Below are 55,800 nucleotides of genomic sequence, written 5' to 3' on the forward strand. Positions count from 1 at the left end.
CCGCTGAACCCGCCCCCACGGCCTTTGGCTGGCTGCGCAATCCATTCGCCGCCAAGCCGCCCGAAGTGGAAACACCGCCAGCCGCGGTGCCCCAGCCGCCGGCCGCCGTACCCGTTCCTGCGCCCGCCCCGGCCCCCGCCGGGCGCGCGGGCTGGCTCGACCGCCTCAAGTCCGGCCTGCGCAAGACGGGCAGCAGCATCGCCACCGTCTTCACCGGCACGCAGATCGACGACGCGCTGTATGAAGAGCTGGAAGAAGCCCTGCTGATGGCCGACACCGGCGTGAAGGCCACCACGCACCTGCTGGCCGACCTGAAACGCCGCGTGAAGGAAGCCAAGGCCACGGAGCCCGCCGCCGTCAAGGCCCTGCTGGCCGACGCGCTGGCCGACCTGCTGCGCCCGCTGGAGAAGCCGCTGGTCATCGGCCGCCACACGCCCACCGTCATCATGGTGGCGGGGGTGAACGGCGCGGGCAAGACCACCTCCATCGGCAAGCTCACGCGCCACCTGGTGGGCGAAGGCGCGACCGTGCTGCTGGCAGCGGCCGACACCTTCCGCGCGGCGGCGCGCGAGCAGTTGGGCGTGTGGGCCGACCGCAACACGGTGGAGATCGTCAGCCAGGACGGCGGCGACCCGGCCGCCGTGAGCTTCGATGCCGTCACCGCAGGCAAGGCGCGCGGCAAGGACGTGGTGCTGGTGGACACGGCAGGCCGCCTGCCCACGCAACTGCACCTGATGGAAGAGCTGAAGAAGATCCGCCGCGTGATCGCCAAGGCGGATTCCACGGCCCCGCACGAGGTGCTGCTGGTCATCGACGGCAACACCGGCCAGAACGCGCTGGCCCAGGTGCGTGCCTTCGACGACGCGCTCTCGCTCACGGGCCTTGTCGTCACCAAGCTCGACGGCACGGCCAAGGGTGGCGTGCTGGCCGCCATTGCGCAGGAGCGGCCCATACCCGTCTATTTCATCGGCGTGGGTGAGCAGCTCGAAGACCTGGAAACCTTCAGCGCGCGCGAGTTCGCGCAGGCGCTGTTAACCTAGCGGCGGTTCCTACACACCACCCCAAGGCCCCCTAGTGCTGTACATCGAACTCGTCAAAGGTGTCGCGCTGCTGCTGGCGCTGTGCTATCTGTACGGCTTCAACGTGCGGTACTGGCAGGGGCGCTCACTGGTGAGGCAGGTGTTCTCGGGCCTGATCTTCGGCGGCATCTGCGTGGTGGGCATGCTGGCGCCCGCCGTGATCGCGCCGGGCGTCTTCATCGACCCGCGCTCGGTGGTGCTGGGCATGGCGGGGCTGTTCGGCGGGCCGGTGGTGGCTGCCATCGCGGCGGCCATGGCCCTTGCCACGCGGCTGTGGCTGGGCGGCGCGGGGGCCGCCACCAGCGCACAGGTGATCCTGATGTGTACCCTGGCCGGGCTGGCCTACCGCCAGGCCCGCGCACGCGGGCTGCTGGACGTGGGGCCGGGTACGCTGGCAGTCTTCGGGCTGCTGCTGCACGTGGGCATGCTGGGGCTGCTGCAATGGCTGCCCGCCGACGTGGTGCGCCATATCAACCAGAACGTGGCCTGGCCCATGCTGGTCACGTTCACCATCGCCACCGTGCTGCTGGGCCTGCTGCTGCGCGGCGTGGAGCAGCGGCTGGAAACCGACCGCGCCCTGCGGCGCACGGCGGCGCGGCTGCACGCCATCACGCAGGCCATCCCGGACCTGCTGCTGGTGATCGACGACGAGGGCCGCTACGTGGATGCGCTGTCGTCCAACGAGACGCTGCCGACCGGCGACGCCCGGGGCCTGGTCGGCAAGCGCATGCACGAGGTGCTGCCCACGCCGGTGGCCGACCGCCTGCTGGCGCTGGTCGGCGAGGCACTGCGCTCCGGCCACGCGCACGGCATCGAATACGAGCTGCAGTTGCACGGCACGACGCACCACTTCGATGCCCGCATGCTGCGCATGGAGACCACTGCGGACGAGCGCCCCGCCGTGGTCTTCCTGGCGCGCAACGTCACCGAGCACAAGCTGTCGGAAAGCGCGCTGCGCGAGTCGGAGCTGCGCTTTCGCACCGTGCTGCGCGACATCCCGTCCATCTCGGTGCAGGGCTACCGCCAGGACGGCACCACCACGTACTGGAACCGCGCGTCCGAGCGCATCTACGGCTACACCGCCGACGAGGCACTGGGCCGCAACCTGCTGGACCTGATCATCCCGCCGCCCATGCACGACGGGGTGCGCGGGGCCATCGCCCACATGTTCGCCACCGGCGAGGTGATCCCGGCGGACGAGCTGCAGCTGCAGCACAAGGACGGCACGCCCGTCCACGTCTTCTCCAGCCACGCCTTCGTCCACGTGCCCGGCCACCCGCCGGAGATGTTCTGCATCGACATCGACATCTCGGGCCGCAAGGCCGCCGAGGAAGAAGCCCACCACCTGGCCTTCCACGACGCGCTCACCGGCCTGCCCAACCGCCGCCTGCTGGTGGACCGGCTGCGCCAGACACTGGCCAGCGGTGCGCGCGCGGGCCATACCACGGCGGTGCTGTTCCTGGACCTGGACAACTTCAAGACCCTCAACGACACCCAGGGCCACGAGGTGGGCGACTTGCTGCTGCGCGAAGCCGCCCTGCGCCTTTGCGTCGGCGTGCGCGCGCAGGACACCGTGGCGCGCCTGGGCGGCGACGAGTTCGTGATCGTGCTTCAGCGCCTCGGCCCCGGCCCGCACGAGGCCGCTGCCCAGGCCCGCGCGCTGTGCGAGCGCTTCCTGGACAGCCTGCGCCAGCCCTACGAACTGGCGGGCCGCACCTACCACGGCACGGCCAGCATTGGCGTGACACTGCTGGACCGGATGCCCGACTCGATCGACGAGGTGCTCAAGCAGGCCGACATGGCGATGTACCGCGCCAAGGACGCCGGGCGCAACACCCTGCGCTTCTTCGACCCCGACATGCAGCAGACCGTGAACCGGCGCGCGCAACTGGAGACGGAGCTGCACACCGGCCTGCGGCAGGCGCAGTTCCACCTGCTGTACCAGCCCCAGGTGGACAGCCAGGGCCGCGTGACCGGCGCCGAGGCCCTGGTGCGCTGGCGGCACCCCGCGCGCGGCATGGTGTCGCCAGTGGAATTCATCCCGCTGGCGGAAGAATCGGGCCTGATCCTGCCGCTGGGCCACTGGGTGATGGAAACCGCCCTGCGCCAACAGGCCCGCTGGCGGCAGGACCCGGCCCTGGCCCACCTGTCGCTGGCCATCAACGTGAGCGCGCGCCAGTTCCTGCACGATGACTTCGTGGCGCAGGTGCTGGAGCTTTTGCGCAACACCGGCGCCAACCCCGCGCAGATCAAGCTGGAGCTGACCGAAAGCCTGCTGCTGCGCAACGTGGACAGCGCCATCGCCACCATGCGCGCGCTGCGCTCGCACGGCCTGGGGCTGTCGCTGGACGACTTCGGCACGGGCTACTCGTCGCTGTCCTACCTCAAGCGCCTGCCGCTGGACCAGATCAAGATCGACCAGGCGTTCGTGCGCGACGCGCTGCAGGCGCCCAGCGACGCCGCCATCGCCCGCGCCATCATCACGCTGGCGGACAGCCTGGGCCTGGACGTGGTGGCCGAGGGCGTGGAGACCGCCGAGCACCACCAGTTCCTGCTGGCGCACGGCTGCCGCGCCTTCCAGGGCTACCTGTTCGGGCGACCGCTGGCGCTGGAAGACTTCGAGCAGATGGCGCGGCGGTAGCCGCCCGCCAGTTCCCGCACTGCCCGTCAGGCGGCGGGCACGGCCATCGCCCCGCCGTGCAGCGCGTCCCCCGCGCAGCGCACGGTGTTGCGGCCCGCTTCCTTGGCGCGGTAGAGCGCCTTGTCGGCCCGGTTGACCAGGTCCTCGAAGTCCGAGCGCGGGCCCTGGGTACACAGCGTCGCCACGCCGATGCTCACCGTGACCGACAGGCGCGCGCCTTCGTCGTTGACCGGTACGCGCAGCGCCGCCACCTCCAGGCGCAGCGACTCGGCCATGCACAGGGCGCTGGGCCCGTCCGTCTCGGGCAGGACGATGACGAACTCCTCGCCGCCGAAGCGCGCCACGATGTCCACGCCGCTGCGGCTGCGCGCCGCGCACGCGTCCGCCACGGCGCAGATCACGCGATCGCCCGCGAGGTGGCCCCACACGTCGTTGACGGGCTTGAACAGGTCGATGTCCAGGATCAGCAGCGACACCGGGTGATTGAACCGCGCCGCGCGCAGGCATTCGTTGGCGCCCAGCTCCATCAGCGTGCGCCGGTTGGCCAGGCCGGTGAGCGCGTCGTGGGCGGCCAGGCGCTCCAGCGCGGCGTTGAGCTGCTGCAGCAGGCGGTTTTGCTCGGTGAGCTGGCGGTTGACCTGGGCGATCTCGTCCTCGCGGCGCTTGCGGTCGTCGATGTTGAAGGTGACGCCGATGAACCGCCGCCCCCGCGCGCCACCCTGCGCCGGGCCGCCGCTCTGGCCGTGGCCGTCCATGATGCGACCGTAGTTGGCGAACCAGATCCATGCGCCGCTCTTGGCGCGCAGCCGGAACTCGCAGCGGTATTGCGGCGTGACGCCGCTCAGGTGGTCGTTCACGGCCTGCTGCACCCGCTCCACGTCGTCGGGGTGGAACAGGCTGTAGATGTCCTGCACTACGGAAGCCGTTTCGGCCTCGGTGAAGCCCAGCTCCAGGAAGGTCTTGGTCGCCTTGCGCGTGACCTTGCCGGTGACGAGGTCGTTCTCCCACAGGTCCAGCCCCGCAGCCTCCAGCGCCAGTTCCAGCCGTTCCTTGTTCAAGTCCTCTTCACGCATGGCGGTTCGCTGTGCCGGAGGCTCCGTCATGCAGGGGGCATGCCGCCGGCATAGCCGATGTCGCGCAGCAGCGCGGCGAACGAGGCCAACACGCCGGGCGTGTTGTAGAGCTGGGGGGCGGTGCGCACGAAGATCACGCTCACCATGTTACCCGTGCTGCGGCCCGTCGCGGGGTCGAAATACCGGGCCAGGTCGTCGCTCGCGTTGGAGAACCCCCGCCCGGTGCTTTCGGAGTAGTAGCAGATCGAATCGGGCGCGATGATGTCGGGGGTGGTGCTCGACGCCGAGTACATGATCAGGTTCTCGTTGAGGTTGTACAGGTAGTGCGTTTCGGTGCTGCGGGCGGGGTCCTGCGCATTGTCCAGCCGGATGATGCCGGAGTCCAGCGACGCGCTGGACGTGGACTGCGTGACCGCGGTGATGTAGAAGTTGGTGAGCACCGGGCGCGCGGTGCGGCCCGTGATGTCCTGGATGCCCGCCGCCACCGCCGCCGTGGACAGCGGCGCGGCGGACTCCAGCATCCGCTGGCCCAGCGCGCGCGCCTGCTCCAGCGTGCCCGGGATGTAGCTGCCGGACAGCGCGTACCCGTTGCCCGCGTTCGACGGCCACATGGCGATGCCCGCGTACCCGCCAAAGCCGCCGACGACCCCGCCCGCCAGGGTCTCCACGCGCGCGGCGGTGGACGCGCCCAACACGGCCGATTCCACCTCGGCAGGACTTGGCGCATCGCTCGCCAGCGCCGCTGGGCACGGCGCCAGCGCCGGTTTGCCGGTGAAGGTGGTCTGGGGCAGCTCGGGCACGGCCCGGCCCGCGCCGTCGCCGTTGACCACCCAGATGCCGCCCGACATGGCGGCGCCGATGAGCGGCACCAGCGAGTTGATCGGCCCGATCTCCACGGGAATGAAGGCGCCCGTGCGCATGCCGGTGGCGGCCTGCAACGCGGCCACGGTGTTGTTGACGCAGTTGCGCACCGCCGAGAGGGTCAGGCCGTCCGCCGCGTCGGGCGAACCCATGATGGCGAGCACGCAGGCATCGGTGGCGCCGTCATAGTCGCGCACGGTCACGGTGCCGCGCCAGCCCAGGTAGTTCAGCTCCTGCAGGATGGCGCAGGCGTCGTGGTAGCTGCCCCCGCCGCCGCTGGCCAGGACGGCCGCCCCGGCCGCGATGGCCTGGAAATCGTTGAACCCATAGGAATAGACATTGCCCACCTGCGCATCCCCCCGCCTTGCTGGATGAACGGCACGATACGCGGGCCCGGGTGAAAGTCAATCGGCGCCATCCGGCGCGGTGTTGGCGCGCTGGCCTGCGGCGGCGCCATGGCCTATGCTGTGCGCCGTATCGTCTCTCATCACCGCCTCACCATGAGTTCCCCCGACAAAAACGCCACCTACGGCACCGAAGACCTGCTCATCAGCCTGTGCAACTCCGTCACGCGGGTGCTGGGCGTGGCGACGCACAGCCAGATCCACTACTCGGGCATGGTGCAGCGCATCAGCAAGACCTGCCTGCGGCCTGACATCGGCTGCTTCGTGCTGTTCGACGGTGGGTTCTCGGGGCTGGTCATCATCAACTTCTCGGCCCAGTCGGCCATGGAGCTGTACGAGCGCTACCTGCTGAACATGGGCATGTCGCGCGACGACCTGGCCACGTCCTATACGTCCGACGAGGTCGCCAACGTGATGGGCGAGCTGATGAACCAGGTGGCGGGCGACTTCACGAGCAAGATCCGCCGCGAGCTGCAGACCCACATCACGCAGAACCAGCCCAAGATGCTGGTGCTGAACAAGCAGGTGCAACTGAGCGTGGACGCCAACCTGGACAAGCCCGAGGCGCGGCGCGTGACCTTCTACACCAGCAACAACAACATCTTCTACCTGGAGCTGGCGATCGACCGCACGGAGTTCATCAAGCTCTACGACTTCGAGGCGCAGGAAGCGCCCGACCCCGATGCGCTGATGGCCGAATCGCAGGCCGCCCCCTCCGTCCCTGCCCCACCGCCGCCTGGCGGGCAGGACGACACGGAGGCGCTGCTCCGGTCGCTGGGGATGTAGTTTTACTCAAAAATGATAGCTGCTGGCGCTTGCTGCATAAGCGCTGGAGGCATTTTTTATCTAAAAACTTAGCGCGGCAGCTCGTCCCCCGCCTGCGGCGGCACGTCTGGCACCTGCGCCAGTGCCTCGGCAAAAGCTGCATCGCTGGCGCGGCGGGCGCGTTCGATCAGGTAGTCCTCGGCCCCCAGCGCGGCCAGCTTTTCGGCCAGCGCCGTGGCAAGAAGCTGGTTCAGCGAAGTGCCCTCGCGCTCGGCATAGAGGCGGGCATTGCGGTGCAGGGAATCGGGCAGGCGCACGCTCAGGGTGGTCATGGATGCACTCCGTCAAGCAGGTTCAGGAATTGGCCGGGGGTGACGATGGCCAGACCGGCAAAACGGCCCTGGGCAAAGTCTTTCAGGTTGTGGGTGACGAGGTAGCGCGCCTGGGCGTTCACGGCGGCTTCCAGCACCATGTCGTCTTTGGGGTCGCGCAGTTGCGGTCGCCATAGAAAGTGAATGGGCTGGTGCAGGCTCTCGCGGCAGACCATGTCCAGCACGGCCTCGACCGCCGACGCAGATACGGGAACCCGTCCCGGTCGGGACAGCACATCGGCATATTCCATCATCAGCGGAACGCTGACGACGGGCTGGAATTGCTGCTTCGGCAGGCGCGACAGCAGCGCAAACGACGCGCCTTGGCGCGAGCGCAAGGCCGCGACGAGCACGTTGGTGTCCAGCACTGCCCTAGGATTCATGGTATTACAGACAGTACCACATTTTGCACCAAAGAGTACCCTACCCTTCAAACTGCGGGTGCAACTGCCGTATCCGCCCCAACGCCATCGCCGCTGCAGCCGTGCGCGTCTCCACGCCCAGCTTGGCGTGGATGCGCTCCAGGTGCTTCTTCACCGTGGCGGGGCTGGCACCCAGGATGTCGGCGATGTCGCGGTTGATCTTGCCCTTGACCACCCAGTACAGCACCTCGGCCTCGCGGGCGGTGAGCTTGAAGGCGAGGGCCATGGATTCGATGATCTTCGCGTCGGAGACTTCGCGCATCACGATCAGCCAGTCGCCACCGCCCTCGCTGTCGCCCGCCTGCTGGTGCAGGCGCAGCGTGAGGCGGCGCGCGCCGTGTTCGATGGCAAGGCGCGGCGGGTCGATGACCGAGGGGGTTGCGCCGATGACGTGGCGGCGCAGCCAGGTTTGCACGGCTTCGGGCACATAGGGCGCGGCGTCGCCAAAGTAGGCGTGCAGCAGCTCGCGCGCCAGCGGGGTCTGCCAGGTGATGCGGCCATCGGCTGCGCGCACGGTGATGCTGGCGTAGCCGAAGGCGTCCAGCGCGTTGCGGGCTTCGGTGGCCTGGGTTGCGTCCTGCCGTGCCTTGCGCGCCGCGCCCAGGTGGACGCCCATGCGGGCCATGACTTCGCGGGGCTTGATGGGCTTGGTGACGTAGTCGATGCCGCCTGCCTCCAGCGCCGCGACGAGGTGTTCCGTCTCGGTCAGGCCGGTCATGAAGATGATGGGAATGTGGGCGGTGGCGGGCGTGGCTTTCAGGCGGCGGGCGACCTCGAAGCCGTCCATGCCGGGCATCATGGCGTCGAGCAAAACGATGTCGGGCAGGGCTTGCGCGGCGCGCTGCAAGGCGGCCTCGCCGTGGGTTGCCACCAGCACGGTGTAGCCGGACTCGTCGAGGGCGTCGTGCAGCACGGCGAGGTTGTCGGGCACGTCGTCCACGATGAGAACCACGTCGCTGTCGGTGCGGTCAAGGATGGGGGTCATGTTTCAAGCACTCGGGCCATGGCGTCGAACTGGAATTCGCGGGCCATCTGCCGCATGGCGCGCACGAAGTCGGCGTGGGCGGGGTGGGTACGCTCTATGGCGTCCAGCGCGTTGAGAATGCCGCGGTAGTAGCCCAAGGACACGGCTTGGCGCAAGGGGGTCAATGTCGCTTCGTCGGGAACGGTCATGGGGGTTTCGGCGGGCGGGGGGGCGGGTTCTGCGTCGTGCAGCCATTGCAGGTTGAGGCGGCGCTCCAGCCAGTTCAACAACTCGCTGTGGCGCACGGGCTTGACGAAGAAATCCTGGGGGCTGATGCCCACATCGTTGTCCAGCGCCTTGTCGAAGGCGTTGGCCGAGACGATGGCGCATTGCACATCCGGCAGGTTCATCCGCCGCAGGGTTTCCCAGCCGTCGATGCCGGGCATTGCCAAGTCCATGAACACGGCATGGGGGCGGTAGCCTGCGGCCAGCAAGTCCAGCGCGTCGTGGCCGCTGGCGGCCTGGCGCAATTCAAAACCCAGCGGCTCCAGCAGGTGTACCAGCAGTTCGCGGTCAGGTTCCTCGTTGTCCACCACCAGAATGCGGCGGCGCTCGCCTGCGTAGCCACGGCGCTGCGCGGTGACGGCTTTGGGCGGCACATCGGCATGCACCTCGGGCAGAAAGAGCTTGACGTGGAAGGCCGCGCCCTTGCCGGGTTGACTGGTGACGGAAAGTTCGCCGCCCATCAGCGCGGTGAGCATCTTGGCAATGGTCAGGCCCAGGCCCGCGCCGGGGGCTGCGGCAGCGCCTGCGCGGGTGAAGGGCTCGAAGATGCGGTCGATTTCGTCGGCGCTCAGGCCCGGCCCGGTGTCCTCCACGTCGATGCGCGCCATCTCCCGCGCATAGCGCACGCGCAGCGTGACGGTGCCTTGCGTGGTGAACTTGACAGCGTTGCCCAGCAGGTTGATGAGGATCTGGCGCAAGCGCTTGTCGTCGGCACGCACGACTTCGGGGATGGTGCCTTGCACGTCGAACTGGAAGGCGAGGCCCTTGGCTGCGGCTTGCAGTTCAAACAGCGCGGCGATTTCGTGCAGGCCATCGGCAAAGCGCATGGGGGCCACATCCAGCGCGAGCTTGCCGGATTCGATGCGGGCAATGTCCAGCGTGCCTTCAATCAGCGACAGCAAATGCTCGCCCCCACGCCGAATCACATGCACCGCCTGCTTGCGGTGCGGCGGCACGGCGGGGTCTTCGCCCATCAACTGCGCGTAGCCCAGGATGGAATTGAGCGGCGTGCGTATCTCATGGCTGATGGCGCTGATGTAGCGGCTCTTGGCCTGGTTGGCCGCCTCGGCCGCCTGCTGCGCCTGCTCGGCCACGCGGCGCGCCGTTTGCAGCGCGGCATCGGTCTGGCGGTGCAGCGCGATCTCGCGCACCAGCAGGCCCGTCTGGCGGTTGGATTCCTCTTGCGCCACCTGCCGCGTCTTGTGCGCCAGCACCAGCCACCATGCGACGATGCCGGAGATGACCAGCAGCGCCAGGTACGCCTTCAGCAAGCCCGAGCGCAGCGCCGCGTGCGCGACCTCGTGCAATTCGCCCGTGCCCAGTTCCTGGTGGTACAGCAGCCCCATCACGGCGGCCAGCAGCGGCGCGATGACGAGCATGAGCAGCAGGAAGTGCGACAGCCCCGTGTCCAGATACCGCCACACCGCGCGCGGCAGCACCCAGCGCAATGCCGCCGACCACTGCACGGCCATGCTCGCATCGGGCTTGCACAGGTCGCCGCAGCGCGCATCCAGCGTGCAGCACAGCGAGCAGATGGCGCCCCGGTAGGCGGGGCACTGGGCCATGTCGGGCGCCTCGTACTCGCGCTCGCAGATCACGCAGCGCTGCGTGCCGTGCGAAGGTGCTGCAGGGCGGGCGATGTAGTAGCGCCCCTTCGTCATCCACGCAATCAGCGGCGCTGTGACAAAGGCCACGGCCATGGCGATCACCGCCGAGAACGCCTGCGCCAGTGGCCCGAACAGCCCCAGGTGCGCGCTGATGGACACGACAGAAGCCAGCGCCATGGCCCCCACGCCCACGGGGTTGATGTCATACAAATGCGCCCGCTTGAACTCGATGCCCTTGGGCGACAGGCCCAGCGGCTTGTTCACCACCAGGTCGGCCACCACGGCCATGATCCACGCGATGGCGATGTTGGAGTACAGCCCCAGCACCTCGCCCATGGCGCGGAACACGTTCATCTCCATCAGCATGAAGGCGATCAGCGTGTTGAACACCACCCACACCACGCGCCCCGGGTGGCTGTGCGTAAGGCGCGAGAAGAAGTTGCTCCACGCCAGCGAGCCCGCGTAGGCGTTGGTCACGTTGATCTTCATCTGCGACACCACCACGAACAGCGCCGTGGCCGCCACCGCCCAGCCGTAGCGCGGGAACACGTATTCATACGCCGCCAGGTACATCTGGTTGGGGTCCACCGCCCGCTCCACCGGCACCATGTGCGTGATGGCCAGGTAGGCCAGCAGCGCGCCGCCCAGCATCTTGACCACGCCCAGCACCACCCAGCCCGGCCCGCCCGCCAGCACGCCCAGCCACCAGCGCCAGCGCGTGGCGGGCGTGCGCGCGGGCATGAAGCGCAGGTAGTCCGCCTGCTCCCCCATCTGGGTGATGAGCGCAATGCCCACGGTGAGCGCCGCACCAAACAAGGGCATGCTGAATTGCGCGCGCTGACCGGATTCACCGCCGTAGTGCATGACGCCCTCGAACGCACCAGGATCGCGCATGAGCACGTAGGCGAACGGCACCACCAGCATCACCAGCCACAGCGGCTGCGTCCACACCTGCAGGCGGCTGATGGCCGACACGCCGTGCGTGACCAGCGGAATCACCACGATGGCGCAGATGAGGTAGCCCCAGGTGGGCGGGATGTCCAGCGCCAGCTCCAGCGCATAGGCCATGACCGCAGCTTCAAGCGCAAAGAAGATGAAGGTGAACGATGCGTAGATCAGCGAGGTGAGCGTGGAGCCGATGTAGCCAAAGCCCGCGCCGCGCGTGAGCAGGTCCATATCGACGCCGTAGCGCGCCGCATACACGCTGATCGGCAGCCCCGCCAGGAAGATGATGAGCCCCGTCGCCACGATGGCCCAGAAGGCGTTGATAAAGCCGTACTGCACCAGCAGCGTCGCGCCCACGGCTTCGAGGATGAGGAACGAGGCCGCGCCGAACGCGGTGTTCGCCACACGGAATGAAGACCACTTGCGAAAGCGCTGCGGCGTGTAGCGCAGGGCATAGTCCTCCATGGTCTCCGTCGCCACCCAACTGTTGTAGTCGCGGCGCACCTTGACCACCTGCTGGGGCGGCGCGGCATCGGTGGGCGTGGGCTGGGCGGACATGCCCCTTGCTGGTGCAGATTCCATGCCCGCAGGCACGGGGTTTGCGTATGAAAACCCCATGGAACTCACTCCGCGTGAAAAAGACAAGCTCCTGATCTTCACCGCCGCCCTGCTGGCCGAGCGCCGCCAGGCCCGGGGCCTGAAGCTCAACTACCCCGAGGCCGTGGCCCTCATCAGCGCCGCCGTGATGGAAGGCGCGCGCGACGGCAAGACCGTGGCCGAGCTGATGAGCGAAGGCCGCGCCATGCTCACCCGCGCCGACGTGATGGACGGCGTGGCCGAGATGATCCCGGACATCCAGGTGGAAGCCACCTTCCCCGACGGCACCAAGCTCGTTACCGTACACCAACCCATCGTCTGACCGGAGACCCGCCCGCATGCGCCCCTACCACAAAGCTACTCTTTTCATAGCTGCCAGCGCTTTATCCATCAGCGCCAGCGCCCATATTGGTGCCCAATCGCACAGCCACAACAGCTTTATCGACGGCTTTTTGCACCCGCTGCTGGGCATGGACCACCTGGCCGCCATGGTGGCCGTGGGCCTGTGGAGCGCCCTGGCCGCGCGCCGCGCCGGGCCGGACTTGCTCTGGGGGCCGCTGGGCTTCGCCGCGCTGCTGCTCGTCGGCGCGGTGCTGGGCCTGCAAGGGGTGGCGGTGCCTGCGGTGGAGCCCATGATCGCCGCATCGCTGCTGGCGACCGGCCTGCTCGTAGCGACGCGCCTGCGCGTGCCGGGCATCGTCGCCGCGCTGGGCGTGGGCGCATTCGCATTCTTCCACGGCGCGGCCCACGGCTACGAACTGGCGGGCGACGGCCAGGCGTGGCAAACGCTGGCAGGCATGCTGCTCGCCACCGTGCTGCTGCACTGCGCGGGCCTGGCCGCAGGCTGGGCGCTGCGCCAGCGGCACGTGTGGCTGGCACGCGCCGCCGGTGCGGGCGTGGCGGCTTTTGGCGGTGCCCTTCTGCTGCAAATGACATGACACCCGGCGAACTCCTCATCGACCCCGGCGAACACGCCCTGAACACGGGCCGCCGCACGCTGACGCTGGTGGTGCGCAACACGGCAGACCGCCCCATCCAGGTCGGCTCGCACTACCACTTTGCCGAGACCAACGGCGCCCTCGGCTTCGACCGCGACGCCGCACGCGGCATGCGGCTGAACATCGCGTCCGGCACGGCGGTGCGCTTCGAGCCGGGCCAGGAACGCACGGTGGAACTGGTGGACTACGCGGGCGAGCGCACCGTCTATGGCTTCCGTGGACTGATGCAAGGCCCGCTCTAGAAAATACAAGCCAAATCGGCCTCTAGCGCTTATGCAGCAAGCGCTGGCAGCTATCAAAATAGGAATGACTTACGCAAAACAGGTTCATGCAAGACACATCTCCCAGGGATACGTCAGCTGTGCATCCTTATTTGCGTAAGTCCCAACAGGACTAAGCACCATGGCAACCATCGCCCGACGCGCCTATGCCGAGATGTTCGGCCCCACCGTGGGCGACCGCCTGCGGCTGGCGGACACCGACCTGATCCTGGAAGTAGAGGCCGACCACACCCTGCGTGCAGGCAGCTACGGCGAGGAGGTGAAGTTCGGCGGCGGCAAGACCATCCGCGACGGCATGGCCCAATCGCAGCGCTCTACCGCCGAGGGCGCGGTGGACACGGTACTGACCAACGCACTCATCATCGACCACACCGGCATCGTCAAGGCCGACATCGGCCTGAAAAACGGCCGCATCGCAGCGATAGGCAAGGCAGGCAACCCCGACACCCAACCGGGCGTGGACATCATCATCGGCCCCGGCACCGAAGTCATCAGCTGCGAAGGCAACATCGTCACCGCAGGCGGCATCGACAGCCACATCCACTTCATCTGCCCCCAGCAGGTCGAAGAAGCCCTGGCCAGCGGCATCACCACCATGCTCGGCGGCGGCACTGGCCCGGCCACGGGCACGCTGGCCACCACCTGCACGTCCGGCCCGTTCAACATGCAGCGCATGCTGCAGGCGGCGGACGCCTTTCCCATGAACCTGGGCTTTCTCGGCAAAGGCAACGCCAGCCTGCCCGGCGCGCTGCATGAACAGATCAACGCAGGGGCCATCGGCCTGAAGCTGCACGAAGACTGGGGCACCACGCCCAGCGCCATCAGCAACTGCCTCGACGTGGCCGACGAAACCGACACGCAGGTGGCGATCCACAGCGACACCCTCAACGAAAGCGGTTTTGTCGAAAACACCATCGCCGCCGTCGGCGGGCGCGGCATCTGCGCCTTTCACACCGAAGGCGCGGGGGGCGGCCACGCGCCCGACATCCTGCGCGTGGTGGGCGAGGAGAACTTCCTGCCCAGCTCCACCAACCCCACCATGCCCTACACGCGCAACACGCTGGACGAGCACGTGGACATGCTCATGGTCTGCCACCACCTCGATGCCAGCATCGCCGAAGACCTGGCCTTTGCGGAGAGCCGCATCCGCAAAGAGACGATTGCCGCCGAAGACATCCTGCACGACCTGGGCGCCATCAGCATGATGAGCAGCGACAGCCAGGCCATGGGCCGCGTGGGCGAAGTCATCCTGCGCACCTGGCAGACCGCGCACAAGATGAAAGCGCAGCGCGGCGCTTTGGCGGGCGACAGCGCCCGCAACGACAACACGCGCATCAAGCGCTACGTCGCCAAGTACACCATCAACCCCGCCATCGCCCACGGCATCAGCCACGAAGTCGGCTCGGTGGAAGTGGGCAAATGGGCCGACCTGGTGATCTGGAAGCCCGCCTTCTTCGGCGTCAAGCCCGCGCTGGTGCTCAAGGGCGGCTTCATCGCCCTGGCCGCCATGGGCGACCCGAATGCCAGCATCCCCACGCCCCAGCCTGTCCACTACCGCCCCATGTTCGGCGCGTTCGGCGGGGCCATCGCCAAAACCTCGCTCACCTTCGTCTCGCAAGCGGGGCTGAGTGCAGGCATTGGCGAGCGCTTCGGCCTCGCCAAGCCATTGAGCGCCGTGCGCAACATCCGCAACGTGCGCAAGCGCGACATGGTGCATAACGGCTACACGCCGCGCATGGAGATCGACGCGCAGACCTACACCGTGCGCGCTGACGGGCAACTGCTGACCTGCGAGCCTGCGACGGTGCTGCCCATGGCGCAGCGCTACTTTTTGTTCTAACCGTGATTACCGCCAGCAAACTCATCTCCCAAGGCCAGGGCCTCGCGCCCGTACTCCTGAAACGCGCTCCCACCGTCGAACTCGATTGGGACGTGCGCCAGAAAAGCCGCTTTTCCGCCACCGACTCCACGGGCCGCGAGCTGGGCGTGTTCCTGCCGCGCGGCACCCTGGTGCGCGGCGGCGACGTGCTGGTGGCCGAGGACGGCTCGCTGGTGCGCGTGCTGGCCGCACCGCAGCCGGTGCTGGTCATCACCCACTGCCCGCAGCACGGCACGCCGTTCGACCTGACCCGCGCCGCCTACCACCTGGGCAACCGCCACGTGCCCATCGAGTTGCAGCCCGGCCACCTGAAGATCGAGCCCGACCACGTGCTGGCCGACATGCTGCGCGCCATGCACCTCATCGTCGTGGCGGAGAACCTGCCCTTCGAGCCCGAGGGCGGCGCGTATGCGGGGGGGCACCACGCGCATGGACATGGGCATGGGCACGACCATGACCACGGCCACGCCCATTCACACTGACAGGATGACCGGCGCGCTGCCTGCCGCGAGCCTGCTGCAACTCATCTGGCTCGCATCGCCCGCGCTGCCGGTGGGCGGCTTCTCGTATTCCGAAGGGCTGGAAAGCGCCATCGAGAACACTGGCCTCGCATCCGAAGCCGCCGTGGCCGAATGGCTGCTGGATCAGTTGCACATCGCCCAGGCACGCTGCGACATGGCCGTGGTGGCGCAGGCGCTGCACGCATGGCGGCATGCGGGCCATGAACGCATCCACGCGCTCAACGATTGGGTGCTGCACACGCGTGAGACGAGCGAGCTGCGCTTGCAGTCCGAGCAAATGGGCCGGTCGCTGGCCGACTGGCTGCGCAACCAGCACCAGGGCGACGACGCGCGCCTGCGCGACGTGCAGTGGCTCGCCGCCCTGCCCCCGACCTACCCCGTGGCCTTCGCCCTGGCCGCCGCCTTCACCGAAGCCCCGGCCCGCGACGTGCTGCTGGCCTATGCCTTCGGCTGGGCCGAGAACATGGTGCAGGCCGCACTCAAATCCATGCCCCTGGGCCAGAGCGCGGGCCAGCGCATCCTGGCCCGGCTGGCCCAGGCCATCCCCGCCGCCGCCGATCACGCCATCGGCCTGGCCGACGATGAACGCCAAGCCTTCTCGCCCATGCTGGCCATCCTCTCGGCCCGGCACGAAACCCAGTACTCACGCCTATTCCGATCATGACCACGACGCCCCACCTGCACCACGTTCCGAACCGCACCAAGCCCCTGCCCCCGCTGCGCGTGGGCATCGGCGGCCCCGTGGGTTCAGGCAAGACCACGCTGCTGGAGATGCTGTGCAAGGCCATGCGCGACGACTACGACCTCATCGCCATCACCAACGACATCTACACCAAGGAAGACCAGCGCCTGCTCACCGTCAGCGGCGCGCTGCCGCCCGAGCGCATCCTGGGCGTGGAGACGGGCGGCTGCCCGCACACGGCGATCCGCGAGGACTGCTCCATCAACCTCGAAGCCATCGACCGCATGCTGGGCGAGCATCCTGACGCCGACATCGTGTTTGTGGAGAGCGGCGGCGACAACCTGGCCGCCACGTTCAGCCCTGAACTCTCCGACCTCACCATCTACGTGATCGACGTGGCCGCTGGCGAAAAAATCCCGCGCAAGGGCGGCCCTGGCATCACCAAGAGCGACCTGTTCGTCATCAACAAGACCGACCTCGCGCCCCACGTGGGCGCCAACCTCGACGTGATGCACGCCGACACCGTGCGCATGCGCACCAATGCGCAGGGCGCGCTCAAGCCCTTCGTGATGACCAACCTCAAAACCCTGACGGGGCTGGACGAGGTGGTGGCCTTCATCGAGGCGCGGGGCATGCTGAGAGCGGGTTCATGATTTTTTATGGGGTTCGTTGCCCCCGCAAAGGCAGTGGCTGCGAGGCGCAAACCGCAGACGGGCTGGCGGCCCGGCGAGGATTTGCAACGCGGCAGACGCTGCCTTTGCGGGGCAACCCTTCGGGCAGGGCAGCAAACGGCCACGCTCGTCGTTCCCCGCCTTGCCCAGGCCACTACAGCATGGGCTGCGGCGTGCGCCTAGATCGTGGCCGTTTGCTGCCCTGCGAACCCCATAAAAAATCATGAACCCGCTCTCTGCCAGCTAAAATGCCAGCCGCCTTTGCGGAGACTTGGGTGAGTGGTTTAAACCAGCAGTCTTGAAAACTGCCGACGGGCAACCGTCCGTGAGTTCGAATCTCACAGTCTCCGCCACCCCTCCCCCCTTCACGCAAAAAAAAGCCCGCACGGGGCGGGCTTGAACACTTGCTTGCTGCAAGCGGGAGGGATGTCGAGAGGGGGTATCGACGGGGTAATGTTAAGCCGCCCGCCCGCGCCCGCCTGTAGGACGATGCCGGTTCGCCCTGCCATCAATCCGGCAAGAAAAGCGACTGCAGGTCGCTCAAGAAATCAAAGCCCCGTTCGGTGGGCCGCACGCGCCCCATGCCGCGCTCGATCAGGCCCTTGCGCTCGGCCTCTTGCAATCCCTTGGCGATGGCCGTCAGCGGCAGGCCGGTGCGCTCGGTGAAGTCCTGCAGCGCAAAGCCTTCGCGCAGGCGCAGGGCATTGAGCATGTACTCGAACGGCAGGTCGGCGCGCTTCACGTCTTCGTCCTGCGCCAGGGCGCGGCCCGCCAGCGCGCCGTCCATGTACAGGCGCGGCTCGCGCAGGCGCACCTGGCGCACCACGCGGTGGGCAAAGCTCAGTTTGCTGTGCGCGCCCGCGCCTATGCCGAGGTAGTCGCCAAACTGCCAGTAGTTGGTGTTGTGAAAGCACGGGTGCCCGTCGCGGGCGTAGGCCGAGACTTCGTAGCGCGCCAGCCCCGCTTCGCCCGTGATCTCGGTGATGCGGTCGAGCATGGCATACGCCTCGTCGTCCTCGGGCAGCGGCGGCGGGTGCTTGGCAAAGAGCGTGTTGGGCTCGATGGTCAGGTGGTAGATGGAGATGTGCGGCGGCGCGAAGGCCAGCGCCGTGCGCAGTTCCTGCTCCAGCCCCGGCAGGGTCTGGCCCGGCAGGGCGTACATGATGTCGAGGTTGAAGGTGTCGAACGATTGCGCGGCTTCTTCCACCGCCGCCAGCGCCTGCGCGCGGTCGTGTACGCGGCCCAGGGCGTGCAGGTGCGCGTCGTCAAAGCTCTGCACGCCGATGGACAGGCGCGTGATGCCTGCGGCGCGGTAGGCGCGAAAGCGCTCTTTTTCAAAAGTGCCCGGGTTGGCTTCCAGGGTGATCTCGCAGTCCGGCTCCAGCCGCAGGCGGGCGCGGATGCCGCCCAGCAGTTCATCGATGGACGCGGGCGAGAACAGGCTGGGCGTGCCGCCGCCCAGGAAGATGCTGTACACGGTGCGGCCCCAGACCAGGGGCAGAGCGGCTTCCAGGTCGGCCATCAGCGCGGCGATGTAGCGCTGCTCGGGCAAATCCGACTGGCGGTGTTCGTGCGAGTTGAAGTCGCAGTACGGGCACTTCTTCAGGCACCAGGGCAGGTGAACGTACAGCGACAGCGGCGGCAGGCTGGACAGTTGCAGCAGGCCGGGGCGCATGTAGTGCAGCGCGTCGCGCGGCGCCGAGCCAGGTGTGGCGCTTGGGGCGGGGTGGATGGGGATGTTCATGGGGCTGTAACTATCAAAACCATAGCTGCAAGCACCTGTCATTCAATGGTTTCAAAGATAAAACCATCTGAAACGCTTATTCATCAGGCGCAAGCAGCTCCTGTTTTCATAGCCAATGCTCCCGCATCAATGCCAGCATCTGCTGCGCGGAGCGGCCCCGGTGGCTGTGGGCGTTCTTCACCTCGGTGGGCAGCTCGGCGAAGGTCTTGCCGAATTCGGGGATGAACATCACGGGGTCGAAGCCAAAGCCGCCCGTGCCGCGCGGCGCGCGGGTGATCTCGCCCGCCACGCGGCCTACCGCTATCAGGGGTTCGGGGTCTTCGGGGCTGCGCACTGCCACCAAGGTGCTGACCATGGCGGCGCGGCGGTTGTCCTGGCCCTGCATCTGCTCCAGCAGGGCGCGCACGTTGTTGGCGTCGCTCTTTTCGTAGCCGAACTGCGTGGCGTAGTGGGCAGTCTGCACGCCGGGCAGGCCGCCGAAGGCATCGACACACAGGCCCGCGTCATCGGCCAGCGCGGGCAGGCCAGTGTGGGCGCTGGCAAAGCGCGCCTTGGCCAGCGCGTTCTCGACGAAGGTGTGGAACGGCTCCTCGGCCTCGCCCACGCCCAGGTCGGCCTGGCGCACCAGTTCCACACCCAGGGGCGCGAGCATGGCTTGCAGCTCGGCGAGCTTGCCGCGGTTGTTGGATGCGAGGACGATTTTCATGAGTCAAATCAGGCTCTGGCGCTTATGCAGCAACCACCTTAAGCTATCAATTAGTGAGTGATTGCTTTTGCAGCGCCACCAGTTCGGTGATGCCTTTTTCGGCCAGGGCCAGCAGTTGGTCCATCTCCGCGCGGGTAAAGGCCACGCCTTCGGCCGTGCCCTGCACTTCCACGAAGTGGCCCGCGCCGGTCATGACCACGTTCATGTCGGTGTCGCAGCTCACGTCTTCCACGTACTCCAGGTCGAGCAGCGGCGTGCCCTGCACGATGCCCACCGACACGGCGGCCACGGGTTGCAGCAGGGGCGACTGCGTGATCTTGCCGCTGGCAAGCAGGTGGTTGACCGCGTCCTGCGCCGCCACCCACGCGCCGGTGATGGCGGCGGTGCGCGTGCCGCCGTCGGCCTGGATCACGTCGCAGTCGAGCTGGATGGTGCGCTCGCCCAGGCGCTTCAGGTCGAACACGGCGCGCAGTGATCGACCAATGAGGCGCTGGATCTCCTGCGTGCGCCCGTTCTGCTTGCCGCGCGCGGCCTCGCGGTCGCTGCGGGTGTGGGTGGAGCGCGGCAGCATGCCGTATTCGGTCGTCACCCAGCCCTCGCCGCTGCCGCGCTTGTGTGGGGGCACGCGCTCCTCCACCGAGGCGGTACACAGCACCTTGGTGTTGCCGAACTCGATGAGTACCGAGCCTTCGGCGTGCATGGTGTAGCGGCGGGTAATGCGCACGGGGCGCAGTTGATCGGCGGCGCGCTGGCCGCTGCGTTCAAAAGTCATGGTGAAAGTCTTCAGAGGCTGGGAGTGTTTTGGCCGTGCCCGAAAGGCGCGCCAAAACGCCTCGGATCTAGGCGCAAAGCGCAACCATAGCTCGGGCTATGGCGAGCATTTGCAACGACGAGCCGGGGCGTTTTGGCGTGCAAGGCGGGCATGGACAAAGCACTCCCAGCCTCTTAGGCCTTCCGGGCGGCAGAGCGCCGGATGGCCTCGTTGATTTCGGCAATGGATCGTTCGATGGCCGCGTCGTCCAGATCGTCCACCAGCCCGTCGAGCGGCCCGGCCTGGATGGTGGATGCGAACACGTCGTCGCTGATGCTGTCGGTGGACACGCCCTGGGTGGACTCGAACGCATCGGGCGTCTCCCACTCCAGCGCCACCACGGTCACGTTGTCGCTGCTGTCGCCCGCCTTGCGCAGGGCGCTTTCCACCAGCTCGGGCACGGCGTGGGACACGGCATTGGCGGCCATCTGCCTGGCGATCTCCTCGTCACCCAGCGTGCCCCACAGGCCGTCGGAGCACAGCAGAATGCGGTCGCCCTGCTCCAGGTACACCGGGCCAGTGATGTCGTAGATGGGCTTGGTCGGCGAGCCCAGGCAGGTGAACAGCACGTTGCGGTTGATGCGCTCCAGGCCCGGCGGCGGGTTGTTGCGCAGCTCCATGTACGAGTGGTCGCGCGTGCGCGTGAGCAGGTCGCCGTCGCGCACCATGTACAGGCGCGAGTCGCCGCAATGAATCCAGGTGGCGGTGCCCGCCTGCACCACGGCGGCCACGAGCGTGGTGCGCGGGGTGTCGAGCATGCCCTTGTCGCTGGCGTAGCGCAAAATCTGGTGGTGCGCGGCCAGCAGCGCGCCCGACAAAAATTCCTGCACGTCCTTGATCTGGGGCTTGGCCTGGCGCTGGAACAGGGCCGAGATGGTCTGCAGCGCGATCTGCGCCGCCACCTCGCCCTCGGGGTGGCCGCCCATGCCGTCGGCCAGCACGAACAGGCCCGATTCGCGCGTGTAGCAGTAGCCCATGCGGTCTTCGTTCTTCTCGCGCCCCCCCCGGCGGCTGATCTGGAATACCGAGAATTTCATTTCGGCTTGACTCCGATGCCAGTGGCCTCGCCGACCTTCTGCACATTTTTCTTGGTGTCAGCCACCAGGGTGTCGAGCTGCAGCCGCATCTTTTCGGCCACCGTGAGCTTGGTGTAGCGGCGCTCGCCCTCGCGGCTCAGCTCCTTTTGCAGGGCGAACACCGACTGCGGGCGCGACAGCGGGTCCAGCGCCATGCACCATTCGACGACTTCGATGAGGTTGTCGGAATACACGCCGCGCAGCTTGGTCAGCGCGAGCGACAGGCGGTCCTTCTCGATGCGCTGCGGCGCCTCGTTGGGCGGAAAGCCCTGCATGCAGGCGTAGATGCACGCGCCGATGGCGTAGATGTCGGTCCACGGGCCCATTTGCGAGTCACGCCGGTACATCTCGGGGGCGGCGAAACCGGGTGTGTACATGGGGCGGATGAAGTTGCCCTCTTTGGACAGCACCTCGCGCGCGGCGCCGAAGTCGATCATCACCGCCTTGTTGTCGTCAGTGATGAAGATGTTGGCGGGCTTGATGTCCAGGTGCAGCATCTTGTGCTGGTGAACGATGCGCAGGCCGCGCAGCACCTCGTCGAACAGCGAGCGGATGGTGGACTCGCGGAACACCTTCTGCGTCTTGAGGTCGCGCGCGGTGATGATGAAGTCCTGCAAGGTCGCGCCTTCCAGGTAGTTCATCACCATATAGACGGTTTCGTTCTCGCGGAAGAAGTTGAGCACGCTCACCACGGATGCGTGCGAGATCTGCGCCAGCGACCGCCCTTCTTCGAAAAAGCTCTTGAGCCCCAGCCGGTAGAGCGACAGCTTCTCGGACGGCACCTTGGGCAGCAGCTCGCCCTGAGCGCGGGTGGCGAGCGACGACGGGAGGTATTCCTTGATGGCGACCTGCTGGCCCTCGGGGTCGATGGCCAGATAGACCACGCCGAAGCCGCCGGAGGACAACCGGCGCACCACACGGTAGCCGCCAATGACGGTATCGGGCGGCAGCGGGGCCGGTTTGATTTTTGACATATTTTGCGAAGATGACTCGGGGGTAGGTCGGAGGCCGGATAATCGCCGGATCGCAAGCAACCATCAAAAGTCCAATGCCAGTTTACAGCATGACCGGATACGCCAGCGCACAGCACGGCGGGTCCGCCACTGGCGCTGAAACCGACGCCCGCACCGATACTCGTGCTCTGCAAACGCGCCGGCTGGGGCTGGAAATCCGCTCGGTCAACAGCCGCTTTCTGGACCTCTCGTTCCGCCTGCCCGACGAACTGCGCGCCCTGGAACCCGCCCTGCGCAGCCTGCTCACCGCACGCCTCAAGCGCGGCAAGGTCGAGGTGCGCGCCGCGCTCGACGGCGACGACGCCAGCGCCCTGCAAGACCCGCCCGCGCGCCTGCTGCAGCGCCTCAATTCTTTGCAGGACTCCGTCAAAGCCTGGCTGCCGGGCGCCGCCCCGCTCTCGGTAGCCGACGTTCTGCGCCTGTGCGCCAATGCCCATTCGGGCGGCGACGAGGACTGGAGCGCCACCGTACCCGCGCTGGCCGAGGAAGCCCTCACCGCCCTGATGGCCGCCCGCGAGCGCGAGGGCAAGCGCCTGGCTGCCATGCTGCAAGACCGCGTCAAGCAGCTGCGCGCCCTGGCCCAGCAGGCCGTGCCCCTGGTGCCCCAGCTCGTGGAGCAGCAGCGCCAGCGCTTTCTGGACCGCTGGAACGAAGCCATGGCCCTGACCGACGGCGCCACCCCGCCCGAGGCCGCCCGCGACCGCGCCCTGACGGAGGCCACGGCCTTTGCCATCCGCATCGACGTGGCCGAGGAAATCACCCGGCTGGACTCGCATCTGGACGAGGTCGAGCGCCTGCTCAAGAAAGGCGGCGAAGTCGGCAAACGCCTGGACTTCCTCATCCAGGAACTGCACCGCGAGGCCAATACGCTGGGCTCCAAGTCCGCCGCGCTGGAGCTGACGCGCATCAGCGTGGACATGAAGGTGCTGATCGAGCAGATGCGCGAGCAGGTGCAGAATATCGAATAAAACTCATCTTTTGATAGCGCCCAGCGCTTATCCCATATGGACTATCCCGGAAATCTCTTCGTAGTGGCGGCGCCCAGCGGAGCTGGCAAATCCAGTCTGGTCAAGGCCCTGCTGGAGCTGGACTCCCACGTACACCTGTCGATCTCCCACACCACCCGCCCCCCGCGCGGGCAGGAGAAGCATGGGCGCGACTACTACTTCGCGTCCCAGACCGAGTTCGACGCCATGATCAAGAGCAACGCCTTCGTGGAGTGGGCGCACGTGCATGGCAACCGCTACGGCACATCCAAGAAAGCCATCGAGGAGCGCATCGCCCAGGGCTCGGACGTGATCCTGGAGATCGACTTCCAGGGCGCCCTGCAAATCAAGCAGACCTTTGCCAACGCCGTGCTGGTGTTCATCCTGCCGCCCAGTTGGGAAGAACTGCGCTCACGCCTGGAACGGCGGGGCGAGGATTCGCCCGAGGTGATCGAGGTGCGCCTGAAGAACGCTGCCGAGGAGATGGCCCAGGTCGCCAAATTCGACTTCGTTATAATCAACGAGCAGTTTGAGCGCGCGCTTTTCGACCTGAAAGCCGTCGTTCACGCCCAGCGGCTCAAGTACGCCGCCCAGCGCCGCGCCCGTGCCGACACCTTCCAGTCGCTCAACATCACCTGAAGAATCCCGGAGTAAAACGATGGCCCGCATCACCGTAGAAGATTGCCTGGAAAAGATCCCCAACCGCTTCCAACTCGTGCTGGCCGCCACCTACCGCGCCCGCATGTTGAGCCAGGGCCACGCGCCCCGCATCGAAAGCCGCAACAAGCCCGCAGTCACGGCCCTGCGCGAAATCGCCGAGGGCAAGGTCGGGCTGGAGATGCTCAAGAAGGTTCCTGGCTGACCTCCAGAGCAAGCGCTCCGCATAAAGGCACCGCTGCTGCGGTGCTTTTTTTTGCCCCGAAACCGTTTGATACGCTCGCGTTATACATTTAAGGGATGAACGCGGTGCTCAACACACCTTCTCCTACCACCCCGCCCCGGCCGGGCGACCCGCCTGCGGCGGGCGCCCTTTCGGCCACGGTCGCAGCGGCCAACGCTGCTGCGGCCAGCTTCGCTGCGCTCACCGACAGCCTGGACTACCTGGACGCGGCCAGCATAGAGCAGGTGCGCCGGGCCTACCGCTTCGCCGACGAGGCTCACCTGGGCCAGTTGCGCAACAGCGGCGAGCCCTACATCACCCATCCCATCGCCGTGGCCGCGCAGTGCGCGTCCTGGAAGCTCGACGCCCAGGCGCTGATGGCCGCCCTGCTGCACGACGCCATGGAAGACTGCGGCGTCACCAAGGCCGACCTGATCGACCGCTTTGGCGCGCCAGTGGCGGATTTGGTGGATGGCCTGACCAAGCTCGACAAGCTGCAGTTCAACACCCGCGAGGAGAACCAGGCCGAGTCCTTCCGCAAGATGCTGCTGGCCATGGCGCGGGACGTGCGCGTCATTCTCATCAAGCTGGCGGACCGCACGCACAACATGCGCACCATGTCGGACATGCCGCGCAGCAAGTGGGGGCGCATTTCGTCCGAAACGCTGGAGATCTATGCGCCCATCGCCCACCGCCTGGGCCTGAACCAGACCTACCGCGAACTGCAGGACCTGGCCTTCCGCCACCTGCACCCGTGGCGCTACGCCACGTTGTCGAAGGCGGCCAACAAATCGCGCAACCGCCGCCGAGACCTGGTGCAGAAGGTGCAGGCCGAGGTGGACGCCGCGTTCTCCAGGATCGGCATGAAGGTGCGCCTGGCGGGCCGCGAGAAGACCCTGTACGCCATCTACCAGAAGATGAGCCAGAAGCACCTGAGCTTCGCCCAGGTGACGGACATCTACGGCTTTCGGGTCATCGTGCCGACGGTGACGGACTGCTACACGGCCCTGGGCGTGCTGCACCAGATGTACAAGCCCGTGCCCGGCAAGTTCAAGGATCACATCGCCATCGCCAAGCTCAACGGCTACCAGTCGCTGCACACCACGCTGGTGGGGCCGTCCGGGGTGAACATCGAGTTCCAGATGCGCACGGACGAGATGCATGTCATCGCCGAGGCAGGCGTGGCGGCACACTGGCTGTACAAGGCGCAGGACGGCGACGGCACAGCAGCCGAACGCCTGGGAACCAAGTGGCTGCAATCGCTGCTCGACATCCAGAACGAGACCCGCGATGCCGCCGAGTTCTGGGACCACGTGAAGGTGGACCTGTTCCCGGATGCCGTGTACGTCTTCACGCCCAAGAGCCAGATCATGGCGCTGCCGCGCGGCGCCACGGTGGTGGACTTTGCCTATGCCATCCACAGCAACGTGGGCGACAGAACCACTGCCGCCAAGATCAACAACGAGCAGGTGCCGCTGCGCACCGAGCTGAAAAACGGCGACGTGGTGGAAATCATCACGGCGCCTGTGTCCACGCCCAACCCCGCCTGGCTGGGGTTCGTACGCACGGGCCGCGCGCGGTCAAAAATTCGCCACTACCTCAAGACGCTGGCGCAGGCCGAGTCCGAAGGCTTGGGCGAGAAACTGCTCACCCAGGCGATCCGCGCCGAAGGGCTGGAGCGCCTGCCGCCGCTCAACACGGAAACCCAGCCCATGTGGGACAAGCTGCTGCGCTTTACCGGCAACCGAACCCGCAGCGAGCTGATGACCGACCTGGGCCTGGGCAAGCGCATCGCCAGCATCGTGGCCAAGCGGCTCGTGGTGCTGATGTCCGAGCACGGCCACCGCCCCGACGCCCTGCTCATGACCCGCGAGCGCTACACCTCGCACGAAACGCTGTCCCAGGGCGCCGTAACGCTCGACGGCAGCGAAAACGCATCGGTGCAGTACGCCACCTGCTGCCGCCCCGTGCCGGGTGACAGCATCGTCGGCTACCTGGGTCGCGGCGAAGGGCTGGTCGTCCACAACGTGCATTGCGCCGTCGCCAAGCGGCTGCAGCACAAGGACAGCGAACGCTTCATCGCAGTGGACTGGTCGGACGAACCCACGCGCATGTTCGAGACCGGCATCGTCGTCACCGTGAACAACGGCAAGGGTGTGCTGGCCCGCGTGGCTGCCGAACTGGCGAATTCCGAGGCTGACATCACCCACGTGGACATGGACGACGAGGTCGCGCTCGACACCACGGACCTGCGGTTCACCGTAGCGGTGCGCGACCAGGCCCATGTGGAAACTGCCCTGCGCAACCTGCGCCGCACCCAGGCCGTCATCCGCGCGGCCCGGATCACGCCGCAGGCGTAGCGGGCGGATACCGCACCGCGATCACTTCCAGATTGCGCACACCGCCCGGCGTCGGCAACTGCACCTCGTCGCCGACGCGCGCTTTCAGCAACGCACGCGCCACGGGAGAAATCCAGCTGACTTGCGACGCGCGGCTGTCGGCCTCGTCGATGCCCATGATGGTGACCGTGCGCTCCGCGCCTTCGTCATCCGCGTAGGTCACCGTCGCGCCAAAGAAGACCTGGTCACTGCCTGTGTGCAGGCTCGGGTCCACCACTTCCGCGATCTCCAACCGCTTGGTCAGGAAGCGGATGCGCCGGTCGATCTCGCGCAGACGCTTCTTGCCATAGAGGTAGTCGCCGTTCTCGGAGCGGTCGCCATTGCTTGCCGCCCAATGCACCACGTCCACGATCTTCGGGCGCTCGTTGTCGATCAGATCCAGCAACTCGCCGCGCAAGCGCGCATAGCCGCCCGGCGTGATGTAGTTCTTGCCGCCTGCGGGCAATGGAGGCAACGTCAATTCATCGTCGCCATCCCCGTCGGTTTCTTTGGTAAAAGCCTTGCTCATGGGCAATCAATCTCCAAATGAAAAAGCCTGCAATCTTTCGATTGCAGGCTTTCAACATTGGTGCGGCTGGCAGGAATCGAACCCACGACCCCTTGGTTCGTAGCCAAGTACTCTATCCAGCTGAGCTACAGCCGCTAAGCTTTGAATTATAGCATGATTTCTTGGCATCCCTTGAAATCATCGTTTTTTGTTGCCTTGCACCACCGGAGCGCTGCGGCAACTGCTCCATTCAAAACAGGAGCAGCGATTGTAATGCACGCCGCTCCCTGAAAAAAAAGCCGCCGACAATGCGTCAGCGGCTTCATGGGGATGGTAGGCCGTGCTGGGCTCGAACCAGCGACCAAAGGATTATGCTTGCCACCTCGGCTTTCGCCGCCCGTTTCCGGTTCGTGGTCTGGACTCTGTCTTGCCTTTCGGCCTTCCCGTCGAGTCTCTACACGTTCCCCCTGGCGGGGGCTTCGCTCGGCGTTGGCATCGCGCTTGCGCGCCTTAGCGTTCACCGAATTTGAGAAGTTCTACTTCAAGGCAGAGTGAACTTACCTTGAGCAACCCATCGGCATCATCCCATGCCGTGGCCACGGGCCACGGCGCAGGGATTCACCCGTCAAGTCCTCTGCTCTAACCAACTGAGCTAACGGCCCACAGCGTTGGATTATTGCATGCAGATCAGGCCGCCTGAGCGACCACCTGGCTCGGCACCCTGCTGCGCGCTGCCACCACCATGATGACGGCTGCCACGATGTACATGCCGATGATGAAGAACAGGCTGTACTTGGCATCACCCGTCGTGGTCAGGATCCAGGTGCTGATGGACGGAGAGATGGCAGGCCCCAGGTTGCCCAGCGAGCTGATCAACGCAATGCCGCCGGCCGCCGTTTCCTTGGGCAAATATTCGCTGACGAAGGCAAAGAACAGTGGCGTGGCCGCCGAGGTGCCGACCATGGCCAGCGAGTACAAGGCCACCGACGGCGTCAGGCCGGGCGCCATCAGGGCGATCAGGCCCAGGCCCGCGGTGATGCAGCAGATGGCGAACACGAAGTGCCAGCGGCGGTCGTTCATGCGGTCGGAACTGCGGCCAATCAGCACCATGCCGATGATGCCCGCGACACTGGCCACGGCCTTCAGCAGACCAACCTGGAACACATCGGACACGCCCCAACTGCGGATCAGGGTGGGCGCCCAGAACAGCAGAGCGTACACCGCTGCGCTCATCAGGAAGTAGATGGTTGCCAAGGCAAACACCTTCTTGTCCTTCAGCAAGGTCATCATGGCGCCGTGCTTGTGGCCGATGGAGGTCTTCTCGCCCTCAACGCGCTCGATGAGGATGCGCTTTTCCTCTTCGGTCAGCCACTTGGCCTGGGAAGGCGTATCCACCAGCATGAAGAAGACCAGCACCGCGATGATCAGGCAGGGCACGCCGTTGGCGATGAACATCCACTGCCAGCCGTGCCAGCCCATGAAGCCCTCGCCGTACTTCATCAGCGCGCCGTTGAGCGGTCCCACCAGCACGCCCGCCAGCGCCGTGGCCGTCATGAAGACGGCGATGGCCCGGCCACGCCGCGCCGACGGGTACCAGTACGTGAAGTAAAGAATCACGCCGGGGAAGAAGCCCGCCTCGAACGCGCCGAGCAGAAAGCGCAGCACGTAGAACTGCCAAGGCGCGGTGACCCAGGCCATCAGCGTGGCGCAGGCGCCCCAGCAGATCATGATGCGCAGGATTGTCTTGCGCGCGCCGATCTTTTCGAGGAACAGGTTGCTCGGCACCTCGAACAGGAAGTAGCCGACGAAGAACAGGCCCGCGCCCAACGCGAACACGGCGTCGCTCAGGTGCAGGTCGGTCTTCATCTGCAGTTGCGCGAAGCCGATGTTCACGCGGTCGATGAAGGCGAAGATGTAGGCGCTCAGCAGCAGCGGGAGGATGTGCCAATTGACCTTGGAAAAAATCCTCTTCTCGGCCTCGGTCTCAACGAGCGGGCCACTTTGAGGGGCGTGTAGGGCTGCCATGGTTTGTCTCCTGTATGTTTTAGTGGATGCGATGTGAATTGTCTTGTGCTATTTCTGCGCCGGGTAGTCGTAGAACCCCTTGCCAGTCTTCACCCCCAGCCTCCCCTCGGCGATCATCTTGCGCAGCAGCTCGCGTGGTGCCTCGGGCAGGCCAGGGATTTCATGCGCGTAGTGCTCCTCGATCGAGAGCACGACATCCAGGCCGACAGCGTCCATGGCGCTGCACGGGCCGACGCGCGTGTTCATGGCCTGGCGGAAGATGGCGTCCACCACCTGCGGGGAGGCGACGCCGCTGGCGACCACGTTGAGCGATTCCCGCTTGATGGCGGCCCAGATGCGGTTGTAGATGAAGCCCATGCTCTCGCGCTGCACGATGTAGGGCGTGAGGCCGTAGCTGGGCATCAGCTTGGCGATCAGGTCGATCACCGCCGGGTCGGTCTGGCCACAGCTCATCAGTTCCACCGGCGTGGCGCGCGGCGGCATCAGGTAGTGCATGCTGAGCAGCCGCGCGGGGTTCTTCACGCTGTCAGCGAAGGCACTGGTGGGGTAGGACGAGGAATTGCTGGCCAGGATGGCGTCGGGATCGGACAGCTCGTCGATCTGCTTGAAGATGCTCTTCTTCAGCTCCAGCTTTTCAGGGACGGCTTCGACCACATGCCAGGCGCCCTTGAGCGCGGCAGCCATGTCGTCGAAGCCGACGATGGTGCCCGCCTTGCCATCGGGGATGGTCTCCAGCACGGCAGGCAACTGCTCCCGCGCATAGGCCACACCGGCCTCGCGCACCTCGGCGTTGGGGTCGAAGAGGCGCACCTCGGCGCCGCGGGTCGCCATCATCAGCGCAATGCGTCGCCCCAAAGTGCCCGCGCCCAGGATGGCGATGGGACGGGTATCGATGCGGTCAGGAAGTTGAAAGGACATGGGTTCTGTCTCCTTTGAAGGTACTCAGGCACGCAGGTAGGCCAAGCCTACCAGGCGCCCCTTGGTGTGGTAGATCACGGTGCTTTCGCCCGGACGATCCAGATTCATCATGCGGACGTTGCCACCCACCAGCTCGGTCACGAAAGCGCGGCGACCGGGCAAGTCCAGCGCGAGGCCGATGGCTTCGTTCAGATTGGACAAGAGGATTTCGTGATCCACCAGCTTGCCGTCCCGCAGCTTGGCGCGGTTGAGCGTGTTGCCCGCCGGTGGGTCGCCACGGTCGGTCCAGTAGAGCGAATCAGTGGTTTCGTCCCACTCCAGGTCGATGGGCTCGGGCAGGCCATCCAGCAGGGTTTCCAGGTCGGTTCGGCGCGCCGGATCCGCACCGGGAGGCAGTTGCAGCGGCATGCGCATGATGCGGCCCTCGCAGCCGTTGGGCTTGCCCTTGAGCGTCCAGTACAAATAGCCGCCCTTGGCATCCACCGCCACGCCCACGCAGTGGTTGCGCGGGTCAAGCTTGTCCTGGCCGCTGCCGGTACGCACTTCGGTGCGCAGGTCGGAACCGTCTGGGCGGCAACTCAGCACCGCCATGCCTTCGCGGTCGCACCAGTACAGACGCTGCATCGCGTCGTTGAACACCAATTGTTTGCCGGTGACGAAGCTGCCCAACGGCACCACGACCTGGCGGTCGGAGCCGTCGTAGTTGCAGCGCTCGATGTAGCCTTCGTTCTCCCAGAAGTCCTCGCCGTCGCGCGTGACGCCCATGAAGGAGTAGAAGATGTGGCGGCGCGCGTGATCGATACTCACGCCATCGGGCTTGGAATCGAGCCCATCCACCAGGACCCGCACATCGCTGCCGTCTGTCGCCATGGACAGCACGCAGGACTTGAGGCCCAGGCTCAAAACGATCAGGCGATCAGATGACTGATCCATTTTTTGTCTCCTTTATAGATTTATGTGACTTGAGCGTAACGGGCGTCCGCCCACGCACAAGGTGCGTAATGTCCACCACACCAGGGAAAACAGGCCACAGTGCGCCCTCGGCGACATAGATTTACCACATTTGCGCGCTGGGCAACCGCGCCCTGCGGCAGTGACTCATTTGCGGTGGCTCAAGGCGTTGGAGACAAGCTTGGACGTGATATCCACGATCTGGATCATGCGGTCATAGGGCATGCGCGTGGGGCCGATCACCCCCAGCGTTCCGACGACCTTGCCGTCCACCTCGTACGGCGCGCTGACCACGGACAACTCCTCGAAGGGAACGACCTGGCTTTCACCGCCGATGTAAATCCGCACACCTTCCGCCTGGCTGGAGATGTCCAGCAGCCGCAATATCTGCGTCTTCTGCTCGAACAGGTCGAAAGCGCGCCGCAGATGGCCCATGTCACTGGAGAAATCACTGACCGCGAGCAGGTTGCGCTCGCCCGAGATCACGACCTCGTCCTGCGCCGCCGACAGGGCTTCGGAGCCCACATTCACTGCCGCCTGCATCAGCGAAGCGATCTCGCCGCGCAGCGCGTCCACCTCGGACTTCAGGCGCTCGCGCACCTGTTCCATGGCCAAACCCGCGTAGTGGGCATTCAAGAAATTCGCGGCCTCCACCAACTGGGACGCCGAGTAATCCACGTCGGTGAAGATCACGCGGTTCTGCACATCCCCTTCGGGCGACACGATGATCACCAGGAGACGCCGCTCGGACAGCCGCAGGAACTCGATGTGCCGGAACACGGACGTGCGCCGCGGCGCCATGACCACGCCCACGAACTGCGAGAGATTGGACAGCAGTTGCGCCGCATTGGCGATCACCTTCTGCGGCTGCTCGGGCGCGAGCTGCGGCGCGGTGAGTGGGTCGCGCTGCACCGTCAGCATGGTGTCCACGAACAGGCGATAGCCCCGCGCCGTGGGAATGCGCCCTGCCGAGGTGTGCGGACTCGCAATCAGCCCCAGGTCTTCCAGGTCGGCCATGACGTTGCGGATGGTCGCTGGCGACAAATCCAGCCCCGACGCGCGCGACAGGGTGCGCGACCCGACAGGCTGGCCATCCGCGATGTAGCGCTCGACCAGCGCTTTGAGCAACAACTTGGCACGGTCATCGAGCATGCAATGATTTTAATGATGTAATTTCGCGATGACTTCCAATTTCCGCCATGTCGCGCTCATAGGCAAGTACCAGGCTTCATCGGCTGGGCCTGCGGGCGAGAGCCCGCGCAAGGCACTGGAAGACATCGCCCATTTCATGGAGCGGCAGGGCTGCGAGGTGGTGCTGGAAGCAGAGACCGCCAGCAACACCGGCATGACGCACTACCCCACCCTGAACGTGGATGGCATAGGCCGCGAATGCGACCTGGGGCTGGTGGTGGGCGGCGACGGCACCATGCTCGGCATCGGTCGTCGGCTGGCGCGGTTCGGCACGCCGCTGATCGGCATCAACCAGGGGCGGCTGGGCTTCATCACCGACATTCCGTTCGACGCCTACCAGGCCACGCTGCCGCCCATGCTCCGCGGCGAGTACGAAGAAGACCTGCGGCCGCTGATGCACGCCACCGTGGTGCGCGACGACCGGGTGGTCTTCGAGGCCCTGGCGATGAACGACGTGGTCGTGAACCGCGGCGCCACGTCGGGCATGGTGGAGCTGCGGGTGGAAGTGGGCGGGCAGCTCGTCGCCAACCAGCGCGCCGACGGCCTCATCATCGCCTCGCCTACGGGCTCCACGGCGTACTCGCTGTCGGCGGGCGGGCCCATGCTCCACCCGTCCATTCCGGGCTGGGTGCTGGTGCCCATCGCGCCGCACACGCTGTCCAACCGGCCCATCGTGCTGTCCGACGCGACGGAAGTGGCGGTGGAAGTGGTCAGCGGCAGGGATGTCAGCGCGAACTTCGACATGCAGTCCCTGGCCTCGCTGCTGCACGGCGACCGCATTCTCGTCAAGCGCTCGGAGCACTGCGTGCGCTTTCTGCACCCCCGGGGCTGGAACTACTTTGCCACCCTGCGCAAGAAGCTGCGCTGGAACGAAGGGGGCTCTTGACATGGCGCTTAGGCGGATCACCCTGCGTGATTTTGTGATCGTCCAGGCGCTGGATCTGGAGCTGAGCCCGGGCTTCACGGTGCTGACCGGGGAGACGGGCGCGGGCAAGTCGATCCTGATCGACGCGCTGCAGCTCATCCTGGGCGCGCGCGCGGACGCAGGCGTGGTGCGCGAAGGCGCATCCAGAGCGGACCTGAGCGCCGAGTTCGACTGCCCCGCCCACATCCACCCCTTGCTGGACGAGGCCGGGTTCGAGGCCAACGACCAGTTGCTGCTGCGCCGCACGGTGGACGCGCAGGGCAAGAGCCGCGCATGGGTCAACGGCGCGCCCGCCACCGCCACCCAGTTGCGCGCCCTGGGCGACCTGCTGCTGGACATCCACGGCCAGCACGCATGGCAGAGCCTGACCCGGCCCGATTCGGTGCGCGAGCTGCTCGACGCCTACGCCGGGCTGCGCGCCACGGACATCGCCCAGGCATGGGCGCAATGGCGCGCCGACCAGAAGGCGCTGCAGCAGGCGCGCCAGGACCAGGCCACCTTGCAGCAGGAGCGCGAGCGCCTGCAGTGGCAGATCGGCGAAGTGGACAAGCTGGCCCCCGGCGAGGGCGAGTGGGACGAGCTGGAAGCCCAGCACAAGCGCCTGTCGCACGCGCAGGCCCTGCTCGACGGCGCGCAGGGCGCGCTGAGCGCGCTGCAGGACGACGACGCCGGAGCGCTGGCGGGCCTCGCCCGCGCGCACGCGCTGCTGCAGGAGCAGGAGCACATCGAGCCCGAATTCGCCAGCCTGGCCGACGTGCTGTCGTCCAGCCTCGCGCAGGCCAGCGACGCCGCCCACTCCATCCAGCAGTACCTGCGGCATGCCGAGATCGACCCGCAGCGCCTGTCGGAACTCGACGCTCGCATTGCCCTGTGGATGACCCTGGCGCGCCGGTACCGGCGCACGCCGGCAGAGCTGCCCTCGCTGCTCCAGGGCTGGACGGACGAGCTGCGCCGCCTGGACGCAGCCGCAGACCTCGCCCAGCTGGAAGCCGCCGAAGCCGCCAGCGCCAAGGCGTACCACGCAGCCGCCCGCACCCTGTCGCAAGCGCGCGCCAAGGCGGCGCCCAAACTGTCCGCCGCCATCACGCAGGCCATGCAGGGGCTGGGCATGGAAGGCGGCCGGTTCGAAGTCTCCGTCAGCAAGCTGGCCGAGCCCGCATCGCACGGCATGGACGACGTGGCCTTCCTGGTGGCGGGCCACCCCGGGATGACGCCCAAGCCCGTTGGCAAGGTCGCGTCCGGCGGGGAGCTGTCCCGCATCGCGCTGGCGATCTCGGTGACCACCAGCGAGCTGGGCGCCGCGCCCACCCTCATCTTCGACGAGGTGGACTCCGGCGTCGGCGGCGCGGTGGCGGAAACCGTGGGCCGCCTCATGCAGCAACTGGGCAACGACCGCCAGGTGCTGGCCGTCACCCACCTGCCCCAGGTGGCGGCCTGCGCGCACCACCACCTCCAGGTCGCCAAGCGCCGCAGCGCCGAAGGCACCACCAGCACCGTGCTGGCGGTGGAAGGCGCGCCGCGCGTCGCGGAAATCGCCCGGATGCTGGGCGGCGAGAAGTCCACGGAGACCACGCTCGCCCACGCCCGCGAGATGCTCGGCCTGGCCGAGGCCGCCACGCAGGGGGGCCGCTAGATGGCGCTGGAGATCGTGCTGATCACCGGCATGTCGGGCTCGGGCAAGTCCGTGGCCCTGCATGCACTGGAAGACGCGGGCTACTACTGCGTGGACAACCTGCCGCCCGAGCTGCTGCCCGCCTTCGTGGCGCTGGAGCACCGCCACCACGGCCACCGCCTGGCCATCGCCATGGACGTGCGCAGCGCCACGTCGCTGCACCAGGTGCCCCAGGAGCTGACCCGCCTGCGCGGCGAGGGCGTGGCCGTGCATTCGATCTTCCTGGACGCCACCACCGACACCCTGGTGCGGCGCTTCTCAGAGACGCGGCGCCGCCACCCCTTGTCGCACACCGACCTGCAGCAGGGACGCCAGGCCCTGGTGCAGACCATCGAGGTGGAGCGCGAGCTGCTGGCGCAGTTGCGCGAGCAATCCCACGTCATCGACACCAGCGCCATCCGCGCCTCGCAACTGCAAAGCTACGTCAAGAGCCTGATGGCGACGGCGGCCCAGGGGCAGCTCACGCTGGTGTTCCAGTCCTTCGCGTTCAAGCGCGGCATTCCCATGGATGCGGACTACGTGTTCGACGTGCGCATGCTGCCCAACCCGCATTACGAGCCCGCGCTGCGCGACCTGACGGGGCTGGACGAACCCGTGGCGCAGTTCCTGCGCCAGCAGCCCGAGGTGGCGCTGATGCAGGCGCACATTGCGCAGTTCCTCACGCACTGGCTGGACATGCTGGACCGCAACCACCGCAGCTACGTCACCGTCGCCATCGGCTGCACGGGTGGGCAGCACCGCTCGGTCTATCTGGCGGAACGCCTGGCCGACGCGTTTGGCGACCGCTGGACGACCCTGCGCAGGCACCGCGAACTCGACGGCAAATAAGCTGAAATACTATTGTTTTGATAGCTGCATGCGCTTATCCAGTAAGCGCTAGAGGCCAATTTGACTCATATTTCTATCAAGGCCGTGCCATGGTCGCATCCAGCAACTTGCGGATGGGCGCGGGCAGGCCGACGGCGCCCCACTGGTGCGCGCCGAACCAGGCGCCCTCTTCCAGAGGCTTTTCCAGCACCGCCCCGGAAACCAGCACGGGGTGCAGGTGCAAATCCCTGTGCGTCAGCACGTGTACGAAAGGCTGCAGCTCGTTGACGGCCAGGCCGGACGCGGGCCCGAGCGCCGCCACGCACCGCTGCAGGTCCGCGTGGTCGGCAAACACCGGGACGCAGTGCATGCCCGCCCAGATGCCGCTCGGGGGGCGTTTTTGCAGCCACGCCTGCCCCTGCGCGTTCTTCAGCACCAGCAGTTGCCACGCCTCCGCCTTGCGCGACAGCTTGCGCGTCTTGACCGGGTAGCGCTGCGGGTCGCCGTCCCTGAAAGCCTTGCAGTCCTCATGGAGCGGGCACTTGCTGCACTGCGGCGCGCGGGGCGTACACAGGGCCGCGCCCAGGTCCATGAGGCCCTGGGTGTAGCGCGGCATGGCGCTGTCCAGGTCATCACGCGGCAGCAGCTCCTGCGCCTGCTCCCACAGCAGGCGTTCGTTGCGGGCCTGCGCCAGGTCGGCGTCGAAGCCCAGCAGGCGCGTCAGCACCCGGCGGACGTTGGCGTCCAGGATGGGCACGCGCTCGGAGAAGCAGAACGCGGCGATCGCCCCCGCCGTGGAACGGCCGATGCCCGGCAGGGTCGCCAGCACCTCGGCCGTGCGCGGAAACACGCCGCCGTGCTCCGCCACCACCTGCTGGGCGCAGCGGTGCAGGTTGCGGGCGCGGGTGTAGTAGCCCAGCCCGCTCCACAGCCCCAGTACCTCGTCCTGCGGCGCCTCGGCCAAGGCCTGCACGTCAGGGAACCGCGCGAGAAAGCGCGTGTAGTAGTCCAGCACCGTGGCGACCTGGGTCTGCTGCAGCATGATCTCCGACAGCCATACGCGGTAGGGGTCGCGGGTCTGCTGCCAGGGCAGGTGGTTGCGGCCATGGGCGGCCTGCCAGGCGACCACCCGGGCGGCGGCGCTCTCCTGCACCGACCGCTTCATGCCGACGGCAGAGGCAGCCTGTCCGTCGGGGCCCATTCGGGCGGCGCCACCAGCTTGGCGGTCAGTTCATGGAGCTTGCGCTCCAGCTGCATCAGCTCGTCCTCGCCCGCCTCGATCTCCGCGATGCGCTCGTCCAGGCCGCTGGCGGCATGCTGGATGCGGTCCACCGCCTCGATGCGGCGCGAGAAGCTGCGGCGCCGCTCGCGCAGTTGCGCATCCAGTTGCGCGGTGGCCGACTTGCTCCACAGCTCCAGGTCGTTCGCGGCGGACTCATAGACGGTGCGCAGGCGCATCGCCATGGCCCGCACCAGGCGCTCGGCGAACTCGGGCTGGGCCAGCTTCAGCGCATTGCCCACGCCCAGGTACTGCAGGTGGCTTTGCTCGATCTGGTTCAGGTCGTGCGTGAAGTGCTCCAGTTGCGGCGGCTGCGGCACCTGCAGCGAGAAGCCGAACTCGGCATTCAGCTGCCGGAAGGTGCCGCCCAGCATGGCCTGTATCTCGGTGCCCGAAGCCTGGGCCTTGTCCAGCGTGCCGCGCAGCCTGTCGAAGGTCTGCAGGTAGATCTTCTTCACGCCCAGCTTCAGGCCCTTTTGCTGCAGCGTCTGCGCCAGCTCCGACAGTTCGGCCTTGAGGGCCTTGGCGCCCAGTTGCTGGAACACGTCGCGCAGCAGCTTCAGGTGAACGGCGCGCACGGCCTGGATCTTGGCCGTGCTCAGGTCGAACTCGCGCTGCTCCTGCTCGATGCGGTGGCGCATGGCCTCGATCACCGACACATTCTTGCCGCGCAGGCTGCGCAGCTCGGCCATCTGGTCGTCCAGGTCGCGGTGGCGGATGTTGATGACGCGCGAGGTCTCGCTGCGCAGGCTGGCGACGCCGTGGGCCACCGTCGCCCGCAAAATGGACTGCCGCCTCCCCATGATGCCCCGGGCCAGCGCTTCTTCCAGCACCGGCAGGCCGCTGGTTTCGAGCAGCAGGTCATCGGCGGTGATCTTGGCGACCAGGCCCTTCTGCGCGGACACGGGCACCACGCGGTCCAGCGGCACGCCCAGCATGTCTGCGGAGGTGCGGCACTGGCGTTCCATCTGGGCCTGCACCTGATCGGCGGAGTTGAGCGCATCCCACAGCGTGTCGATCTTGTTGAGCACCACTAGGCGCGCATCCATGCTGTCGGGCGAGATCGCCAAGTGCTCGCGCCAGATGGACAGGTCCGAGCGCGTCACGCCCGTGTCGGCGCTCAGGATGAAAACCACCGCGTGCGCCTGCGGGATCAGGTTGACGGTCAGCTCGGGCTCCGCGCCCACGGCGTTCAGGCCCGGCGTGTCCAGGATCACCAGGCCCTGCTTGAGCAGCGGGTGCGGTATGTTGATAAGGGCGTGGCGCCACATGGGCACTTCCACCAGGCCCTGTGAATCGGGCACGGGGTTTTCGTCGGCCAGGTCGTCGTGCCAGAAGCCTAGCGCGCGGGCATCGGCCACGCTGACCTTGCGCACTTCGGCGACTTTTTCGAGCGCCTTGGCGATCTGGTCCGCGTCATGCACGTCCAGGGGAATCTCCTGCCAGCGTTCGGGTCGCAGCCGCCATTCGGCCAGGCTCTGCGCCTGCAGCCGGGTCTCGATGGGCAGCAGGCGCAGGCTGGGGGCGACGGCGGCGTCGTACCCCAGCTCGGTGGGGCACATGGTGGTGCGCCCGGCGCTCGCGGGCATGATGCGCCGCCCGTAGCCGGCGAAGAAGATGGCGTTGATCAGCTCCGACTTGCCACGCGAGAACTCGGCCACGAACGCCACCATGACCTTGTCGCTGCGAACCTGCTCTTCAAGCCTGTGCAGGCGCTCCTGCACGGCCGCATCCATGAGCTCGTGCGAGGACATCCAGTCGGCCAGCCGCTTGAGCTGCAGGGCGAAGTCCCGCCGCCAGACGCCGTGCTGGTCGAACTGCTCGTTGAATGAAGGTCCCACTTTGCTCCCAAACGTGTCTAGAGGCGGCCTACGGCGGAGCAGGCATGCACAAAATATAGCATCGACCGTCCGTAGCGCCCGCAATTCGCGCGGCGCGGCGGCTCAGGCGCGCTGGCACCCCGGGCAGAAGTAACTGCTGCGCTGCCCCTGGCGCAGCAGCCGGATCGGCGCACCGCACACATGGCAGGGCGCGCCGTCGCGGCCATAGACCCTGGCTTGGGTCTGGAAGTGCCCGGCCATGCCGTCCGCGCTGGAGAAGTCGCGCAGCGTGCTCCCGCCCAGTTCCACGGCCCGGGCCAGCACCGTCTGGATCGCGGCATGCAGCTTGCGCACCCGGGCGGGCCCGATGCGCGAAGCAACTGCGGTGGGCCGGATGCCTGCCAGGAACAGCACTTCCGACGCATAGATGTTGCCCACGCCCACGACCAGGCGACCGCCCAGCAGCAGTTGCTTGATCGGCATGCGGCTTTTCTTGAGCCCATCCTGGAAGGCTGCCAGGGAGAACGACTCCGACAAGGGCTCCATGCCCAGCCCGCCCAGGAGCTTGACCGCCACCGGGTCCTCTTCGCCACGGGCATACACCACCGCGCCGAACCGGCGCGGGTCGTGGAGCCGCAGCGTGCCCCGGTCGGTCGCCAGGTCGAAATGGTCGTGCGCGCCCGCAGGCGGCAGCCCGTGGGCGAAGCGCAGGCTGCCCGACATGCCCAGGTGCAACAGCAGCAGCCCGCCGCTGGTGTCGGCCAGCAGGTACTTGCCCCGGCGGCGCAGGCCCAGCACCTGCTGGCCCACCAGCAACTGCGGCTCGCAGCCCAGCGGCCAGCGCAGGGGCTTGCCCAGCGCCACGGACTCGATGCGCGCGCCCGAAATGGCCTGCGCAAAGCTGCGGCGGGTCACTTCCACTTCGGGCAACTCAGGCATGGAAACGGGCGGGCGATGGCTTCACGGGCATGGATTATTATGGCCCGATGGTGCTATTTCACAGCCTCCGGACCGCCGCATGCGCCACCGCGATCGCAGTGGCGGCCTGCCCCGCTTGGGCGCAATCTTCCGGCGGCAGCGATGCCCCCGCCGCCAAGGCCAGCGAGCCCGTGGTGGAGTCCAACCCCGCCCTGGATGCGGAGTTGTTCTACGAAATCCTCCTGGGCGAAGTCAGCGCCCGCACCGGAGACCCGGGCGCAGGCTATGCTTTCATGCTCGAAGCCGCCCGCCGCAGCGGGGACGGGCAGCTCTACCAGAGGGCCGCCGACATCGCCCTGCAGGCCCGCTCCGGCGACTACGCCCTGGCGGCCGCCAAGGCCTGGAAAGAAGCGCAGCCCGACTCCCGCGAAGCCAACCGCTACGTGCTGCAGATCCTCATCGCGCTGAACCGGATCGGTGAAACGCCCGCCCTGCTGCGCCAGGAACTGGCCCAGTCCCCGCCCCGCACCAAGGCCGCCACGCTGGCGGCGCTGCCCCAGATGTACGGTCGCGCCAGCGACAAGGCACTGGCGGCCAAGGTGGTCGAGACCGCCCTCGTGGACGAACTGGCCCACCCTGCCACTGGCCCCGTTGCGTGGGTGTCGCTGGGTCGCCTGCGCCTGGCCGCAGGCGAAAAGGCAGGCGCCCTGGACGCCGCACGCCGCGCCCAGACGCTGGACGACGCCAGCGAACCCGCAGCGCAGCTCGCCCTGGAGCTGCTGGAAGACGGCACGCCCGAGGCCGAGCCGCTGGTCACCCAGGCGCTCGCCAGGCAGCCCGTTCCCGAGTTGCGGATGGCCTATGCGCGCGTACTGCTCGGCCTGCAGCGCTACCCGGAAGCCAGCCGCCAACTGGCAGCCGCCACCAAAGAAAAGCCCGACCTCTTGGAAGCCTGGCTGGTGCTGGCCACGCTGCAGCTGCAGGACAACCGCCTGCCCGAGGCGGAATCGGCCCTGCAACGCTTCATGGAGCTGGCAGCCGCCGCCCCGAACGAGGAAGTACGCCAGCGCGCGCAGACGCAGGGCTACCTGCTGCACGCCCAGATCGCCGAGAAGAAGCAGGACTATGCCGGGGCGGAAAACTGGCTCAAGCGCATCGCCAACGCGGAGGAAGTCCTTGGCGCCCAGCTCCGCCGCGCCTCGCTGCTGGCGCGCCAAGGCAAGGTGGCGCAAGCGCGCGCCCTGCTGCGCAGCCTGCCTGGCACATCCGCCGACGACAGGCGCATGAAGCTACAGGCCGAGGTGCAACTGCTGCGTGATCTGCGCTTGTACCAAGAGGCTTACGAGGTACAAGCCGAACTCGTGGCCCTTGCACCGGGCGATACCGAGCTGATCTACGACCAGGCCATGCTGGCCGAAAAGGCGGGCCGCCCCGATGCCATGGAGCAACTGCTGCGGCAGGTCATCGCGCAAAAGCCCGACCACTACCACGCGTACAACGCGCTCGGCTACGCGCTCGCGGAACGCGGTGTGCGACTGTCCGAGGCCCGGCAGCTCATCCTGAAGGCGCTGGAATTCGCCCCCGCCGACCCCTTCATCACCGACAGCCTGGGCTGGGTGGAATTCCGCATGGGCAACGCTGCGGAAGCACGGCGGCACCTGGAAGCCGCCTACAAGGCGCGGCCCGACGTGGAGATCGCGGCGCACCTGGGCGAAGTGCTCTGGAGCCAGGGCAACAAGGAAGCCGCCCTGCGGATCTGGAAGGAAGGCCAGCGCGTGAACCCGGACAACGAGACCTTGAAGGAGACGTTGACCCGCCTCGGAGCCAAGCCTTGATGCGCACCCTGCGGGTCCGGCTGGCGGGCTGGCTGGCGATCACCATTTGCGCACTGTGGCTGGCGGGCTGCGCCCAGCCCCAGGCCAGGCCCCACGCCGAGGAAGACGCCTGGAGCGGTCGCCTCGCGCTGCAGGTCGAGGGCCAGGCATCGCAATCCTTTTCCGCCCTGTTCGAGCTGCGGGGCACTGCGCGCAGCGGCGGCCTGGTGCTGCTCAGTCCCCTGGGCAACCAGCTCGCCCAGCTCGATTGGCAGCACGGGCATGCGCAACTGACGACATCGCAGGAGACCCGCACGTCCGACTCGCTCGATGCCTTGTTGCAGGACGTGACCGGCACCCGCATCCCCGTCGCCGCGCTGTTTCATTGGCTCCAGGGCACGCAGGCCACGGTACCCGGCTGGCGGGCCGACCTGTCGGGGCTGGCCGACGGCAGGCTCATCGCGCACCGCGACGACCCCGTGCCGCAGGCCACGCTGCGCATCGCCCTGACCCGCTGAACGGATATGCAAGCCCTGTACGACGTACCGGCGCCGGCCAAGCTCAACCTTTTCCTGCACATCACGGGTCGGCGCCCCGACGGCTACCACCAGCTCCAGTCGGTGTTCATGCTGATCGACTGGTGCGACACGCTGCATTTCGAGCGCCACACGGCCAGCGACGAAGTCACGCGCGAAGACCTTGGCACCGCCCTGCCCGCCGTGGACCTCACCATGAAGGCCGCGCGCGCGCTGCAGCAGGCCACGGGCTGCACCCTGGGCGCGCGCATCGGCGTACACAAAAGCATTCCCGCACAGGCGGGCATGGGCGGCGGCTCGTCGGACGCGGCGACCACGCTGCTCGCGCTGAACCGGCTCTGGGGCCTGAACCTGCCGCGTGCCGCGCTGGAGAAGATCGGCCTCGCGCTGGGGGCAGACGTGCCGTTCTTTTTGCGTGGACGCAACGCCTGGGTCGAAGGAATCGGTGAGAAAATCACGCCGCTTGAGAAAGAGCGTCAGCCGCCGCCAACGCGGTTCGCCGTGGTGAAGCCCGCCGCAGGCCTGGAGACGAAAGCAATTTTTTCCGATCCTGGTTTGAAACGCGATTCGGATAGTGCTACAATCTTAGGCTTTGCTGCAGCACACTTCGATTTCGGTCGAAACGACTTGCAGCCTGTTGCCCAGGCGCTTTGCCCCGAGGTGACCGAAGCCATTGAATGGCTCGGGTCACGCGGATTGCAGGCCCGGATGACGGGTTCGGGGAGTGCGGTGTTTGCGCAAATGCTGCATGCCGTGGACCTGGATGGAGCCCCGCCGGGCTGGCAGGTCAGGGCATGCGACAACCTGATGATCCACCCTCTTGCGGGTTGGGCATTGGGCGAGAATTGAGGTGGTTTGCCTTGCGGCAATCAACCTGTGTAGGGGAGTCGCCAAGCTGGTTAAGGCACCGGATTTTGATTCCGGCATGCGAAGGTTCGAATCCTTCTTCCCCTGCCAAATGTCATGACTTGCGCAAAGCGGGTTCCGGCAAGACGCCTGCCCTGCAAGAACCGCCGCTTGTGCATCCTTGTTTGCGTAAGTCTTGTATCTTTCAGGCTTTAAATTCAGTCAGACCGCTGGGACTCTCATGCAAGCCAACCACACCGACTTCATGGTTTTCACCGGCAATGCCAATCCCGGCATGGCGGCTGAAATCGCCCAGCACCTCGGCACCCCCCTCGGCGCAGCCAATGTAGGCCGCTTCTCCGACGGCGAAGTCACCGTGGAGATCAAGCAGAACGTGCGTGCGCGCGACGTGTTCGTGGTGCAGTCCACCTGCGCGCCCACCAACGAGAACCTGATGGAGTTGCTGATCATGGTGGACGCGCTCAAGCGCGCCTCGGCCGAGCGCATCAGCGCCGTGATCCCCTACTTCGGCTACGCCCGCCAGGACCGCCGCCCGCGCTCCACGCGCGTGCCGATCACCGCCAAGGTGGTCGCCAACATGCTGCAGGCCGTGGGCGTGGCCAGTGTGCTGACCATGGACCTGCACGCCGACCAGATCCAGGGGTTCTTCGACATCCCGGTGGACAACATCTATGCATCCCCCGTGCTGCTGGGCGACCTGCGCCAGAAGAACTATGACGACCTGATCGTCGTCAGCCCCGACGTGGGCGGCGTGGTGCGCGCCCGTGCGCTCGCCAAGCAGCTCAACTGCGACCTCGCCATCATCGACAAGCGCCGCCCCAGGGCCAACGTGTCCGAGGTGATGCACGTCATCGGCGAGATCGAAGGCCGCAACTGCGTGATCATGGACGACATGATCGACACCGCCGGTACGCTGGTGAAGGCCGCCGAGGTGCTGAAGGAGCGCGGCGCCAAGAAGGTGTACGCCTACTGCACCCACCCCATTTTTTCGGGTCCCGCCATCGACCGCATCGCCCAGGGTTCGGCCCTGGACGAGGTGGTGGTGACCAACACCATCCCCCTGAGCGACAACGCCAAGGGATGCGCCAAGATTCGCCAGTTGTCCGTGGCGCCGCTGATCGCAGAGACGATCCAGCGCATTGCCAGGGGCGATTCGGTGATGAGCCTGTTCTCGGACCAGGAAAACCTTTTCTGACCGTTCGGGAGCAGCACCAAGCAGGCCCGCCCAGCGGGCCTTTTTCACCACAGGGGACGGCTGGTCGCGGTCGCCTCTTATCAGGAGCTAGTTATGCAATTCGTCGCTTTTGAGCGCGCCAAGCAGGGTACGGGTGCGAGCCGCCGTCTGCGCAATTCGGGCAAGACGCCCGGTGTCGTCTATGGCGGTGCCGCCGAGCCCCAACTGATCGAGATCGACCACAACGCACTGTGGCACGCCCTCAAGAAGGAAGCCTTCCACTCCAGCGTGCTGGACATGGAAGTGGCTGGCAAGACCAGCAAGGTCGTGCTGCGCGATGCGCAATACCACCCCTACAAGCCCCAGGTGCTGCACGTGGACTTCCAGCGCGTGGACGAGAAGACCCGCCTGCACCTGAAGGTGCCGCTGCACTTCAGCGGCGCCGAGGAATCGCCCGCCGTGAAGGTGGACAAGTGCATGGTCAACCCCGTCGTCAACGAACTGGACGTGACCTGCCTGCCCTCCGACCTGCCCGAGTTCATCACCGTGGACCTGTCCAAGCTGGAAAAGGGCGTCTCCCTGCACCTGAAGGACATCAAGCTGCCCAGGGGCGTGACCCCCGTGCTGCGTGGCGGCCAGACGCGCGCCAACCCGGTGCTGGTGTCCGTGGTGGCCCCCGAAGTGGTGGTCGAGACGCCTGCCGAGGCGGCTCCTGCTGCGGACGCCAAGGGCAAGGGCAAGGGCAAGAAGTAATTCCCGCCTTGTTTTTGCACAACCAGACAGCCCACTTCGGTGGGCTTTTTTGCGCCTGAAATAATCGCAACCCATGATCAAACTCTTCGTCGGCCTGGGCAACCCCGGCCCGGATTACGAGGCGACGCGCCACAACGCGGGCTTCTGGTTCATCGACGCGCTGGCGCGCGAACTCAAAGCCACGCTGGTGCCCGAGCGCAGCTACTGGGGCCTGGCCGCGCGGGTGAACGTGCAGGGCCAGAGCGTGTGGCTGCTGGAGCCGCAGACCTTCATGAACCTCTCGGGCAAGTCCGTCGCGGCGCTGGCGCGCTTCTTCAAGATCGCGCCCGATGAAATCCTCGTCGCCCACGACGAGCTGGACATGCCGCCCGGCCAGGTCAAGCTCAAGCGCGGCGGCGGCCATGGCGGGCACAACGGCCTGCGCGACATCCACGCGCAGCTTGGCTCGGCCGACTACTGGCGCCTGCGCATCGGCATCGGCCACCCGGGCGTGAAGGCCGAGGTGATCCACTGGGTGCTGAAAAAACCCGCGCCCGACCAGCGCGTGCTGATCGAAGACGGCATCGCGCACGCGCTCAAGGCGCGCGATGCGCTGCTCGCGGGCGACATGGACAAGGCCACGCTGCTCATCCACACCACCAAGCCGCCCCGGCCCAAGCCGCCGCGCCCGGTGGAAGACTGATTACTATTGATTTGCTAGCTGCTTGCGCTTGTCCAGCAAGCGCTAGAGGCCAAAAACACTGATATTTTCAGGCCGACGTGGCCGCCTGCAGGCGCTGGAATTTCTGCCACAGCGTCTCCCGCGTTTCGGCGTGCTGCGGGTTCACGGGGATGCAGGCCACGGGGCAGATCGCCACGCACTGGGGCTCGTCGAAGTGGCCCACGCATTCGGTGCATTTGCCGGGTTCGATCTCGTAGTGCTCCTGGCCCAGGTAGATGGCCTGGTTGGGGCATTCTGGCTCGCACACGTCGCAGTTGATGCACTCCTCGGTGATCATCAGTGCCATGCGGGTTCCTCGGCAGCGTTCATGGCCCGGATTATGCGGTTTTGCCGGTATGCTGGCATTCCATGGGCCTGTTCTTCCTCAAGCGCTTCATCACCCTGCTGGCTACGCTGGTCGGCGCGTCCATCGTCGTCTTCCTGGTGCTGGAGATTCTGCCGGGCAACGCCGCGCAAATCCTGATGGGGCCCGATGCCTCCCCCGACGCCGTGGCCGCGCTGGCCGCCAAGCTGGGGCTGGACCAGCCTGCCGCCACGCGCTACTGGCAGTGGGTGAGCGGCCTGGTGGTGGGCGACATGGGCGAGAGCTACGCCTACAGCTCGCCCGTGCTCGACCTGGTGCTGGAGCGCCTGGCGCTCACCGTGCCGCTGGCGCTGATGGCCATGGCCATCACCACCGTGCTGGCGTTGGCGGCGGGCGTCTATGCGGCGGCGCGGCACAACAGGCTGGGTGACGTGGGCGTGATGGGCCTCGCGCAGATCGGCATCGCCATTCCCAACTTCTGGTTCGCCATCCTGTTGATATTGCTGTTCTCGGTGAAGCTGCAGTGGTTCTCGGCTGGGGGCTTTCCGGGCTGGACGGAAGACGCGGGCGGCAGCCCGCTCGAAGCGCTGAAGGCGTTGCTGCTGCCCGCCATTGCGCTGGCCGTGGTGCAGGCGGCCATCCTGGCGCGCATCACGCGCTCGGCGGTGCTCGAAGTGCTGCGCGAGGACTTCGTGCGCACCGCGCGCGCCAAGGGCCTGTCGCAGCGCGCCGCGCTCTGGGGCCACGTGCTGCGCAACGCGATGATCCCGGTCGTCACCGTCATGGGGCTGCAGTTCGCCAACCTGCTGGCGGGCACCATCGTGGTGGAGAACGTGTTCTACCTGCCGGGCCTGGGGCGGCTGATCTTCCAGTCCATCGCCAACCGCGACCTGATCGTGGTGCGCAACTGCGTGATGCTGCTGGCTGCCATGGTGGTGGTCGTGAACTTCGTGGTGGACCTGCTGTACGCCGTGATCGACCCGCGCGTGAAAGCCAGCGACATCTGATCCACCCATCCATGAACGCCGCCGCACTCCCTACTTCCTCGCCGCCCGGCTGGTGGCACCGCGCGCTGCGCCACCGCAGCTTCGTCATCGGCGCCGTGCTGTCGCTGCTGCTGGTGCTGGCCGCCCTGCTCTCGTTCGTGTGGACGCCCTGGTCGCCCTACGAGATGGACCTGGCCAACAAGCTGGCCGCCCCTTCCGGCACGCACTGGCTGGGCACGGACGCCTTCGGGCGCGACGTGGCCTCGCTGCTGCTGGTGGGCGCGCGCAACTCCATCCTGGTGGGGGTGATTGCGGTGGGCATCGGCCTGTCCATCGGCACGGCGCTGGGCCTGCTGGCCGCCGCCAAGCGCGGCTGGGTCGAAGAACTCATCATGCGGCTGGCGGACTTCACCTTCGCCTTCCCGGCCATCCTGTCGGCCATCATGATGACGGCGGTGTTCGGCGCGGGCATCGTCAACTCCATCATCGCCATCGGCATCTTCAACATTCCCACGTTTGCCCGCGTCACGCGCGCCTCGGCCAACGCCGTGTGGGGGCGCGAATACATCATGGCCGCGCGCGCCTGCGGCAAGGGCGGCTGGCGCATCACCGTCGAGCACGTGCTGCCCAACATTTTGTCGGTGCTGATCGTGCAGGCCACCATCCAGTTCGCCATCGCCATCCTGGCCGAGGCGGCGCTGTCGTACCTGGGCCTGGGCACGCAGCCGCCGCAGCCCTCGTGGGGGCGCATGCTGAGCGAGGCGCAGACGCTCATGTTCCAGGCGCCGCTGCTGGCCGTGTGGCCCGGCGTGGCGATCGCGCTGGCCGTGCTGGGGCTGAACCTGCTGGGCGACGGCCTGCGCGACCTGCTGGACCCGCGCCTTTCGAGGAAGCGCTGATGACCACCCTGCTTGAAGTGACCGACCTGCGCATCCGCCTGCAAACCCATCGCGGCCCGGCGGATGCCGTGCGCGGCGTCAGCTTTGGTCTGGCACGCGGCGAAACCCTGGGCCTGATCGGCGAATCGGGCTGCGGCAAGTCCATCACCGCCATGTCGCTCATGGGCCTGCTGCCCGAGAGCGCCGAGGTGAGCGGCAGCATCCGCTTCGACGGCGAAGAGCTGGTGGGCCGCACCGACGCGCAGATGTGCGCCCTGCGCGGCAACCGCATCGGCATGGTGTTCCAGGAGCCGATGACGGCGCTGAACCCCGTACACACCGTCGGTCGCCAGGTGGCGGAGCCCTTGCGCCGCCACCGGGGCATGCCCGCCGCGCAGGCACGGCAGGAGGCGATTGCGCTGCTCGACCGCGTGGGCATCCCCAGCGCGGCGCAGCGCATCGACGCCTACCCGCACCAGTTCTCGGGCGGGCAGCGCCAGCGCATCACCATCGCCATGGCGCTGGCCTGCGGGCCGGACCTGCTGATCGCGGACGAGCCCACCACGGCCCTGGACGTGACCATCCAGCAGCAGATCCTGGACCTCATCAGCGACCTGGTGGCCGAGCGCAACATGGCCATGATCCTCATCTCGCACGACCTGGGCGTGATCTCGCAGAACGTGGACCGCATGATGGTGATGTACGGCGGCACGGTGGTGGAGAGCGGCTCGACCGCCAGCGTCTTCTCCGCCATGGCCCACCCCTACACGCGCGGCCTGTTCGCGGCGCGCCCGCACCTGGGCGTGCGCAGCGGGCGTCTGTCCACCATCCCCGGCACGGTGCCCGAGCTGGTGGATTTGCCTGCGGGCTGCCCCTTTGCCGGGCGCTGCGGCTACACGGTGGATGCCTGCCGCAGCGAGCCGCCCCCCACCGTGCAGGTGGCCGCCGACCATGCCGTGCGCTGCCTGCGCCCGGAGGCCATGGCATGAGCGACCTGCTGCAAGTACAAGACCTGGTGCGCGAGTACGCGCTGCCGCGCGAGCACCTGTTCAAGCCCCCGGGCAAGGTGCATGCGCTCAACGGCGTCAGCCTCTCGATCACCACGGGCCGCAGCCTGGGCGTGGTGGGCGAATCGGGCTCGGGCAAGTCCACGCTGGCCCGCCTGGTGATGGCGCTGGACGTGCCCACGTCCGGCAGCGTCCATCTGCTGGGCCGCGACCTGCACCAGCTGCCGCCCGCCGAACTGCGCGCGGCGCGGCGCGACTTTCAGATGGTGTTCCAGGACCCCTACGGCTCGCTGGACCCGCGCCAGACGGTGGAGCGCATCGTTACCGAGCCACTTCAAGCGCAGACTCAGGCCCAGGGCCAGGCCACCCGCGCCGAACAACGCGAGCGGGCCGCCGAGGTGCTGTCGCAGGTGGGCCTGCGCACCAGCGACCTGGGCAAGTACCCGCACGAATTCTCCGGCGGCCAGCGCCAGCGCATCGCCATCGCGCGCGCTCTCATCACGCGCCCGCGCCTGATCGTGGCCGACGAGCCCGTGAGCGCGCTCGACGTATCGGTGCAGGCCCAGGTGCTCAATCTCATGCAGGACTTGCAGCAGCAATTCGGCATCACCTACATGCTCATCAGCCACGACCTGGCCGTGGTCAACCACCTGTGCGACGAGGTGGTGGTGCTGTACCAGGGCCGCATCGTGGAGCGCGGCGCGCCCGCCGAGCTGTTCAGCCACGCGCAGCACCCGTACACGCAGGCGCTGGTGGGCGCCGTGCCGCAGGTGCAGCCGGGGCGGGCGCGGGCGCGGCGGGCTGCCGCGAAAGCCGCATAAGCTCATTCGCCCGCGATGGTGTAAAAAGCCTTGTTCGTTTTTTTCTGGAGACTCCCACCATGACGCTGAACCGCCGCACCGTCCTCGCCACTGGCGCCATCGCCGCCGTGCCCCTGTCCACCCCGTTCGGCGCGCTCGCGCAAGGCCGCAAGGACGCCGTGACGCTGGCGATGACGCTGGAGCCGCCGGGCCTGGACCCCACGGCGGGCGCCGCGTCCGCCATCGCGGAGGTCGTGCAGTACAACATCTTCGAGACGCTCACCAAGATCAACCCCGACGGCAGCGTCTCGCCCCTGCTGGCCGAGAGCTGGGAAGTCTCGCCCGACCTCAAGACCTACACCTTCAAGCTGCGCCGGGGCGTGAAGTTCAGCAACGGCGAGCCCTTCAACGCCGCCACCGTCAAGTTCTCGTTCGACCGCGCGGGCGCCGAAAAAAGCACCAACAAGGACAAGCGTACCTTTGCCGCCCTCACCACCCAGGTGGTGGACGACTACACCGTGGTACTGCTCAACAAGGAGATCGACCCCGACCTGCTGTTCCTGCTGGGCCAGGCCACGGCCATCATCGTGGAACCCAAGAGCGCCGACACCAACGCCAACAAGCCCGTGGGCACCGGCCCCTACCAGCTCAACGCCTGGAACAAGGGTTCGTCCGTGGTGCTGACGGCCTGGCCGGGGTTCCGCGCCCCGGCGTCCATCAAGATCAAGCGCGCCACGTTCCGCTTCATCTCCGACCCCGCCGCCCAGGTGGCCGCCCTGCTGGCGGGCGACGTGGACGCCTTCCCCCGCGTCACGCCGCGCAGCGTGGCGCAGTTCAAGGCCAACCCGCGCTTCCAGGTGGTGGTGAGCGGCTCGCGCGCCAAGACCATCCTCGCGATCAACAACGCCAAGAAGCCCCTGGACGACGTGCGCGTGCGCCGCGCCATCGCCGCCGCCGTGGACCGCAAGGCCGTCATCGAAGGCGCGGCGGACGGCTACGGCGCGCCCATCGGCAGCCACTACGTGCCCGGCGCTTTCGGCTACGTGGACACCACCGGCATCAACCCCTACGACCCCGAAAAGGCCAAGCGCCTGCTGGCCGAGGCGGGCGTCAAGACCCCGCTGGAGCTGACCATGACGCTGCCGCCCACGCCCTACGCCCGCCAGGGCGGCGAGGTGATCGCGGCGCAACTGGCCAAGGTGGGCATCGTCGCCAAGCTGCAGAACGTGGAATGGGCGCAGTGGATGTCCAACACCTACGGCGGCCCCCACAACTACGACCTGACCATCATCAGCCACGTGGAGCCGTTCGACCTGGTCAACTTCACCAAGCCCGACTACTACTGGGGCTACAAGTCGGCCAAGTTCAACGAACTGTTCGACCAGCTCAAGAACGCCGCCCGCCCCGCCGACCGCGCCCGCCTGCTGGGCGAGGCGCAGCGCCTGCTGGCGACCGACGCGGTACACGCCTTCCTGTACTCCAACCAGTGGATCACGGTGGCGAACAAGGGCCTCAAGGGGCTGTGGAAGGACTTCCCGGTGTTCGTGAACGACCTGTCCACGCTGTCCTGGTCCTGACGTTTACGCAGGAGCGATGTGCTCCTGAAACAATAGCTGCCAGTGCTTACCCCATAAGCGCTGGCAGCCTTTTTTGCTTATAAACCTTCATGACTGCCGCCCTGCACGACCTGCCTGCCCAAGAACTCCTGGCCGCCTACCGCGCGCGCGCGCTTTCCCCCGTCGAGGTCACGCAGGCCGTGCTGGCGCACATCGAGCGCTGGGAGCCGCACATAAAGGCCACCTACCTGCTGCGGCCCGAGGCCGCGCTGGCCCAGGCCCGCGCCAGCGAAGCGCGCTGGCTGCGCGGTGCGCCGCAGGGACTGCTGGACGGCGTGCCGAGCACCATCAAGGAAAACATCGCCACGCAGGGCGACCCCACGCCGCTGGGCACCGCCGCCGTCGAGCTGGTGCCCGCAGCGGCAGACGCGCCGCCCGCTGCCCGCATGCGCGAATCCGGCGCCGTCATCGTCGCCAAGACCACCATGCCGGACTACGGCATGCTGTCCTCGGGCCTGTCGAGCTTCCACCCCCTGTCGCGCAACCCGTGGGACGTGAGCAAAGGCCCCGGCGGCTCCAGCGCGGGCGGCGGCGCGGCGGCGGCGGCGGGCTACGGGCCGCTGCACATCGGCACCGACATCGGCGGATCGCTGCGCCTGCCCGCCAGCTGGTGCGGCATCTTCAGCCTGAAGCCCAGCCTGGGCCGCATCCCCATCGACCCGCCCTACACGGGCCGTGCCGCAGGCCCCATGACGCGCACCGTGGCCGACGCCGCGCTGATGATGCAGGTGCTCAGCCAGCCCGACGCGCGCGACAGCATGAGCCTGCCCGCACAGGACATCGCCTGGGGCGACTTCGACCAGGGCGTGGAGCGCCTGCGCGGCCTCAGGATCGGCCTGCTGCTCGACGCGGGCTGCGGCTTGCCCGTGGAGCCCGAGGTGAAGGCCGCCGTGGAGCGCGCCGCGCGCCTGATGGAGGGCGCGGGCGCCATCGTCGAACCCATGCGCCCCTTCATGACCCAGGCCATGCTCGACGGCATGGACCACTTCTGGCGCATGCGCTCGCACATCGACCTGCTGGCCCTGCCTGCGGAGCGCCGCGCCAGGGTGCTGCCCTACATCCGCGCCTGGGCCGACAGCGCCGCGGGCCTGAGCGGCACCGAGGTCTTCAACGCCAGCCACCAGTTCCACCTGACGCGCGTGGCCACCGTGCGCGCGTGCAGCGCGTTCGACTACGTGATCTCGCCCGTGGCGCCCAACGTGGCCTTCCAGGCCGAGCTGCCCTCGCCCACCAACGACCCACTGCGCCCGCTGGAGCACATCGGCTTTACCGTGCCGTTCAACATGTCGGAGCAGCCCGCAGCGTCCGTCAACTGCGGCTACACCGCCAGCGGCCTGCCCATCGGCCTGCAGATCGCCGGGCCGCGCTTCGACGACCTGGGCGTGCTGCAAGTGGCCCGCGCCTTCGAGCGGGTCCGCGGCCCGCAGCGCCCCTGGCCCACGCCCCCGCAGGTGTGAGGAAACGCATGGACGTTCTGATCCTCGCCATCTTCATCGCCACCGGCATCTACCTGCTCAACGCCAAGGCGCAGCGCCGCCGCATCGCGCTGCTGGGCCGGTATCTCGCGCCCTACCAGATCGAAAAGCTCATGCAGACGCTGACCGACGGCTACCTGCGCGCCCTGGGCGAGGCCACCGACGAGCGGCGCGACCAGGTCTGGAGCCTGCTGGGCAGCACCGAAGCGCAGCTCACCGACCAGTTCAGCCGCTTCGCCGCCGACTTCGCCAGGGTGGACGACGCCGACGCGCGCGTCAGCCGCCTGGCCGTGGCGCTGCCGTTCGCCGAGAAAGTCCTGCCCGCCCTCAGCTTCGACATGCGCCGCGCCCTGGCCATCCACGCGCGCGGCATCGCCCACGTGGCGCAGAACACCAGCCACCTGGCGCCCAAGGACAGGGCTTTCATGATGACGGCCGAGCTGCTCCTGATGCAGCACACCTGCCACTGGTACTGCAAGTCCAGAACCATCGCCACCGCCCGCATGCTGGCGCGCCACCAGACGCCGCACGCGCAGTTGATCGACTCCGTGTCCCCCGAAACACGCAGCGCCTACCTGGCGCTCATCCGGGGATGACCACCGACAGCCTGGGCAACCCCATCACCCTGCTGCACGGCGCGGGCAGCGCGGCAGCGGTCAACGACTTCGTCGAAGGCTTCATCGCCTGCGAGGCCCGTGCCGTCAACGTGCTGGCCGTCGCGCAGGACACCAGCCCCATCGTGCAGGCGTGCTGCGCCGCGCTGCACATGTTCGCCGAATCCGGCGACGCCCCGCGCAACGCCCGCCCCTTCATCACACAAGCCCAGGCCACCCGAGCCACCGAGCGCGAACAGCGCTTCGTCGCCGCCGTCGCCGCCTGGGTGGATGGCGACCTGCCCCGCGCCATCGCCCTGCACGAGGAACAAGCCCGCCTGCACCCGCGCGACCTGGCCTCGCTCAAGCTCGGCCAGTACCACCTGTTCAACCGGGGCGACTCCCCCGGCATGCTGCGCCTGGCCCTGCACGCGCAACAGGCCGCCGCCGACGTGCCCTACCTGCACGGCATGCTGGCCTTCGGCTACGAGCAATGCCACTTTCTGCCGCAGGCCGAAGCCGCCGCACGCCACGCCATCACCCTGCGCCGCAAGGAGCCCTGGGCCCACCACGCGCTGGCCCACGTCCTGCTGACCCAGGGCCGCATCGCCGAAGGTGCCGTCTTTATGGCCGGTGTGAGCGATACCTGGACGGGCCTGAACTCCTTCATGCTCACGCACAACTGGTGGCACCAGGCGCTGTTCCTGCTGGAGCAGGACCGCCACGCCGAAGTCCTGCGCCTGTACGACAGCCAGGTGTGGGGCGTGGTCAAGGAATACACGCAGGACCAGATCGGCGCCGTCTCGCTGCTCGCCCGGCTGGAACTGGCAGGCGTGGATGTCGGCAACCGCTGGGCCGACGTGGCCGACCACCTGGCCCTGCGCCTGGCCGACCACGTGCTGCCCTTTCTGGACCTGCAGTACCTCTATGGCCTGGCCCGCGCGGGCCGCGCCGACGCCGCGCAAACGCTGCTGCACAACATCGAGGCCCACGCCGCCACCCGCACCGAGGCCCACGAGCGCACCGTGTGGCGAGACGTGTGCGTCCCCGCCGCCCACGGCCTGCTGGCACACGCCCAGGGCGACTGGGCCAGCGCGGCGCGCCACCTGGGCGCAGCGCTGCCGCGCATGGTGGAGATCGGCGGCAGCCACGCGCAGCGCGACCTGTTCCACCAGGTCTGGCTGGATGCCCTGCAGCGCAACGGCCAGTGGGCGGCGGCGCAGAACCTGCTGCAGCCGCTCGCCAATGCGCAGCCCGAGTCGCTGCGGCTGGCGCGGATGGCGGCAAGCGCCAATGCGGCACTGGGGTTGTCGGCTCGGGCACAAGATGCCCTCTCTTCTCCATGGCACTCCATGGCGACGGCTGGACGCTGACCGGCGCCAAGGTATTGCGACACATTACTTGTCGCGATACAGTGTTTTCGCGACACATTATTTGTCGCGATACTGCCAACCTGCCCTGACACGTACTCGCCCATGCCCCGCCTCGCTTCGCCACAAGAACTGGACGCCATCGCCGCATTGATCGCGGCGGCGGGGCCTGACGGCCTGGGCATCGATGCCATTTCACGCCAGATGGGCAACACCATGCAGCGCCGCACCCTGCAACGGCGGCTGGGCATGCTGGCTGCACAGGGGCGCATCCAGATGCAGGGCGGGGCGCGCTCGGTGCGCTACCTGCCGACTGCAGCGGCCCCCTCCCCAGGCCCCGCTGCGACGGTTCACTATGTGCCTCTGCTATCTGCCGAGGCACAGGAGGTCCGCGCCTACGTCACCCAGCCGCGCCAGCTTCGCCGCCCGGCGGGGTACCAAGTGGAGTTCTTGCAGCAGTACCACCCCAACCAGACGGCCTACCTGCCGCCGGGCCTGCGGGAGCAGTTGCATGCGCTGGGGCGCCCGCCTGCGGAGCGGACGCCTGCTGGCACCTTTGCCCAGGGCATTCTCAACCGCCTGCTGATCGACCTGTCCTGGGCTTCGTCGCACCTCGAAGGCAATACCTACAGCCAGCTCGACACCGAGCGGCTGATCGAACACGGCCAGGCCGCCGAGGGCAAGAATGCGCTGGAGACGCAGATGATCCTGAACCACAAGCAGGCCATCGAATACCTGGTACACGACCCCGAGCATGCGCGCGTGGACACCGGCACGCTCATCGCGCTGCACGCCTTCCTGGCCGACGGACTGATGGCCGACCCGGCGGCGGTGGGCCGCATCCGCCGCCGGGCGGTGGAGATAGGCGGCAGCGTGTACCTGCCCCTGGCGCTGCCCCAGCGGCTGGAAGAGTTGTTCGGCATCACGGTGCAGATGGCGGCGGAGATTGCCGACCCGTTCGAGCAGGCGTTCTTTTTGATGGTGCACCTGCCCTACCTGCAGCCGTTCGAGGACGTGAACAAGCGCGTGTCCCGCATCGCGGCCAACATCCCGTTCATACGCCACAACCTGTGCCCGCTGTCGTTCATCGACGTGCCGCAGCAAGCCTATGTGGACGCGATGCTGGGGGTGTACGAGCTGAACCGGGTGGACTTGCTGCGCGACGTGTTCGTCTGGGCCTACGAGCGGTCGTGCCAGCAGTACGTGGCCGTCAAGCAGGGCCTGGTGCCGCCCGACACCTTCCGCCTGCGCC

The 55,800-nt window shown here is 67.4% G+C and carries 51 protein-coding genes, 3 tRNA genes and 1 pseudogene (1 of these 55 only partly in view); 34 read left to right on the top strand and 21 right to left on the bottom strand.

The genetic code is table 11. The annotated features are described in order from the left end of the window. Together ftsY and QM569_RS15605 are read left to right on the top strand one after the other, a co-directional pair. Positions 1–1,040, top strand: a 1,040-nt coding sequence (gene ftsY, locus QM569_RS15600) for a signal recognition particle-docking protein FtsY (RefSeq protein ID WP_414988157.1), incomplete at its 5' end; no start/stop codon positions are given. A gap of 37 nt (positions 1,041–1,077) precedes the next feature. Further along, complete coding sequence (locus QM569_RS15605; RefSeq protein WP_414988206.1) at positions 1,078–3,720, top strand: EAL domain-containing protein; 2,643 nt, start codon at positions 1,078–1,080, stop codon at positions 3,718–3,720. 26 nt (positions 3,721–3,746) lie between these two features. Here QM569_RS15605 and QM569_RS15610 read toward each other — a convergent pair whose 3' ends face one another. Next, complete coding sequence (locus QM569_RS15610) at positions 3,747–4,793, bottom strand: diguanylate cyclase (protein ID WP_414988158.1); 1,047 nt, start codon at positions 4,791–4,793, stop codon at positions 3,747–3,749. A 26-nt stretch (positions 4,794–4,819) separates the two neighbouring features. Next, a complete protein-coding gene (locus tag QM569_RS15615) occupies positions 4,820–6,001 on the bottom strand; it encodes a DUF917 family protein (RefSeq protein WP_414988159.1) in 1,182 nt (393 codons plus the stop codon). Between the two features lie 153 nt (positions 6,002–6,154). Here QM569_RS15615 and QM569_RS15620 point away from each other — a divergent pair, with 153 nt between their 5' ends. Next, positions 6,155–6,844, top strand: a complete 690-nt coding sequence (locus tag QM569_RS15620) for a DUF3334 family protein (protein WP_414988160.1) — start codon at positions 6,155–6,157, stop codon at positions 6,842–6,844. A gap of 68 nt (positions 6,845–6,912) precedes the next feature. Here QM569_RS15620 and QM569_RS15625 read toward each other — a convergent pair whose 3' ends face one another. From QM569_RS15625 to QM569_RS15640, 4 genes are read right to left on the bottom strand one after another with little or no spacing between them, the layout of a single operon-like run. After that, entirely contained in the window at positions 6,913–7,155 is a 243-nt protein-coding gene (locus QM569_RS15625) for a toxin-antitoxin system HicB family antitoxin (protein WP_414988161.1), read from the bottom strand. Continuing rightward, entirely contained in the window at positions 7,152–7,577 is a 426-nt protein-coding gene (locus tag QM569_RS15630) for a putative toxin-antitoxin system toxin component, PIN family (RefSeq protein ID WP_414988162.1), read from the bottom strand. The genes QM569_RS15625 and QM569_RS15630 overlap by 4 nt, the downstream gene beginning before the upstream one ends. Positions 7,578–7,617: 40 nt before the next feature. Further along, positions 7,618–8,601, bottom strand: a complete 984-nt coding sequence (locus tag QM569_RS15635) for a response regulator (RefSeq protein ID WP_414988163.1) — start codon at positions 8,599–8,601, stop codon at positions 7,618–7,620. Next, a complete protein-coding gene (locus tag QM569_RS15640) occupies positions 8,598–11,975 on the bottom strand; it encodes an ATP-binding protein (RefSeq protein ID WP_414988164.1) in 3,378 nt (1,125 codons plus the stop codon). The genes QM569_RS15635 and QM569_RS15640 overlap by 4 nt, the downstream gene beginning before the upstream one ends. Before the next feature lie 58 nt (positions 11,976–12,033). Here QM569_RS15640 and QM569_RS15645 point away from each other — a divergent pair, with 58 nt between their 5' ends. The 8 genes and pseudogenes from QM569_RS15645 (at position 12,034) to QM569_RS15680 (ending at position 17,399) form a co-directional block, all read left to right on the top strand. Next, positions 12,034–12,336 carry an urease subunit gamma gene (locus QM569_RS15645; protein WP_414988165.1) on the top strand — a complete coding sequence of 101 codons (303 nt, stop codon included), beginning with the start codon at positions 12,034–12,036 and terminating at the stop codon, positions 12,334–12,336. A gap of 16 nt (positions 12,337–12,352) precedes the next feature. After that, positions 12,353–12,952, top strand: a complete 600-nt coding sequence (locus QM569_RS15650; protein ID WP_414988166.1) for a HupE/UreJ family protein — start codon at positions 12,353–12,355, stop codon at positions 12,950–12,952. Further along, a complete protein-coding gene (locus tag QM569_RS15655) occupies positions 12,949–13,254 on the top strand; it encodes an urease subunit beta (protein WP_414988167.1) in 306 nt (101 codons plus the stop codon). Before QM569_RS15650 ends, QM569_RS15655 begins: the two co-directional genes overlap by 4 nt. Before the next feature lie 160 nt (positions 13,255–13,414). Further along, complete coding sequence (gene ureC / locus QM569_RS15660; protein WP_414988168.1) at positions 13,415–15,133, top strand: urease subunit alpha; 1,719 nt, start codon at positions 13,415–13,417, stop codon at positions 15,131–15,133. Positions 15,134–15,135: 2 nt separating this feature from the next. Then, positions 15,136–15,651, top strand: a pseudogene (gene ureE, locus QM569_RS15665) (urease accessory protein UreE); the annotation flags it as partial. 7 nt (positions 15,652–15,658) lie between these two features. Next, complete coding sequence (locus QM569_RS15670) at positions 15,659–16,357, top strand: urease accessory protein UreF (protein ID WP_414988207.1); 699 nt, start codon at positions 15,659–15,661, stop codon at positions 16,355–16,357. Next, the gene (ureG, locus tag QM569_RS15675) at positions 16,354–17,028 is read left to right on the top strand and encodes an urease accessory protein UreG (RefSeq protein WP_414988169.1); all 675 of its coding nucleotides are present in this window, start codon (positions 16,354–16,356) and stop codon (positions 17,026–17,028) included. Before QM569_RS15670 ends, ureG begins: the two co-directional genes overlap by 4 nt. A 283-nt stretch (positions 17,029–17,311) precedes the next feature. Then, positions 17,312–17,399 (top strand) — tRNA-Ser (locus QM569_RS15680). A 155-nt stretch (positions 17,400–17,554) separates the two neighbouring features. Here QM569_RS15680 and hemW read toward each other — a convergent pair. The 5 genes from hemW to QM569_RS15705 form a co-directional block, all read right to left on the bottom strand. After that, positions 17,555–18,790, bottom strand: a complete 1,236-nt coding sequence (hemW, locus tag QM569_RS15685) for a radical SAM family heme chaperone HemW (RefSeq protein ID WP_414988170.1) — start codon at positions 18,788–18,790, stop codon at positions 17,555–17,557. Positions 18,791–18,896: 106 nt separating this feature from the next. Then, positions 18,897–19,496, bottom strand: coding sequence for an RdgB/HAM1 family non-canonical purine NTP pyrophosphatase (gene rdgB / locus QM569_RS15690; protein WP_414988171.1), 600 nt, complete (start codon positions 19,494–19,496; stop codon positions 18,897–18,899). A 46-nt stretch (positions 19,497–19,542) separates the two neighbouring features. Further along, positions 19,543–20,268: a ribonuclease PH gene (gene rph, locus QM569_RS15695; RefSeq protein ID WP_414988172.1), complete on the bottom strand. Its 726-nt coding sequence runs from the start codon at positions 20,266–20,268 to the stop codon at positions 19,543–19,545. A gap of 173 nt (positions 20,269–20,441) precedes the next feature. Further along, positions 20,442–21,344: a PP2C family protein-serine/threonine phosphatase gene (locus QM569_RS15700; RefSeq protein ID WP_414988173.1), complete on the bottom strand. Its 903-nt coding sequence runs from the start codon at positions 21,342–21,344 to the stop codon at positions 20,442–20,444. Next, the gene (locus QM569_RS15705) at positions 21,341–22,357 is read right to left on the bottom strand and encodes a serine/threonine protein kinase (RefSeq protein WP_414988174.1); all 1,017 of its coding nucleotides are present in this window, start codon (positions 22,355–22,357) and stop codon (positions 21,341–21,343) included. Before QM569_RS15705 ends, QM569_RS15700 begins: the two co-directional genes overlap by 4 nt. Before the next feature lie 74 nt (positions 22,358–22,431). Here QM569_RS15705 and QM569_RS15710 point away from each other — a divergent pair, with 74 nt between their 5' ends. The 4 genes from QM569_RS15710 to QM569_RS15725 all read left to right on the top strand — a co-directional run bounded on the left by QM569_RS15710 (position 22,432) and on the right by QM569_RS15725 (position 26,622). Beyond that, positions 22,432–23,364: a YicC/YloC family endoribonuclease gene (locus tag QM569_RS15710; protein WP_414988175.1), complete on the top strand. Its 933-nt coding sequence runs from the start codon at positions 22,432–22,434 to the stop codon at positions 23,362–23,364. A 36-nt stretch (positions 23,365–23,400) separates the two neighbouring features. Next, positions 23,401–24,021 (top strand): guanylate kinase, encoded by a 621-nt coding sequence (gene gmk, locus QM569_RS15715; protein WP_414988176.1) that lies wholly within the window; start codon positions 23,401–23,403, stop codon positions 24,019–24,021. 19 nt (positions 24,022–24,040) lie between these two features. After that, entirely contained in the window at positions 24,041–24,244 is a 204-nt protein-coding gene (gene rpoZ, locus QM569_RS15720) for a DNA-directed RNA polymerase subunit omega (protein ID WP_005794722.1), read from the top strand. A gap of 95 nt (positions 24,245–24,339) precedes the next feature. After that, complete coding sequence (locus QM569_RS15725; RefSeq protein ID WP_414988177.1) at positions 24,340–26,622, top strand: RelA/SpoT family protein; 2,283 nt, start codon at positions 24,340–24,342, stop codon at positions 26,620–26,622. Here QM569_RS15725 and greB read toward each other — a convergent pair. The 6 genes from greB to hrcA form a co-directional block, all read right to left on the bottom strand. Continuing rightward, positions 26,606–27,169: a transcription elongation factor GreB gene (gene greB, locus QM569_RS15730; RefSeq protein ID WP_414988178.1), complete on the bottom strand. Its 564-nt coding sequence runs from the start codon at positions 27,167–27,169 to the stop codon at positions 26,606–26,608. The two genes, QM569_RS15725 and greB, sit on opposite strands and share 17 nt — an antisense overlap. A 58-nt stretch (positions 27,170–27,227) precedes the next feature. Beyond that, a tRNA-Arg gene (locus tag QM569_RS15735) sits at positions 27,228–27,304 on the bottom strand. Between the two features lie 531 nt (positions 27,305–27,835). Next, positions 27,836–29,173 carry an MFS transporter gene (locus QM569_RS15740; protein WP_414988179.1) on the bottom strand — a complete coding sequence of 446 codons (1,338 nt, stop codon included), beginning with the start codon at positions 29,171–29,173 and terminating at the stop codon, positions 27,836–27,838. Between the two features lie 48 nt (positions 29,174–29,221). Next, complete coding sequence (locus QM569_RS15745) at positions 29,222–30,091, bottom strand: 3-hydroxyacyl-CoA dehydrogenase family protein (protein WP_414988180.1); 870 nt, start codon at positions 30,089–30,091, stop codon at positions 29,222–29,224. 24 nt (positions 30,092–30,115) lie between these two features. Continuing rightward, positions 30,116–31,024 carry a hypothetical protein gene (locus tag QM569_RS15750; RefSeq protein WP_414988181.1) on the bottom strand — a complete coding sequence of 303 codons (909 nt, stop codon included), beginning with the start codon at positions 31,022–31,024 and terminating at the stop codon, positions 30,116–30,118. Between the two features lie 165 nt (positions 31,025–31,189). Beyond that, on the bottom strand, positions 31,190–32,194 hold the full coding sequence (hrcA, locus tag QM569_RS15755; protein ID WP_414988182.1) for a heat-inducible transcriptional repressor HrcA: 1,005 nt from the start codon (positions 32,192–32,194) through the stop codon (positions 31,190–31,192). A 28-nt stretch (positions 32,195–32,222) separates the two neighbouring features. Here hrcA and QM569_RS15760 point away from each other — a divergent pair, with 28 nt between their 5' ends. The 3 genes from QM569_RS15760 to rapZ are packed head-to-tail and all read left to right on the top strand — an operon-like array spanning position 32,223 to position 35,658. Continuing rightward, positions 32,223–33,119 carry an NAD kinase gene (locus QM569_RS15760; RefSeq protein WP_414988183.1) on the top strand — a complete coding sequence of 299 codons (897 nt, stop codon included), beginning with the start codon at positions 32,223–32,225 and terminating at the stop codon, positions 33,117–33,119. Between the two features lies 1 nt (position 33,120). After that, positions 33,121–34,791 (top strand): DNA repair protein RecN, encoded by a 1,671-nt coding sequence (gene recN / locus QM569_RS15765; protein WP_414988184.1) that lies wholly within the window; start codon positions 33,121–33,123, stop codon positions 34,789–34,791. Then, on the top strand, positions 34,792–35,658 hold the full coding sequence (gene rapZ / locus QM569_RS15770; protein ID WP_414988185.1) for an RNase adapter RapZ: 867 nt from the start codon (positions 34,792–34,794) through the stop codon (positions 35,656–35,658). It begins immediately after the preceding gene. Between the two features lie 76 nt (positions 35,659–35,734). Here the strand turns inward: rapZ and mutY are convergent, their stop codons facing one another. The 3 genes from mutY to mutM all read right to left on the bottom strand — a co-directional run bounded on the left by mutY (position 35,735) and on the right by mutM (position 39,675). Continuing rightward, positions 35,735–36,802: an A/G-specific adenine glycosylase gene (gene mutY, locus QM569_RS15775; RefSeq protein ID WP_414988208.1), complete on the bottom strand. Its 1,068-nt coding sequence runs from the start codon at positions 36,800–36,802 to the stop codon at positions 35,735–35,737. Beyond that, on the bottom strand, positions 36,799–38,757 hold the full coding sequence (locus QM569_RS15780; RefSeq protein ID WP_414988186.1) for a dynamin family protein: 1,959 nt from the start codon (positions 38,755–38,757) through the stop codon (positions 36,799–36,801). The genes mutY and QM569_RS15780 overlap by 4 nt, the downstream gene beginning before the upstream one ends. 102 nt (positions 38,758–38,859) lie before the next feature. Next, on the bottom strand, positions 38,860–39,675 hold the full coding sequence (gene mutM / locus QM569_RS15785) for a bifunctional DNA-formamidopyrimidine glycosylase/DNA-(apurinic or apyrimidinic site) lyase (protein WP_414988187.1): 816 nt from the start codon (positions 39,673–39,675) through the stop codon (positions 38,860–38,862). A gap of 29 nt (positions 39,676–39,704) precedes the next feature. Here mutM and QM569_RS15790 point away from each other — a divergent pair, with 29 nt between their 5' ends. The 7 genes from QM569_RS15790 to pth all read left to right on the top strand — a co-directional run bounded on the left by QM569_RS15790 (position 39,705) and on the right by pth (position 45,480). Further along, positions 39,705–41,489, top strand: a complete 1,785-nt coding sequence (locus QM569_RS15790; RefSeq protein WP_414988188.1) for a tetratricopeptide repeat protein — start codon at positions 39,705–39,707, stop codon at positions 41,487–41,489. After that, positions 41,489–41,986, top strand: coding sequence for a lipoprotein insertase outer membrane protein LolB (locus QM569_RS15795; RefSeq protein WP_414988209.1), 498 nt, complete (start codon positions 41,489–41,491; stop codon positions 41,984–41,986). Before QM569_RS15790 ends, QM569_RS15795 begins: the two co-directional genes overlap by 1 nt. A gap of 6 nt (positions 41,987–41,992) precedes the next feature. After that, complete coding sequence (gene ispE, locus QM569_RS15800; protein ID WP_414988189.1) at positions 41,993–42,853, top strand: 4-(cytidine 5'-diphospho)-2-C-methyl-D-erythritol kinase; 861 nt, start codon at positions 41,993–41,995, stop codon at positions 42,851–42,853. 31 nt (positions 42,854–42,884) lie between these two features. Beyond that, a tRNA-Gln gene (locus QM569_RS15805) sits at positions 42,885–42,961 on the top strand. 130 nt (positions 42,962–43,091) lie between these two features. Then, entirely contained in the window at positions 43,092–44,066 is a 975-nt protein-coding gene (locus tag QM569_RS15810; protein WP_414988190.1) for a ribose-phosphate pyrophosphokinase, read from the top strand. Positions 44,067–44,159: 93 nt separating this feature from the next. After that, positions 44,160–44,798, top strand: a complete 639-nt coding sequence (locus QM569_RS15815) for a 50S ribosomal protein L25/general stress protein Ctc (RefSeq protein ID WP_414988191.1) — start codon at positions 44,160–44,162, stop codon at positions 44,796–44,798. A gap of 73 nt (positions 44,799–44,871) precedes the next feature. After that, positions 44,872–45,480 carry an aminoacyl-tRNA hydrolase gene (gene pth / locus QM569_RS15820; protein ID WP_414988192.1) on the top strand — a complete coding sequence of 203 codons (609 nt, stop codon included), beginning with the start codon at positions 44,872–44,874 and terminating at the stop codon, positions 45,478–45,480. Positions 45,481–45,547: 67 nt separating this feature from the next. Here the strand turns inward: pth and QM569_RS15825 are convergent, their stop codons facing one another. After that, positions 45,548–45,805 (bottom strand): YfhL family 4Fe-4S dicluster ferredoxin, encoded by a 258-nt coding sequence (locus QM569_RS15825; RefSeq protein ID WP_414988193.1) that lies wholly within the window; start codon positions 45,803–45,805, stop codon positions 45,548–45,550. A 62-nt stretch (positions 45,806–45,867) separates the two neighbouring features. On the opposite strand from QM569_RS15825, the gene QM569_RS15830 reads away from it, so the two are divergent. The 9 genes from QM569_RS15830 to QM569_RS15870 form a co-directional block, all read left to right on the top strand. After that, positions 45,868–46,830 carry an ABC transporter permease gene (locus QM569_RS15830; RefSeq protein WP_414988194.1) on the top strand — a complete coding sequence of 321 codons (963 nt, stop codon included), beginning with the start codon at positions 45,868–45,870 and terminating at the stop codon, positions 46,828–46,830. Positions 46,831–46,841: 11 nt separating this feature from the next. Beyond that, a complete protein-coding gene (locus QM569_RS15835) occupies positions 46,842–47,708 on the top strand; it encodes an ABC transporter permease (protein WP_414988195.1) in 867 nt (288 codons plus the stop codon). After that, positions 47,708–48,676 carry an ABC transporter ATP-binding protein gene (locus QM569_RS15840; protein WP_414988196.1) on the top strand — a complete coding sequence of 323 codons (969 nt, stop codon included), beginning with the start codon at positions 47,708–47,710 and terminating at the stop codon, positions 48,674–48,676. Before QM569_RS15835 ends, QM569_RS15840 begins: the two co-directional genes overlap by 1 nt. Beyond that, entirely contained in the window at positions 48,673–49,515 is an 843-nt protein-coding gene (locus QM569_RS15845; protein ID WP_414988197.1) for an ATP-binding cassette domain-containing protein, read from the top strand. The genes QM569_RS15840 and QM569_RS15845 overlap by 4 nt, the downstream gene beginning before the upstream one ends. A gap of 59 nt (positions 49,516–49,574) precedes the next feature. Beyond that, a complete protein-coding gene (locus tag QM569_RS15850) occupies positions 49,575–51,071 on the top strand; it encodes an ABC transporter substrate-binding protein (protein WP_414988198.1) in 1,497 nt (498 codons plus the stop codon). Between the two features lie 89 nt (positions 51,072–51,160). Continuing rightward, positions 51,161–52,567, top strand: a complete 1,407-nt coding sequence (locus QM569_RS15855; RefSeq protein WP_414988199.1) for an amidase — start codon at positions 51,161–51,163, stop codon at positions 52,565–52,567. An 8-nt stretch (positions 52,568–52,575) separates the two neighbouring features. Then, a complete protein-coding gene (locus QM569_RS15860) occupies positions 52,576–53,181 on the top strand; it encodes a hypothetical protein (RefSeq protein WP_414988200.1) in 606 nt (201 codons plus the stop codon). Further along, positions 53,178–54,551 carry a tetratricopeptide repeat protein gene (locus tag QM569_RS15865; RefSeq protein WP_414988201.1) on the top strand — a complete coding sequence of 458 codons (1,374 nt, stop codon included), beginning with the start codon at positions 53,178–53,180 and terminating at the stop codon, positions 54,549–54,551. The genes QM569_RS15860 and QM569_RS15865 overlap by 4 nt, the downstream gene beginning before the upstream one ends. A gap of 102 nt (positions 54,552–54,653) precedes the next feature. Further along, positions 54,654–55,800, top strand: partial view of a Fic family protein gene (locus QM569_RS15870; RefSeq protein WP_414988202.1) — the 5' portion only. It continues 224 nt past the right edge of the window; 1,147 of the gene's 1,371 nt are visible here — the first part of the coding sequence; it begins with the start codon at positions 54,654–54,656; its stop codon lies off the right edge, out of view.

It is taken from the genome of Acidovorax sp. (genome assembly GCF_047607405.1).
GTDB lineage: Bacteria > Pseudomonadota > Gammaproteobacteria > Burkholderiales > Burkholderiaceae_C > Acidovorax.

What these genes read in the sequence shown, in the direction of transcription:
- QM569_RS15810 (WP_414988190.1), top strand. Translation starts at nt 43,092, where the DNA reads ATGCAAGCCAACCACACCGACTTCATGGTTTTCACCGGCAATGCCAAT.
- QM569_RS15855 (WP_414988199.1), top strand. Translation starts at nt 51,161, where the DNA reads ATGACTGCCGCCCTGCACGACCTGCCTGCCCAAGAACTCCTGGCCGCC.
- rph (WP_414988172.1), bottom strand. Translation starts at nt 20,268, where the DNA reads ATGACTTTTGAACGCAGCGGCCAGCGCGCCGCCGATCAACTGCGCCCC.
- greB (WP_414988178.1), bottom strand. Translation starts at nt 27,169, where the DNA reads ATGAGCAAGGCTTTTACCAAAGAAACCGACGGGGATGGCGACGATGAA.
- ispE (WP_414988189.1), top strand. Translation starts at nt 41,993, where the DNA reads ATGCAAGCCCTGTACGACGTACCGGCGCCGGCCAAGCTCAACCTTTTC.
- QM569_RS15620 (WP_414988160.1), top strand. Translation starts at nt 6,155, where the DNA reads ATGAGTTCCCCCGACAAAAACGCCACCTACGGCACCGAAGACCTGCTC.
- QM569_RS15635 (WP_414988163.1), bottom strand. Translation starts at nt 8,601, where the DNA reads ATGACCCCCATCCTTGACCGCACCGACAGCGACGTGGTTCTCATCGTG.
- rdgB (WP_414988171.1), bottom strand. Translation starts at nt 19,496, where the DNA reads ATGAAAATCGTCCTCGCATCCAACAACCGCGGCAAGCTCGCCGAGCTG.
- QM569_RS15835 (WP_414988195.1), top strand. Translation starts at nt 46,842, where the DNA reads ATGAACGCCGCCGCACTCCCTACTTCCTCGCCGCCCGGCTGGTGGCAC.
- QM569_RS15860 (WP_414988200.1), top strand. Translation starts at nt 52,576, where the DNA reads ATGGACGTTCTGATCCTCGCCATCTTCATCGCCACCGGCATCTACCTG.
- mutY (WP_414988208.1), bottom strand. Translation starts at nt 36,802, where the DNA reads ATGAAGCGGTCGGTGCAGGAGAGCGCCGCCGCCCGGGTGGTCGCCTGG.
- QM569_RS15790 (WP_414988188.1), top strand. Translation starts at nt 39,705, where the DNA reads ATGGATTATTATGGCCCGATGGTGCTATTTCACAGCCTCCGGACCGCC.
- QM569_RS15645 (WP_414988165.1), top strand. Translation starts at nt 12,034, where the DNA reads ATGGAACTCACTCCGCGTGAAAAAGACAAGCTCCTGATCTTCACCGCC.
- hemW (WP_414988170.1), bottom strand. Translation starts at nt 18,790, where the DNA reads ATGAACATCCCCATCCACCCCGCCCCAAGCGCCACACCTGGCTCGGCG.
- QM569_RS15830 (WP_414988194.1), top strand. Translation starts at nt 45,868, where the DNA reads ATGGGCCTGTTCTTCCTCAAGCGCTTCATCACCCTGCTGGCTACGCTG.
- QM569_RS15795 (WP_414988209.1), top strand. Translation starts at nt 41,489, where the DNA reads ATGCGCACCCTGCGGGTCCGGCTGGCGGGCTGGCTGGCGATCACCATT.
- QM569_RS15625 (WP_414988161.1), bottom strand. Translation starts at nt 7,155, where the DNA reads ATGACCACCCTGAGCGTGCGCCTGCCCGATTCCCTGCACCGCAATGCC.
- QM569_RS15815 (WP_414988191.1), top strand. Translation starts at nt 44,160, where the DNA reads ATGCAATTCGTCGCTTTTGAGCGCGCCAAGCAGGGTACGGGTGCGAGC.
- QM569_RS15650 (WP_414988166.1), top strand. Translation starts at nt 12,353, where the DNA reads ATGCGCCCCTACCACAAAGCTACTCTTTTCATAGCTGCCAGCGCTTTA.
- QM569_RS15710 (WP_414988175.1), top strand. Translation starts at nt 22,432, where the DNA reads ATGCCAGTTTACAGCATGACCGGATACGCCAGCGCACAGCACGGCGGG.
- QM569_RS15640 (WP_414988164.1), bottom strand. Translation starts at nt 11,975, where the DNA reads ATGTCCGCCCAGCCCACGCCCACCGATGCCGCGCCGCCCCAGCAGGTG.
- recN (WP_414988184.1), top strand. Translation starts at nt 33,121, where the DNA reads ATGGCGCTTAGGCGGATCACCCTGCGTGATTTTGTGATCGTCCAGGCG.
- gmk (WP_414988176.1), top strand. Translation starts at nt 23,401, where the DNA reads ATGGACTATCCCGGAAATCTCTTCGTAGTGGCGGCGCCCAGCGGAGCT.
- QM569_RS15705 (WP_414988174.1), bottom strand. Translation starts at nt 22,357, where the DNA reads ATGTCAAAAATCAAACCGGCCCCGCTGCCGCCCGATACCGTCATTGGC.
- QM569_RS15670 (WP_414988207.1), top strand. Translation starts at nt 15,659, where the DNA reads ATGACCGGCGCGCTGCCTGCCGCGAGCCTGCTGCAACTCATCTGGCTC.
- QM569_RS15750 (WP_414988181.1), bottom strand. Translation starts at nt 31,024, where the DNA reads ATGGATCAGTCATCTGATCGCCTGATCGTTTTGAGCCTGGGCCTCAAG.
- mutM (WP_414988187.1), bottom strand. Translation starts at nt 39,675, where the DNA reads ATGCCTGAGTTGCCCGAAGTGGAAGTGACCCGCCGCAGCTTTGCGCAG.
- QM569_RS15825 (WP_414988193.1), bottom strand. Translation starts at nt 45,805, where the DNA reads ATGGCACTGATGATCACCGAGGAGTGCATCAACTGCGACGTGTGCGAG.
- QM569_RS15760 (WP_414988183.1), top strand. Translation starts at nt 32,223, where the DNA reads ATGACTTCCAATTTCCGCCATGTCGCGCTCATAGGCAAGTACCAGGCT.
- rpoZ (WP_005794722.1), top strand. Translation starts at nt 24,041, where the DNA reads ATGGCCCGCATCACCGTAGAAGATTGCCTGGAAAAGATCCCCAACCGC.
- ureC (WP_414988168.1), top strand. Translation starts at nt 13,415, where the DNA reads ATGGCAACCATCGCCCGACGCGCCTATGCCGAGATGTTCGGCCCCACC.
- QM569_RS15610 (WP_414988158.1), bottom strand. Translation starts at nt 4,793, where the DNA reads ATGCGTGAAGAGGACTTGAACAAGGAACGGCTGGAACTGGCGCTGGAG.
- pth (WP_414988192.1), top strand. Translation starts at nt 44,872, where the DNA reads ATGATCAAACTCTTCGTCGGCCTGGGCAACCCCGGCCCGGATTACGAG.
- QM569_RS15745 (WP_414988180.1), bottom strand. Translation starts at nt 30,091, where the DNA reads ATGTCCTTTCAACTTCCTGACCGCATCGATACCCGTCCCATCGCCATC.
- QM569_RS15850 (WP_414988198.1), top strand. Translation starts at nt 49,575, where the DNA reads ATGACGCTGAACCGCCGCACCGTCCTCGCCACTGGCGCCATCGCCGCC.
- QM569_RS15840 (WP_414988196.1), top strand. Translation starts at nt 47,708, where the DNA reads ATGACCACCCTGCTTGAAGTGACCGACCTGCGCATCCGCCTGCAAACC.
- QM569_RS15740 (WP_414988179.1), bottom strand. Translation starts at nt 29,173, where the DNA reads ATGGCAGCCCTACACGCCCCTCAAAGTGGCCCGCTCGTTGAGACCGAG.
- QM569_RS15630 (WP_414988162.1), bottom strand. Translation starts at nt 7,577, where the DNA reads ATGAATCCTAGGGCAGTGCTGGACACCAACGTGCTCGTCGCGGCCTTG.
- QM569_RS15655 (WP_414988167.1), top strand. Translation starts at nt 12,949, where the DNA reads ATGACACCCGGCGAACTCCTCATCGACCCCGGCGAACACGCCCTGAAC.
- QM569_RS15845 (WP_414988197.1), top strand. Translation starts at nt 48,673, where the DNA reads ATGAGCGACCTGCTGCAAGTACAAGACCTGGTGCGCGAGTACGCGCTG.
- QM569_RS15865 (WP_414988201.1), top strand. Translation starts at nt 53,178, where the DNA reads ATGACCACCGACAGCCTGGGCAACCCCATCACCCTGCTGCACGGCGCG.
- QM569_RS15725 (WP_414988177.1), top strand. Translation starts at nt 24,340, where the DNA reads ATGAACGCGGTGCTCAACACACCTTCTCCTACCACCCCGCCCCGGCCG.
- QM569_RS15700 (WP_414988173.1), bottom strand. Translation starts at nt 21,344, where the DNA reads ATGAAATTCTCGGTATTCCAGATCAGCCGCCGGGGGGGGCGCGAGAAG.
- ureG (WP_414988169.1), top strand. Translation starts at nt 16,354, where the DNA reads ATGACCACGACGCCCCACCTGCACCACGTTCCGAACCGCACCAAGCCC.
- hrcA (WP_414988182.1), bottom strand. Translation starts at nt 32,194, where the DNA reads ATGCTCGATGACCGTGCCAAGTTGTTGCTCAAAGCGCTGGTCGAGCGC.
- rapZ (WP_414988185.1), top strand. Translation starts at nt 34,792, where the DNA reads ATGGCGCTGGAGATCGTGCTGATCACCGGCATGTCGGGCTCGGGCAAG.